Source organism: Hydrocarboniphaga sp., from assembly GCF_028291725.1.
GTDB lineage: Bacteria > Pseudomonadota > Gammaproteobacteria > Nevskiales > Nevskiaceae > Hydrocarboniphaga.
The window spans coordinates 1-55480 of sequence record NZ_JAQGNT010000024.1; the positions used below are offsets into that span (position 1 = coordinate 1).

The 55480-nt window shown below is 65.5% G+C and carries 55 protein-coding genes, 1 tRNA gene and 4 pseudogenes (1 of these 60 cut by a window edge); 26 read left to right on the forward strand and 34 right to left on the reverse strand.

The features are described 5' to 3' along the window. Positions 1 to 219: 219 nt before the first annotated feature. Positions 220 to 756 (reverse strand): hypothetical protein, encoded by a 537-nt coding sequence (locus JWQ90_RS06155; protein ID WP_299690797.1) that lies wholly within the window; start codon positions 754 to 756, stop codon positions 220 to 222. A 254-nt stretch (positions 757 to 1010) separates the two neighbouring features. Between JWQ90_RS06155 and JWQ90_RS06160 the strand changes: the two genes are divergently transcribed. Next, positions 1011 to 1796, forward strand: coding sequence for a tetratricopeptide repeat protein (locus JWQ90_RS06160; RefSeq protein WP_299690800.1), 786 nt, complete (start codon positions 1011 to 1013; stop codon positions 1794 to 1796). A 326-nt stretch (positions 1797 to 2122) separates the two neighbouring features. Next, complete coding sequence (gene trxA, locus JWQ90_RS06165) at positions 2123 to 2458, forward strand: thioredoxin TrxA (protein ID WP_299690803.1); 336 nt, start codon at positions 2123 to 2125, stop codon at positions 2456 to 2458. A 6-nt stretch (positions 2459 to 2464) separates the two neighbouring features. On the opposite strand, the gene JWQ90_RS06170 is transcribed toward trxA, so the two are convergent. Next, positions 2465 to 3382: a LysR substrate-binding domain-containing protein gene (locus JWQ90_RS06170; protein WP_366919450.1), complete on the reverse strand. Its 918-nt coding sequence runs from the start codon at positions 3380 to 3382 to the stop codon at positions 2465 to 2467. Positions 3383 to 3539: 157 nt separating this feature from the next. Between JWQ90_RS06170 and JWQ90_RS06175 the strand changes: the two are divergent. After that, positions 3540 to 4160, forward strand: a pseudogene (locus JWQ90_RS06175) (oxidoreductase); the annotation flags it as partial. A gap of 32 nt (positions 4161 to 4192) precedes the next feature. Here the strand turns inward: JWQ90_RS06175 and JWQ90_RS06180 are convergent. After that, complete coding sequence (locus JWQ90_RS06180; RefSeq protein ID WP_299690812.1) at positions 4193 to 4330, reverse strand: hypothetical protein; 138 nt, start codon at positions 4328 to 4330, stop codon at positions 4193 to 4195. Positions 4331 to 4527: 197 nt separating this feature from the next. On the opposite strand from JWQ90_RS06180, the pseudogene JWQ90_RS06185 reads away from it, so the two are divergent. Continuing rightward, a pseudogene (locus JWQ90_RS06185) lies at positions 4528 to 5475 on the forward strand (ribonucleotide-diphosphate reductase subunit beta); the annotation flags it as partial. Positions 5476 to 6180: 705 nt separating this feature from the next. On the opposite strand, the gene JWQ90_RS06190 reads toward JWQ90_RS06185, so the two are convergent. Then, positions 6181 to 7083 (reverse strand): LysR family transcriptional regulator, encoded by a 903-nt coding sequence (locus JWQ90_RS06190; protein WP_366919449.1) that lies wholly within the window; start codon positions 7081 to 7083, stop codon positions 6181 to 6183. Positions 7084 to 7195: 112 nt separating this feature from the next. On the opposite strand from JWQ90_RS06190, the gene JWQ90_RS06195 reads away from it, so the two are divergent. Continuing rightward, complete coding sequence (locus JWQ90_RS06195) at positions 7196 to 7822, forward strand: pyridoxamine 5'-phosphate oxidase family protein (protein ID WP_299690814.1); 627 nt, start codon at positions 7196 to 7198, stop codon at positions 7820 to 7822. A gap of 37 nt (positions 7823 to 7859) precedes the next feature. Here JWQ90_RS06195 and JWQ90_RS06200 read toward each other — a convergent pair whose 3' ends face one another. Beyond that, positions 7860 to 9035, reverse strand: coding sequence for a TrkA family potassium uptake protein (locus JWQ90_RS06200; RefSeq protein ID WP_299690817.1), 1176 nt, complete (start codon positions 9033 to 9035; stop codon positions 7860 to 7862). 387 nt (positions 9036 to 9422) lie between these two features. On the opposite strand from JWQ90_RS06200, the gene JWQ90_RS06205 reads away from it, so the two are divergent. Continuing rightward, positions 9423 to 11444 (forward strand): tetratricopeptide repeat protein, encoded by a 2022-nt coding sequence (locus JWQ90_RS06205; RefSeq protein WP_299690820.1) that lies wholly within the window; start codon positions 9423 to 9425, stop codon positions 11442 to 11444. 144 nt (positions 11445 to 11588) lie between these two features. On the opposite strand, the gene JWQ90_RS06210 is transcribed toward JWQ90_RS06205, so the two are convergent. The 5 genes from JWQ90_RS06210 to JWQ90_RS06230 form a co-directional block, all read right to left on the reverse strand. Next, on the reverse strand, positions 11589 to 11933 hold the full coding sequence (locus JWQ90_RS06210) for a PH domain-containing protein (RefSeq protein WP_366919451.1): 345 nt from the start codon (positions 11931 to 11933) through the stop codon (positions 11589 to 11591). Positions 11934 to 12046: 113 nt separating this feature from the next. Next, positions 12047 to 12199 (reverse strand): hypothetical protein, encoded by a 153-nt coding sequence (locus JWQ90_RS06215; RefSeq protein WP_299690826.1) that lies wholly within the window; start codon positions 12197 to 12199, stop codon positions 12047 to 12049. Between the two features lie 46 nt (positions 12200 to 12245). Further along, positions 12246 to 12788 (reverse strand): glutathione peroxidase, encoded by a 543-nt coding sequence (locus tag JWQ90_RS06220; RefSeq protein WP_299690829.1) that lies wholly within the window; start codon positions 12786 to 12788, stop codon positions 12246 to 12248. A gap of 224 nt (positions 12789 to 13012) precedes the next feature. Beyond that, entirely contained in the window at positions 13013 to 13759 is a 747-nt protein-coding gene (locus JWQ90_RS06225) for a hypothetical protein (protein ID WP_299690832.1), read from the reverse strand. Between the two features lie 256 nt (positions 13760 to 14015). Then, positions 14016 to 14174: a hypothetical protein gene (locus tag JWQ90_RS06230; RefSeq protein WP_299690834.1), complete on the reverse strand. Its 159-nt coding sequence runs from the start codon at positions 14172 to 14174 to the stop codon at positions 14016 to 14018. A gap of 216 nt (positions 14175 to 14390) precedes the next feature. Here JWQ90_RS06230 and JWQ90_RS06235 point away from each other — a divergent pair, with 216 nt between their 5' ends. Beyond that, entirely contained in the window at positions 14391 to 14948 is a 558-nt protein-coding gene (locus tag JWQ90_RS06235) for a hypothetical protein (protein ID WP_299690836.1), read from the forward strand. A 9-nt stretch (positions 14949 to 14957) separates the two neighbouring features. After that, on the forward strand, positions 14958 to 15347 hold the full coding sequence (locus JWQ90_RS06240) for a hypothetical protein (RefSeq protein ID WP_299690842.1): 390 nt from the start codon (positions 14958 to 14960) through the stop codon (positions 15345 to 15347). A gap of 120 nt (positions 15348 to 15467) precedes the next feature. Here JWQ90_RS06240 and JWQ90_RS06245 read toward each other — a convergent pair. From JWQ90_RS06245 to JWQ90_RS06265, 5 genes and pseudogenes are all read right to left on the reverse strand, one after another. Then, positions 15468 to 15927, reverse strand: a pseudogene (locus JWQ90_RS06245) (hypothetical protein). After that, complete coding sequence (arsB, locus tag JWQ90_RS06250) at positions 15924 to 16976, reverse strand: ACR3 family arsenite efflux transporter (RefSeq protein ID WP_299690845.1); 1053 nt, start codon at positions 16974 to 16976, stop codon at positions 15924 to 15926. The pseudogene JWQ90_RS06245 and the gene arsB overlap by 4 nt, the downstream one beginning before the upstream one ends. 5 nt (positions 16977 to 16981) lie before the next feature. Next, the gene (locus tag JWQ90_RS06255) at positions 16982 to 17482 is read right to left on the reverse strand and encodes an arsenate reductase ArsC (protein ID WP_299690967.1); all 501 of its coding nucleotides are present in this window, start codon (positions 17480 to 17482) and stop codon (positions 16982 to 16984) included. 15 nt (positions 17483 to 17497) lie between these two features. After that, positions 17498 to 17905: pseudogene (gene arsN2, locus JWQ90_RS06260) on the reverse strand (arsenic resistance N-acetyltransferase ArsN2); the annotation flags it as partial. Continuing rightward, a complete protein-coding gene (locus JWQ90_RS06265) occupies positions 17902 to 18237 on the reverse strand; it encodes a metalloregulator ArsR/SmtB family transcription factor (RefSeq protein WP_299690849.1) in 336 nt (111 codons plus the stop codon). The gene JWQ90_RS06265 and the pseudogene arsN2, both read right to left, overlap by 4 nt. 166 nt (positions 18238 to 18403) lie before the next feature. Between JWQ90_RS06265 and JWQ90_RS06270 the strand changes: the two genes are divergently transcribed. The 5 genes from JWQ90_RS06270 to djlA all read left to right on the forward strand — a co-directional run bounded on the left by JWQ90_RS06270 (position 18404) and on the right by djlA (position 22191). After that, positions 18404 to 19507 (forward strand): S1/P1 nuclease, encoded by a 1104-nt coding sequence (locus JWQ90_RS06270; protein ID WP_299690852.1) that lies wholly within the window; start codon positions 18404 to 18406, stop codon positions 19505 to 19507. Positions 19508 to 19523: 16 nt separating this feature from the next. Continuing rightward, entirely contained in the window at positions 19524 to 19973 is a 450-nt protein-coding gene (locus tag JWQ90_RS06275; RefSeq protein ID WP_299690855.1) for a hypothetical protein, read from the forward strand. 290 nt (positions 19974 to 20263) lie between these two features. Further along, positions 20264 to 20713 (forward strand): hypothetical protein, encoded by a 450-nt coding sequence (locus JWQ90_RS06280; RefSeq protein WP_299690858.1) that lies wholly within the window; start codon positions 20264 to 20266, stop codon positions 20711 to 20713. A gap of 280 nt (positions 20714 to 20993) precedes the next feature. Next, positions 20994 to 21341 carry an FKBP-type peptidyl-prolyl cis-trans isomerase gene (locus JWQ90_RS06285; protein ID WP_299690861.1) on the forward strand — a complete coding sequence of 116 codons (348 nt, stop codon included), beginning with the start codon at positions 20994 to 20996 and terminating at the stop codon, positions 21339 to 21341. Between the two features lie 67 nt (positions 21342 to 21408). Further along, positions 21409 to 22191 (forward strand): co-chaperone DjlA, encoded by a 783-nt coding sequence (gene djlA / locus JWQ90_RS06290; RefSeq protein WP_299690864.1) that lies wholly within the window; start codon positions 21409 to 21411, stop codon positions 22189 to 22191. A gap of 97 nt (positions 22192 to 22288) precedes the next feature. Here djlA and JWQ90_RS06295 read toward each other — a convergent pair whose 3' ends face one another. Both JWQ90_RS06295 and JWQ90_RS06300 read right to left on the reverse strand, forming a co-directional pair. After that, on the reverse strand, positions 22289 to 23017 hold the full coding sequence (locus JWQ90_RS06295; protein ID WP_299690867.1) for a glycine zipper 2TM domain-containing protein: 729 nt from the start codon (positions 23015 to 23017) through the stop codon (positions 22289 to 22291). A 97-nt stretch (positions 23018 to 23114) separates the two neighbouring features. Continuing rightward, positions 23115 to 23666, reverse strand: a complete 552-nt coding sequence (locus JWQ90_RS06300; RefSeq protein ID WP_299690870.1) for a DUF2058 domain-containing protein — start codon at positions 23664 to 23666, stop codon at positions 23115 to 23117. A 325-nt stretch (positions 23667 to 23991) separates the two neighbouring features. On the opposite strand from JWQ90_RS06300, the gene JWQ90_RS06305 reads away from it, so the two are divergent. Together JWQ90_RS06305 and JWQ90_RS06310 are read left to right on the forward strand one after the other, a co-directional pair. Beyond that, positions 23992 to 25542, forward strand: coding sequence for a M4 family metallopeptidase (locus JWQ90_RS06305; RefSeq protein ID WP_299690873.1), 1551 nt, complete (start codon positions 23992 to 23994; stop codon positions 25540 to 25542). Positions 25543 to 25635: 93 nt separating this feature from the next. Continuing rightward, positions 25636 to 26181 (forward strand): septation protein IspZ, encoded by a 546-nt coding sequence (locus JWQ90_RS06310; protein ID WP_299690876.1) that lies wholly within the window; start codon positions 25636 to 25638, stop codon positions 26179 to 26181. Between the two features lie 76 nt (positions 26182 to 26257). Here the strand turns inward: JWQ90_RS06310 and ppnN are convergent, their stop codons facing one another. From ppnN to JWQ90_RS06325, 3 genes are all read right to left on the reverse strand, one after another. Next, entirely contained in the window at positions 26258 to 27628 is a 1371-nt protein-coding gene (gene ppnN, locus JWQ90_RS06315; RefSeq protein WP_299690878.1) for a nucleotide 5'-monophosphate nucleosidase PpnN, read from the reverse strand. A gap of 165 nt (positions 27629 to 27793) precedes the next feature. Further along, complete coding sequence (locus JWQ90_RS06320; protein WP_299690880.1) at positions 27794 to 28807, reverse strand: LLM class flavin-dependent oxidoreductase; 1014 nt, start codon at positions 28805 to 28807, stop codon at positions 27794 to 27796. 51 nt (positions 28808 to 28858) lie between these two features. Then, positions 28859 to 29809, reverse strand: a complete 951-nt coding sequence (locus JWQ90_RS06325) for a DMT family transporter (protein ID WP_299690883.1) — start codon at positions 29807 to 29809, stop codon at positions 28859 to 28861. A 105-nt stretch (positions 29810 to 29914) separates the two neighbouring features. Here JWQ90_RS06325 and JWQ90_RS06330 point away from each other — a divergent pair. Together JWQ90_RS06330 and JWQ90_RS06335 are read left to right on the forward strand one after the other, a co-directional pair. Next, a tRNA-Thr gene (locus JWQ90_RS06330) sits at positions 29915 to 29990 on the forward strand. A 774-nt stretch (positions 29991 to 30764) separates the two neighbouring features. After that, positions 30765 to 31079 (forward strand): hypothetical protein, encoded by a 315-nt coding sequence (locus tag JWQ90_RS06335; protein ID WP_299690886.1) that lies wholly within the window; start codon positions 30765 to 30767, stop codon positions 31077 to 31079. Between the two features lie 157 nt (positions 31080 to 31236). On the opposite strand, the gene JWQ90_RS06340 is transcribed toward JWQ90_RS06335, so the two are convergent. Genes JWQ90_RS06340 through JWQ90_RS06355 form a run of 4 tightly spaced genes read right to left on the reverse strand, consistent with a single transcriptional unit; the run spans position 31237 to position 34535 of the window. Further along, positions 31237 to 31776 (reverse strand): hypothetical protein, encoded by a 540-nt coding sequence (locus tag JWQ90_RS06340; protein WP_299690889.1) that lies wholly within the window; start codon positions 31774 to 31776, stop codon positions 31237 to 31239. A 29-nt stretch (positions 31777 to 31805) separates the two neighbouring features. Continuing rightward, the gene (locus JWQ90_RS06345; protein ID WP_299690892.1) at positions 31806 to 33011 is read right to left on the reverse strand and encodes a hypothetical protein; all 1206 of its coding nucleotides are present in this window, start codon (positions 33009 to 33011) and stop codon (positions 31806 to 31808) included. Between the two features lie 25 nt (positions 33012 to 33036). Then, positions 33037 to 33927 carry a prepilin-type N-terminal cleavage/methylation domain-containing protein gene (locus JWQ90_RS06350; RefSeq protein ID WP_299690895.1) on the reverse strand — a complete coding sequence of 297 codons (891 nt, stop codon included), beginning with the start codon at positions 33925 to 33927 and terminating at the stop codon, positions 33037 to 33039. Beyond that, positions 33921 to 34535 carry a GspH/FimT family pseudopilin gene (locus tag JWQ90_RS06355; protein WP_299690898.1) on the reverse strand — a complete coding sequence of 205 codons (615 nt, stop codon included), beginning with the start codon at positions 34533 to 34535 and terminating at the stop codon, positions 33921 to 33923. Before JWQ90_RS06355 ends, JWQ90_RS06350 begins: the two co-directional genes overlap by 7 nt. 125 nt (positions 34536 to 34660) lie before the next feature. Between JWQ90_RS06355 and JWQ90_RS06360 the strand changes: the two genes are divergently transcribed. Continuing rightward, positions 34661 to 35068 (forward strand): type IV pilin protein, encoded by a 408-nt coding sequence (locus JWQ90_RS06360; protein WP_299690901.1) that lies wholly within the window; start codon positions 34661 to 34663, stop codon positions 35066 to 35068. Between the two features lie 196 nt (positions 35069 to 35264). Here JWQ90_RS06360 and JWQ90_RS06365 read toward each other — a convergent pair whose 3' ends face one another. After that, positions 35265 to 36308 carry an FAD-dependent oxidoreductase gene (locus tag JWQ90_RS06365; RefSeq protein ID WP_366919452.1) on the reverse strand — a complete coding sequence of 348 codons (1044 nt, stop codon included), beginning with the start codon at positions 36306 to 36308 and terminating at the stop codon, positions 35265 to 35267. A gap of 234 nt (positions 36309 to 36542) precedes the next feature. Between JWQ90_RS06365 and JWQ90_RS06370 the strand changes: the two genes are divergently transcribed. The 6 genes from JWQ90_RS06370 to JWQ90_RS06395 are packed head-to-tail and all read left to right on the forward strand — an operon-like array spanning position 36543 to position 43828. Then, positions 36543 to 37139 carry a GspH/FimT family protein gene (locus JWQ90_RS06370; protein ID WP_299690907.1) on the forward strand — a complete coding sequence of 199 codons (597 nt, stop codon included), beginning with the start codon at positions 36543 to 36545 and terminating at the stop codon, positions 37137 to 37139. Beyond that, positions 37130 to 37738 (forward strand): type IV pilus modification protein PilV, encoded by a 609-nt coding sequence (pilV, locus tag JWQ90_RS06375; RefSeq protein WP_299690910.1) that lies wholly within the window; start codon positions 37130 to 37132, stop codon positions 37736 to 37738. The genes JWQ90_RS06370 and pilV overlap by 10 nt, the downstream gene beginning before the upstream one ends. Further along, the gene (locus JWQ90_RS06380) at positions 37735 to 39021 is read left to right on the forward strand and encodes a PilW family protein (protein ID WP_299690913.1); all 1287 of its coding nucleotides are present in this window, start codon (positions 37735 to 37737) and stop codon (positions 39019 to 39021) included. Before pilV ends, JWQ90_RS06380 begins: the two co-directional genes overlap by 4 nt. Position 39022: 1 nt before the next feature. After that, complete coding sequence (locus tag JWQ90_RS06385) at positions 39023 to 39610, forward strand: PilX N-terminal domain-containing pilus assembly protein (protein ID WP_299690916.1); 588 nt, start codon at positions 39023 to 39025, stop codon at positions 39608 to 39610. A 10-nt stretch (positions 39611 to 39620) separates the two neighbouring features. Then, a complete protein-coding gene (locus tag JWQ90_RS06390) occupies positions 39621 to 43331 on the forward strand; it encodes a PilC/PilY family type IV pilus protein (protein WP_299690919.1) in 3711 nt (1236 codons plus the stop codon). After that, positions 43328 to 43828 carry a type IV pilin protein gene (locus JWQ90_RS06395; RefSeq protein WP_299690922.1) on the forward strand — a complete coding sequence of 167 codons (501 nt, stop codon included), beginning with the start codon at positions 43328 to 43330 and terminating at the stop codon, positions 43826 to 43828. The genes JWQ90_RS06390 and JWQ90_RS06395 overlap by 4 nt, the downstream gene beginning before the upstream one ends. Before the next feature lie 84 nt (positions 43829 to 43912). Here JWQ90_RS06395 and ispH read toward each other — a convergent pair whose 3' ends face one another. Genes ispH through murJ form a run of 5 tightly spaced genes read right to left on the reverse strand, consistent with a single transcriptional unit; the run spans position 43913 to position 50782 of the window. Then, a complete protein-coding gene (ispH, locus tag JWQ90_RS06400; RefSeq protein ID WP_299690925.1) occupies positions 43913 to 44872 on the reverse strand; it encodes a 4-hydroxy-3-methylbut-2-enyl diphosphate reductase in 960 nt (319 codons plus the stop codon). Between the two features lie 5 nt (positions 44873 to 44877). Beyond that, positions 44878 to 45372: a signal peptidase II gene (lspA, locus tag JWQ90_RS06405; RefSeq protein WP_299690928.1), complete on the reverse strand. Its 495-nt coding sequence runs from the start codon at positions 45370 to 45372 to the stop codon at positions 44878 to 44880. 13 nt (positions 45373 to 45385) lie between these two features. Next, positions 45386 to 48172 (reverse strand): isoleucine--tRNA ligase, encoded by a 2787-nt coding sequence (ileS, locus tag JWQ90_RS06410; protein WP_366919453.1) that lies wholly within the window; start codon positions 48170 to 48172, stop codon positions 45386 to 45388. 53 nt (positions 48173 to 48225) lie between these two features. Continuing rightward, a complete protein-coding gene (locus JWQ90_RS06415) occupies positions 48226 to 49179 on the reverse strand; it encodes a bifunctional riboflavin kinase/FAD synthetase (protein ID WP_299690934.1) in 954 nt (317 codons plus the stop codon). A 34-nt stretch (positions 49180 to 49213) separates the two neighbouring features. After that, the gene (murJ, locus tag JWQ90_RS06420; protein WP_299690937.1) at positions 49214 to 50782 is read right to left on the reverse strand and encodes a murein biosynthesis integral membrane protein MurJ; all 1569 of its coding nucleotides are present in this window, start codon (positions 50780 to 50782) and stop codon (positions 49214 to 49216) included. A gap of 159 nt (positions 50783 to 50941) precedes the next feature. On the opposite strand from murJ, the gene rpsT reads away from it, so the two are divergent. Then, entirely contained in the window at positions 50942 to 51205 is a 264-nt protein-coding gene (rpsT, locus tag JWQ90_RS06425; RefSeq protein WP_299690940.1) for a 30S ribosomal protein S20, read from the forward strand. Between the two features lie 203 nt (positions 51206 to 51408). On the opposite strand, the gene proB is transcribed toward rpsT, so the two are convergent. From proB to rplU, 4 genes are all read right to left on the reverse strand, one after another. Continuing rightward, entirely contained in the window at positions 51409 to 52533 is a 1125-nt protein-coding gene (gene proB, locus JWQ90_RS06430) for a glutamate 5-kinase (RefSeq protein ID WP_299690942.1), read from the reverse strand. Between the two features lie 4 nt (positions 52534 to 52537). Further along, positions 52538 to 53656, reverse strand: a complete 1119-nt coding sequence (gene cgtA / locus JWQ90_RS06435; protein WP_299690945.1) for an Obg family GTPase CgtA — start codon at positions 53654 to 53656, stop codon at positions 52538 to 52540. Between the two features lie 76 nt (positions 53657 to 53732). Further along, positions 53733 to 53990 (reverse strand): 50S ribosomal protein L27, encoded by a 258-nt coding sequence (gene rpmA, locus JWQ90_RS06440; protein ID WP_299690948.1) that lies wholly within the window; start codon positions 53988 to 53990, stop codon positions 53733 to 53735. Between the two features lie 15 nt (positions 53991 to 54005). After that, positions 54006 to 54317, reverse strand: a complete 312-nt coding sequence (rplU, locus tag JWQ90_RS06445) for a 50S ribosomal protein L21 (RefSeq protein WP_299690951.1) — start codon at positions 54315 to 54317, stop codon at positions 54006 to 54008. A gap of 255 nt (positions 54318 to 54572) precedes the next feature. Between rplU and JWQ90_RS06450 the strand changes: the two genes are divergently transcribed. Further along, positions 54573 to 55480, forward strand: the 5' portion of a protein-coding gene (locus tag JWQ90_RS06450) for a polyprenyl synthetase family protein (RefSeq protein ID WP_299690954.1). Its footprint extends 61 nt past the window's final position; the window shows 908 of its 969 coding nt (coding positions 1–908); the start codon lies at positions 54573 to 54575; the stop codon falls past the right edge of the window.

A 55480-nucleotide genomic window follows, 5' to 3' on the forward strand; every position in this document is an offset into this window, starting at 1 on the left:
GGTCCGTGAGCAGGTCCGCAAGGAACACGGGGCTACCCAGGAACCTCCCCCTCCCCCGCGTGCGGGGGAGGGCCGGGGTGGGGGCGGAAGGCGCGGCGCTGTCGTCTCGCCCCATCCGCGTTTGGCCGGTCCCGGGCATCAAGCCGGCTGCTATGAAGCGGCTGCGGTCTCTCCCGCCAGCAGGAGAGGGGAATTCACGTTAAGTTGGCGCCATTCTCCTTAAGGCGTGGACTCTCCGTAGCCGCCGCCGGGGCCGCCTCCGCCGCCCGGCCCGCGCCTGCGGCGGCCGCCACCGCCATCCGGCCCACCATCACGGTCCGGCGCCGCGCGGAACTGCGCGTTCCAGCGCTCCAGTTGCTCCGGCGTCAGCGTCGCGGCGACGGCCGCGTCGAAGCGCGCCTGGATCATCAGCTGCTCGCTCAGCTCTTGCCCCTGGCGCTGGACGAGTGGTTCCAGGCGCGCCAGGTAGTCCGCTTGTGTTTTCGAGAGCTGGTCGATCTGTCTGCGAAGGTCGTCGGCCTCGGCCGCGAGTCGGCGGCGTTCGGCGTCGTCGCGGTCGTAGGCGTTGAGCACGGCGGTCCGCTGCACGTCGCTGGCCTCGACTGCGCCCAGCGCCCGCATCACGGCCTTCTCGGTCGCCCGCGGCGAGGACTCGTCTCGACCGTGGCCGCGTGGCGGTTCGTGACTGCAGGCGCATAGCAGCATCAGGCCCAGCAACGGCAGGCCGCGCAGGATCGATGAGGCTGGGAGCTTCATGGTTCGCGTTGGTCGATGGGTGGCAGGCTTGCTGAACGATGACGCGGGGCGCGGTTAAGTGGCGTGGCGCGAAAGTAACGGAAAGTATTCGGCTCTTAGGGCAGGCGGGAAGCACCCGTCCTACGATGCTCGATTACTTCGTTACCAACCGTTGCAAAGCCCGCATGAGCAAACGGCGCCGGCGCTGTCTGAGCTTGATCATCGTGTCGTGCAGTGAGTCCACTTGGACTCTGAATCAACCCAAGGAAGCCGCCATGCGCATCACCCGAACCCACAGTCTTGCTGGCGTCATCGGTGCGGCTCTGTTGACGGCCGCCTCCAGCGCTTTCGCCGAAGCCACTATCGACGAGGTCTACAAGGCGGCCGCGGCCGGGCAGGTGACGGAGGCGCAGGCGATGATGCAGGACGTGCTGAAGGCGCATCCGGACAGCGCCAAGGCGCATTTCGTCGAGGCCGAGCTGCTGGCGCGGCAGCGTGACATCAGCGGCGCCCGCGCCGAGCTGGCGCGCGCGACGGCGATCAATCCTTCGCTGTCGTTCGCCAAGCCGCAGGCTGTCGAATCGCTGAAGCGGCAACTGGGCGGCAACGGTGAGCGCGTGATTCAGCGGGCGCCGGCAGTCTCGCGCGGCATGCCGTCGTGGTTCTGGCCGATCGGCCTCGGCCTGCTGATCGCCTTCATTGTCTGGATGGTGCGCACTCGCCTGCCCGGCCCCGGCTACTCCGGCGGCGCTGGCAACATGAATCCCTATCCGACGACGCCGTATTCGCCTTATGGCGCGCCGCCGCAGGCTCCATCCGGCGGCTCCGGCCTGCTCGGCAGCCTGGCGACCGGTGCCGCGATCGGCGGCGGTATCGTCGCCGGCGAAGCGCTGGCGCATCGCCTGCTCGATTCCGACGAGCCGCGCCACTTTCGTGACGGCGACTACGGCCCGTCGAACTACGACAACGCGCCTCAGGACAACAGCATGGGCGGCGACGACTTCGGCATCAGCGACTCCGGCGGTTGGGACGACGACAACAGCGGCGGCGGTGGCTGGTAGGCGGTCGGGACACGTCGTAATACGAAAGGCACGAACTTAACGAGCAATCCCCTCTCCTGCAGGCGGGAGAGGGATGAGGGATCGCTAGGTTTTACGGTGGTGCTATTCGTCCTGATACGGCGACAGTGTCGCTGGCCAATGGCAATCATCGCCACCGGCGAAATGCGCTGGTCTGCGCGATAGCGGCATCGCATTCTGCCGATACGAAAAACAAATCCTCCCGTTTCCTTGAGATCCCTGCGCCTGGCCGTACCATTCATGGGTATGGATTCGACGGCACCACAGCCGCAGCGAATTCAAAACCGGAATGAACCAGGAGCTGCGTCATGAGCGAACACATTTCTCACATTACCGATGCATCCTTTGAACAGGATGTACTCAAGTCCGGCACGCCAGTGCTGGTCGACTTCTGGGCGGAATGGTGCGGCCCCTGCAAGGCGATCGCGCCCATCCTCGAGCAGATTGCCGCGGAGCAGCTTGGCAAGCTGAAAGTCGTGAAGCTCGACATCGATGCCAATCCGGCGACGGCGCCGCAATTCGGCATCCGCGGCATCCCGACCATGATCCTGTTCATCGACGGAAAGCCGGCCGCAACCCAGGTCGGATCGGTGAGCAAGGCCAAGCTCGCGGCATTTCTGGAACCGCATATGGCTGCGGCGTAAATCGCTTCACTGGGGTATGGGTAACTCAGCCGATGCCTTGATGAAGTCGACGAACGCCCGCAGCGGCGCGGGCACCAGGCGGCGCCCGGAGTAGTAGAGGAACGGCCCGGAAAAACGCTGCCACCAAGGCTCGAGGATGGGCTCGAGTGCGCCGCTTTCAAAATGGGGGCGCAGCCAATCATCGAACAGATAGATGATGCCGGTGCCTGCGACGGCGGCTTCGACGGCGAGATCGGTCGCCGCACCCACGCTGACGAGTAGCGGCCCTGTGGGGTCGACCCGCAGCAGTTCACCGTCGCGCTCGAACTCCCATGGTGGCATTGCGCCGCTGCTGAAGCGGCCACGCAGACAGGCATGCTTGAGCAGCTCGCTGGGATGCTCGGGACGACCATGGCGATCGAGGTACGCTGGAGCGGCGGCCGTCGCGAAACGCTGGACACGAGGCCCGATCGGCACGGCGATCATGTCCTGCTCCAGGCGTTCGTCGTAGCGGATGCCGGCATCGCAGCCAGCGGCGATTATGTCGATGTAGGTGTCCACGGCGCTTACCTCCAGACGGATATCCGGGTAAGCGGCGAGAAACGGCGGCACGATCGCCGGCAGCACCAGCCTGGCCGCACTGACCGGGACATTGAGCCGGAGCGTACCCGCCGGCTTGTCGCGAAAGCCGTTGACCACGTCGAGCGCCGCTTCAACTTCGGTCAATGCCGGGGCCAGCCGATCAAGCAGCCGCCCGCCCGCCTCGGTGGGCACGACACTGCGCGTCGTGCGGTGGAGCAGCCGCACACCGAGCTGCGTTTCCAGCCGACGAACCGCCTCGCTAAGCGCCGAGGCGCTGCTGCCGCTGGCGCGGGCGCCATCGCGGAAGCCCTTAGCCCGCGCGACGGCGACGAATGCGTTCAGATCACCGAGATCAACTTTCAAGTTCGCGCACTGTTCGATCACTGTTCGATCACTGTTCGTGATCCCGCACGGCCTGTGCGGATAGTGCCCGGTTATCGTGCGTGCCGCCAAGGCGTAGTGTGGCGTCTTCTCGAAAAGGAGTTCGATCATGCCCAGCCTTCATCAATCCCCCCGCTTCAAGATCGGCGCGCGGCGCGGCGCCGATGCGTCATGGAGCCCGGCGTTTTCTGCGGTGGAACTGACGCAGGCGGTACACGACAACCTGCGCAATCTCGGCCTGGACGTGCTGGAGGTGGTCAATCTGCGGATCATGTTCGGTGTGCACGGTCCGGCCGAAGGATCGATAGCGGAGCAGCTCAGCGTGCTGGCCGAACTCCAGCGGCAAGGCCTGGTACGTCACATCGGCCTGAGCAATGTAACGCCCGCGCAGGTCACGGAAGGGCGCCGAATCTGCGAGATCGTTTGCGTACAGAACCATTACAACCTGGCGCATCGCGAAGACGATGCCTTGATCGACGAACTGGCCCGCGACGGCATCGCCTACGTGCCGTTTTTCCCGCTCGGCGGATTCAGCCCGCTGCAGTCGGCCACCTTATCCGAGGTCGCGGCGCGTCTGGGCGCGACGCCGATGCAGGTCGCACTCGCCTGGTTGCTGCGCCGTTCGCCGAACATCCTGCTGATTCCCGGCACCTCATCGGTTGCGCATCTGCGCGAGAACCTTGCTGCGGCCGAGCTGAATTTGCCGGACGACGCGATCACAGCGCTGGATGGAATCGCCGCGGGCAGGCGTTCGAGCTAAAGCGACAAAGTATGAGGCCCGGCCGTCGCCGTTCAATCGTCGCGTGTGCGCATCGCATCGGCCATGCGGAACATCGGCAGCTCCAGCATTTCGCGGACTTCAACACTGGCGCCCAGCTCATTGAGCGCGGCGTGCATGCACCACAGCCACGGATGCGGCTTGATGTGCATGCGGCCGGCAGCGCGCCTTGCCTGCACAGGACCAGCCGCTACGCAATGATCCGCATCAAGGTCCGTGCGCCGGCCGCGTTCCTATGATCCTCGCCCTCCACACCGGCTACCCCGCGATGAGCAATCTCCTGCTGGACTTCAATACTCGCGGCGGCGTCATCAACGGCAGCGAGCCGCGCGAGATCGACATCCGCCCGCAGTATCGCTGGGCCTGGCAGAAGTATCTCGACGGCTGCGCCAATCACTGGATGCCGCAGGAGATCAACATGGCCGCCGACGTCGCACTATGGAACGACCCGCAGGGCCTCAGCGACGACGAGCGCCAGGTGATCAAGCGCAACCTCGGTTTCTTCACCACAGCCGATTCACTGGCGGCCAACAACATCGTGCTCGGCACGTACCGCCACATCACCAGCGCCGAATGCCGCCGCTACCTGCTGCGCCAGGCCTTCGAGGAGGCGCTGCACACGCATGCCTATCAGTACATCGTCGAGAGCCTGAGCCTGGATGAGGGCGAGATCTTCAACATGTACCACGAGGTGCCGAGCATCCACGACAAGGCTGCGTTCCTGCTGCCGTTCATCGATACACTGACCGACCCGAACTTCCGCACCGGCACGCCGGAAAACGACCAGCGCCTGCTGCGTTCGCTGATCGTGTTCGCCTGCATCATGGAGGGCTTGTTCTTCTACGTGGGCTTTGTGCAGATCCTGTCGTTCGGCCGGCGCAACAAGATGGTCGGCGCCGCCGAGCAATACCAGTACATCCTGCGCGACGAGTCCATGCATCTGAACTTCGGCATCGACCTGATCAACCAGATCAAACTGGAGAACCCGCCGCTGTGGACGCCAGCCTTCCGCGACGAGATCCGCAGCCTGCTGGACCAGGCCGTGGCGCTGGAATATCGCTACGCCGTCGACACCATGCCGCGCGGCGTGCTCGGGCTCAATGCCGAAATGTTCCGCGAATACCTGCGCTACATCGCCAACCGCCGCGCCACCCAGATCGGCCTCCAGGAGATCTACCCCGGAGCCGACAATCCGTTCCCGTGGATGAGCGAGGTGATCGATCTGAAGAAGGAGAAGAACTTCTTCGAAACGCGCGTCACCGAGTACCAGACCGGCGGCGCGCTGCGCTGGGATTGATGACGACGACGCAGCTTATCGCAGCCGGCTTGATGCCCGGAACCGGCCCGCTCCTTCCCGCGCGAGCGGGGGAAGGCGTTTGGCTCAGTGGGGAGTGACATTGAGTCACTCCCCACTGAGCCAAACGCGGATGGGGGCGAGACGACAGCGCCGCGCCTTCCGCCCCCACCCCGGCCCTCCCCCGCACGCGGGGGAGGGAGAGGTTCCTGGGTAGCCCCGTGTTCCTTGCGGACCTGCTCATGGGCCATGACCCGGTGGCGGGTCGTGACCCCAATGTCACTACCTTAGGAAGAAAATCCCCTCTCCCGCTTGCGGGAGAGGGTGGCGCGGAGCGCCGGGTGAGGGGCTTCTTTCCGCCGAACAGCCCCTCATCCGCCCCTTCGGGGCACCTTCTCCCGCAAGCGGGAGAAGGGACTGCAACGCTTAAGGTAGTGCCATTGAGGTCACAACCCGCCCGGTCTGCGCAAGGTTCATGGAGAGCCCCGTGTTCCTTGCGGACCTGCTCACGGACCCTGAACCCCTGCGTAGGCTGGGATGGAGCGAAGCGCAATCCCAGCACGGCGGCCCGAATCCAGCGCTGGGTTTCCGCTGCGCTGCTACCCAGCCTACGGGTGGGTCGGGCTCTCGGTTCATGGAAAGGGTCCCGCGCAGCGGGGGGTGAGGGCCTGCGGCTATTTCGTCACCAAGTCAGTGCCATTCTGCTCGTCAACCGAGCCCCGCCACGGCGGCCCGCAATGTCGGCTTTGCGAAGTCCAGAAACGCGCGCAACTTCAGCGGGAGCAGCGGCTGGGGCTTGTAGACGAGGTTTATCGGCATCGCCTTGGTTTCAAAGCCTTTCAATAGCCGCAGCAGCGTTCCGCTCTGCAAGGCATTCGCCGCCTGGTAGGACAGCACGCGGGTGATGCCGATGCCGGCAATCGCGGAGTCCACGGCCGCCTCCGCGGTGGAGACCACGAGCCGTGAGCGCACTGGAATCGTGGTCGTGGATGATCCGGCTCGAAAGCTCCAGTGATAGGACGACGACAGGGCGCCGAACGTCACGCATGCACGGTCCAGCAAATCCGGCGGCGTCCTGGGGCTGCGATGCCGGGCCAGATAGTCCGGGCTGGCGCAGACCACGTGGCGCGTAGCGCCGACGCGCGCCGCGATCAGATTGCTGGTGGGCAGTTCGCCGATGCGGATCGCGAGGTCGATGTGCTCCTCGATGAGGTTCAGATCGCGATCGCCGAGTACCAGCCGGATCTGCACGTCCGGATAGGCTTCGAGAAAACGGTTAACGATCGGCAGCACATGCAGCCGGCCGAAGAAGATCGGCGCGGTGATGATGAGCTCGCCAGTAGGCGCCTGGTATTCCCCGGACGCGGCCCGCTCGGCCTCGCGCACGTCGTCGAGAATCTTCTTGCAGGCCGCCAGATACGCCTGCCCGGCATCCGTCAGTGTCAGCGCGCGCGTCGAGCGGTGCAGCAGGCGTGTACCGAGCAACTGCTCCAGATCCGCCAGCTTGCGGCTCACCGTCGGCAGCGGCATTTTCAGCCGGCGGCCGGCACCCGACAGGCTGCCAGCTTCGACGGCCGCCACAAAAACCTCCATTGCGTCGAGCCGGTCCATCCGCCTTCCAGAAAACGAGAGGGTGTTTTCAAATACTACCGTCTAGTTGGGCGTATCAAGAACTTCTACCTTGTGACCGCGGGCGCTGCGCCTGCCAAGGAGTGGAGCTGCCATGAGTTACGGATTTCTCGATATCGCCAGCACGCCGAGTGTAAAAGCCGCCCAGCGGGCAAACGGCAGCGGCGCCATGTGGGCCGGCTTCGATGGCGACCGCCAATCCGATCGCTTCGGCGAGGCGGAGATGCAGTTCATCGCCGGCCGCGACAGCTTTTACATGGCAACGGTCTCGGAAACTGGCTGGCCTTATGTGCAGCATCGCGGCGGCCCGCCGGGTCTTCTGCGCGTGCTCGACGACAGAACGCTCGCACTGCCCGATTTCCGCGGCAACCGCCAGTACATCAGCGTCGGCAATCTGGCGGCGGACAACCGGGCCGCGCTGATCCTGATGGATTATCCGCATCGTCGTCGTCTTAAGATCTACGCTCGCATCGAGATGAAGGAACTCGCCGCGGATGCGGAATTGGCGGCGAAAATCGCGATGCCCGGCAGCAAAGCCAAGATCGAGCGCGCCTTTGTTCTGCATCTTGAAGCCTTCGACTGGAATTGCCCGCAGCACATCACGCCGCGCTACACCGAAGCCGAGCTGCAGCAGGCCCTGGCACCGATCAAGCTGCGTATCGAGAAGCTCGAAGCCGAGAACCAATCACTGCGCGAACAACTCGCCGCAAAAGGAAACTGAAGCAGGCCGAAGATCGTCCGTCTGCAGCCTGCATCTCTTACACCGGCTTGCTGCCGAATGCGTAAAGCGCGCCGGTGCGACCGGCGCGGCCGATCACCACGACGCCGTCACCGGCGCGGACACGTGTGCTGGAGGCCGGCCGATTGACGGTGCTGCCGTCCTGACGGTTGAGCGCGATGATCAGGAATGCGCCCTTGGCCCGGCTCTCGATCTCTTCGATCGTGAGGCCGGTGAACGGGCCCCGCGCTGCAGCTGTGACCACTTCGAGCTCCAGCCCGAGCCCGTGGAGTTCGGTTTCGAACCCACGGTTCTGCGGCGAACTGCGAATCAGCCGCGTCGCTTCGGGATGCAGGATGATCTCGGCGATGCGTTCGGCACCGATGTGGGCCGGCAGTACGACCTGATTGGCGCCGGCGTTCAGCAGTTTGCTTTCGGTGGCCGGCATTTCCCCGCGCGCGATGATTTGCAAACCAAGGTTGAGGCTGCGCGCACTCAAGGTGATAAAGACGTTCGCTGCGTCGTCCGGTAGCACGCTGGCGAGAATCCGGGCGCGCTTCACACCGGCCGTGATCAGCAGCTCCTCGTCGGTGGCCTCGCCCTGAACGCACAGATAGTTCAGAGCACGCGCCTCGGCCACGCGTTTGTCGGCGCGCTCCAGCACCACGAAAGTGGTGCCGCTGGAATGCAGCTCGCGCGCCAGCATGTTGCCGATGCGTCCAAAGCCGCAGACGATGACGTGATCACTGAGCCGGTCGATTTCGGTTTTCATGCGCTTGAGTCCCAGTAGCTGGGCGAGTTGGCTTGCGGTGAAAAACTGCACCAGGGCGCCGGTGACGAAAATCATACCGGTGCAGCCGAGCACGATCAGAAGGATCGTGAGGCAGTGAAGCAAAGGTGTATTGATCGGGTGCACCTCCTGATAACCGACGCTGAAAATGGTGAGGATCACCATGTAGAGCGCATCGCCCGCGGTCCAGCCCGCGAGCATATAGCCGGCCACGCCGAGGACCGTCACCAGCAGGATGAAGGCGACGCCACCGATCAGGTTGCGCGCGGGCGACGGGCCCACAGTCACGGCGAGCCTCGGCCGCCAGCGCGGCTCCGGAGTGCCCGCGAGGATGGATAGGGGCACCAATGCTCGCTGCTGCTGTGCTTGCCAGACCTCATCGCTTGCTTCGTCCCCGCATACCCCGTTACAGGGCGTCCGGGACACGCAAGTTCGGTGCTCATGCCGACGCGACGACGCACCCCTCACAGATCCCGATTTCGTTCCAGCAGTCGATGCCGCCTGAAACACGCGGCCGCCCGATGTCCGCGCGCCCGGATTCTGTCACACCGGGCGGCTGGCAGATCGATCTCAAGCCTCTCGCCACCGAGCAGCCCGGGGCTTGCGCGCGTTGCCTGCTGGAGCCAGTGCTGCCCGCGTTTGCGGTTGATCGAGACAAGATCGGCGGCAGCGAACAAGGATTGCGTAGAGCGGCAGCATCCCGCCTTCCGCGGGCGGTCGCGAAAGGCGGGATGCGCTTCGCTCCTCCCGCCCTACTTGCGCGCATGCGAGAGAGGGGACCTCAGCTAAACTTCGTCAATCCGAGGAGTCGACTTGAATAGCCTATCGTTCTGGGAGCAGCTGAAGCGTCGTAACGTGCCGCGGGTCGCGGCGTTTTACGCGGGCTCGGCCTGGCTGCTGGTGCAGGTGGCGACCCAGGTGTTCCCGTTTTTCGACGTGCCGAACTGGGCGGTGCGGCTGGTCGTGATCGCGGCCTTCCTCGGCTTCCCGTTCGTGATCGCGTTTTCGTGGTTCTACGAACTCACGCCGCTGGGCCTGAAACGCGAAAGCGAGATGGCGGCCGACGCATCGATCCCGCGCAGCTCCGGCCGCCGGCTCGACCGCTGGATCATCGCGGTACTGTCGCTGGCCGTGGTCGTGCTGCTGGCCAGCCTGTTCGTCCGCGGCGGCAAGCCGCAGCCGCAAAAAGCGGATGCGGACAAGTCCATCGCCGTGCTGCCGTTCGAGAGCTTGTCCGACGACAAGAGCAACGCCTATTTCGCGCTCGGCATCCAGGACGAGATTCTGACGCGGCTGTCGAAGATCGGCGGTCTGCGGGTGATCTCGCGCACCTCCACTGCACGCTACGCCAGCAACCCCGACGATCTGCCCGACATCGCCAAGCGCCTCGGCGTGGCGCATGTGCTCGAAGGCAGCGTGCAGAAGTCCGGCGATACCGTGCGCATCAACGTGCAGCTGATCCACGCCGCCACCGATCAGCATCTGTGGGCCGAAATCTATGATCGCAAGCTCGACAACATGTTCAGCGTCGAAGGTGAAGTGGCGCAGGCGATCGCCGAAGCGCTGAACACGCGGCTGACGAGCAACGAGCACGCGGCGATGAACGCAGCGCCGACGCGCAATGCCGCGGCCTACGATCTGTATCTGCGCGGCCTCAACTCCGAACTGCGCTACACCAGCCAGCAGGATTACTTCGATGCCGAGCGCTACTACCGCGAGGCGGTGCGCGCCGACCCTGCATTCGCGCTGGCCTGGGCGCACCTGGCCATGACCCAGAGCTACCTGTATCTCAACGGCACGGTGCGTACCGGGCAATACCTGGCCGATCTGCGCAACTCGGCCGAGACCGCGATGAAACTGCAGCCCGAACTCGGCGAAGCCTGGCTGGCGCGCGGCTACTACTACTACCGCGGCCTGGGTGATTTCGATGCCGCGATCGGCGCGTTCCAGCAGGCCAGTCAGCGCCTGCCCAACAGCGCCGAAGTCAGCGCCGCCATCGCCTACGTGCAGCGCCGCCAGGGCAAATGGGACGAAGCCTTAGCCAACCTGATGATCTCCGCGCGCCGCGATCCGCAGAACATCAGCTACTGGACCGGGCTGGCCGAAATCCACTCCGCGCTGGGTCGCTATTCGCAAGCACAGTCCACGCTCGACCACGTGCTCGAGATCAGCCCCGAGCGCGCCGTCACGCTGAAGGCAACCAAGGCCAACTACTACCAGGACGCTGGCGACCTGGACGCGGCACAGAAAATTCTCGATAGCCTGCCGCCCGACGATCCGTCGCTGGCGACGCTGTTCGGCAGGCAATGGCTGTATCGGCGTGACTACGCGCCGATCGCGCCCAAGCTGGAGAAGCTGCTTGCGGACCCCGAGGCCCAGCCGGGCGATGACAGACCGTCGATCTATAGCCTGCTCGGCGCGTCGTACTTTTTCAGCGGCCATCCCGACCCGGCGCGCGCCGCGTTTGCTGAGGGCCGGCGTCTGGCCCTGGAGTTGCGCAAGAGCGGCGTCGACTCCTTCAGCCTCTCCTGCAACCTGGGCGTGAACGAAGCCGCGCTCGGCCACCGCGACGCCGCTTTGGCGGAGGCTCGCCACTGCGTCGAGCTTGTCGGCAATGACCACTGGGAACGGCCCTTCGCGGAGACGGCCCAGACCCAGGTCCAGGTCCTGGTCGGCGACCGCGAGGCGGCGCTGGCCGTACTGCCGTCGCTGGTCGAGACACCCAATGGCGTCAGGGCCGGCGACCTGCGCTACAGCCCGGTGTGGGACACGCTGCGCGACGACGCGAGATTCAAGGCGGTGCTGGCGCGGGTGGATACACCGGCGCGCCAGTAATGCGACGCTGTGAAGTCGAAACACTCGCGACCTACCGTCAATCCCGCGAAGGCGGGAATCCAGAGTTCGCGGATGAGCGCTCAGAAACCCCTGGATTCCCGCCTTCGCGGGAATGACGCTTGGAAACTGGCCTGCGCCACGGTACTAGGCGTCCTGCTCCGCCTTGATCAGCTCCCGCAGATCGTTCGGCCGGGGCAGCCCGGCCACTTCGATCTCCGGCGCATCGCCCGCGGTGAAAATCGAAATCTTGCCCACGCCGAAGATGCGGTCGAAGAACGACTGATACACCTTCACCGAGCGTATGCCGCGGGCGTCCAGCTCGGTGCGCGCCTTGCTGAGCAGACCCTTCTCCAGCACCAGATCGTTGCCGACGAATTCCAGCTTGGTGGATTTGCACCGGAGGTACCACACCAACAGGATCACCAGACCCACCACGAGCGGAATCAGCAGCACGGCGAGAATGAACCCCAGCGGGTTGTTCCTGAACATGGCCGGGCTTTCTGCGTATTTGGCTTCCACGGGTTCCCTCAGCTGTCAGCGATGGCGGCGTCGATGCGCTCGAACCCGATGGTCGCATACCGGCAGCCTGAACTCACAGCCTCTCAAGGGACTCCGGCTTTGACGGACTTGGCCTGAAAGCGCCGGGACTCGGCATCGAACACGACATCGCCATTGACGCCATCTTTGACGAAGCGAAGCACGGCCTCGGCGTAGGCGCTGCAGAACGAGCGGTGAATCTCGTCTTCTGCTTTCATGGAAGGACATCGGCCCGGCGCTGCTGCACCAGCATAAACCGGCCCTTTAAAGCCGGGCCTCGATCGCCTTGATGATCAGCTCGTCGTCCGGCGGTGTGTCCGGGGCGAAGCGGGCGACGGCCTTGCCGTGACGGTCGACCAGGAACTTTTCGAAATTCCAGAAGACGTCGCTGTCGGATGCGGGCTTGATCCCGTACTTGAGCAGCTTCTCCTTGAAACCACTGCCTTCCATCAGTGTCGCCGCCGGCTGCTGGGCGATCAGCTCGTTGTAGAGCGGGTGGCGGTTCGGACCTGTCACCTCGATCTTGGAGAACATCGGGAAGGTGACGCCGTACTGGGTCGAGCAGAAAGACTGGATCTCCTCCTCGGTCCCCGGCTCCTGCGCGCCGAAGTCGTTGGCGGGGAACCCAAGCACCGAGAATCCGCGATCGTGAAAACGCTCGTGTAGCTTCTCGAGACCCTCGTATTGCGGAGTGAGGCCGCATTTCGACGCGACGTTGACGACGAGCAGCACCTTGCCCTCGTAGTCGGCAAGGCTCGTGGCGGCTCCCTTGATCGTAGTCAGCGCGATGGCATTCAGGTCGGCCATGATTCTTTCCTTGGCTTGTGGCGGATGGTGCGGGCGGCCTCTTGGTCACCCGATGATGAAAAGGCACTGCAGTCAACGTCATGCAAGCCCTGCATGCCTGTCTGCGGACCATGTTGAACGCCTTGGTAGCATCAGCCGCCGAGCCGGGTCAAACGGATTCGCGATGGCTGATCGCGTTACAAGCACTGCGGTTCAGCGCCCTGGGCGTCCGGGCGAGCGCCGCTTCAGACCGGCTTGCGGAACTTGTACGCAAACTGATCCGTATGCCCCTTGATCTGCGGATCGAAGACCTTGAGGCTGTGATCGTCGGCCGGGTTCTGCAGCGCGGTGCTTTCAGCCACGAACTCGAAGCCGGCCTTGAGCACTTCGGCCTTGACCACCGCGGGCTCGATGCGGTGCTTGGTCGAGGTTCCCGAACGCCCGCTGCCCACGGCATCGGCGTGGTCGATGACGACGTAGGTACCGCCCGGCTTCAGGGCTTTGAAGATCGCGGCGTTGGCCGCTGCGATCCCGTCCTCGGCGAGGTCGTGATAGTTCTGGACCGTCCACACCAGATCCACCGGCTTGGGCGCGGTGGGCGTCTCGTCGGCCAGCAACTCGGCCGTGACGTTCGGCAGCTTGAGCGCCTGAAGCGCCGGTAGCGGCTTGGCGGCGTACTTCGCCGCCGACGCGGGCCATTCGGCGTAGACGTGACCCTTGGGGCCGACGATGCGGGTGAAGATGCGAGTCCAGTAGCCCTGGCCCGGCAGCAGATCGATCACCTGGTCTCCGGGGCCGACGCCGGCAAACGCCAGCACATCGGCGGCCTTGCGACGCTCGTCGTCGATGGCCTGGTCGGCACGGGCCGGATTGGCGAGCGCAGCGGCGACTGCCTTTTGGGTTTCGGCGGCGCTGTGTTCCCCGTGGCTGGCCGATACCGATCCGCTGGCGATCAGGGCGGCGAACGCGATACTCAGATAAGTTGCTTTCATGTGATTTCTTGTCCAGTTCGTGTCGGGCGGGTTCGCCCCGGCATCGCATGGTGGCCGCGGAATATTTCGCCGTGACTGCATAGACGATAGCGCAAGCGACCGGGTGCCGACCTACGCGGGACTCATGTTGTAGCGCAATCGGGATCGCGGTCCGTGCTGTTCGCGGTCGAGCCTGCGCTCGCAGCGTCGATGGACGGCGTGTATCTGGATCGCACCGGTAGGAGCGGGTCATACCGGTGCAGCTGATGGCCCGCCGCTAGGCCGGCTGCATATCCAACAGGCGCTTCTCGATTCTGGCTTTCTGCGCAAGCGGATCGGCCCAGCCTGCGGTGATGCGCTTGTTGGTCTTCTTCAAGGTGCGCTCGAGGCGGACTTTGAGCGCGGCTTCGTGTCTTGTGGCTTTCGTGATGGTCATAGCGGGGGCTCCGATGAACGTGGAAATGCGATGGCCCAGGCTGGCCCAACTATCCAGTATAGGCACACAAGCGCGGTCACCGTATTCCCCGCGCGTCGTCGGCACGCACCGTTCATCTCAAGATTGGCGCCACGATTCGCTAATGCAGCAGCTAAGCACTACTGTGGACCGTCTCGCCTAAACCTTAGGCGCTCATCGCGTCCCCGGAAAGATCAAATGGCACTGGACAGTTTCAAACGCGTGCAGGCCCTGAAGGCGGAGCGCAACAAGTTGTCCGCCGAGCTCGATGACCGGGCGACCGCCGATGTCTCCCGCATCCTGAAAAATATCGGTGACGATTTCGTCAACTTTCTGAGCCAGGAAGGCTTCCGCGTAACACGCTTCAAGAACGCGATCAGCGCGATCTACGGCGACGCCCGCTTGTCGCTGGAATTTCCGCCGCCCACCGAACGCTTCAACGGTGCGCTGTCGATGCTGAGCCTGCTGGATTCGCGCAATCCCGAGCACAAGTGGCTGCTGTCGGTCGTCGGACGCAACGATCCGGCTGCCGTTCCGGCCGCCGAGGCCCCGGCGCAGAATGCCAGTATCACGCTCGAAACCATGATCGAAGTCCTGCGGCGCAGCAACGACCGCTTCCTGCCGTCGGACTACACGATCCGCTACCAGATGGTCGCGCTGAACAGCGACAGCATCCAGGCGGGTGCGGGCCAGACATCGACCTCGGTCCAGGACGTGCTGTCGGCGATTCTCGAGGAACCGAGCTTCAACCACTGACAACCACTGATGCCCTCCTCCGCAAGCAAACCGCCCCGGCGGCTCGACTTCATCCGGCTGCTCGGTCTTGCGTACTCCGCGACCTACAAGGAGTGGCATGCGCGGTTCGAGGTGAAGGATTCGGCGACGGCGATCCGTCAGACCGTGACCGGCAAGGTCGGCAGAAAACTGCACTTCCTCGATCCGAAAAGCCGCTCCTTCACGTTCAAGGTGCTGAAGATCAGCCACGCGACCGGGCCGGCCGTGCCGCGCGCCTGCGCGATGCTCGAAATCAGCGACGGCACCGCTTCGCGTATCGAAGTCGGCCAGATCATGCTGCGGGATGCCGCCAATCCGGAATGGCGCTTTTACGAAGCGCCGGAGTCGGAAGACCGCTTCGATCACAGCCAGTTTGCGTAGCTGCGCAATCTGCGAGCTCGATCGCCGGTAGGTTGGGGTGAGCCTGCGAACCCCAACATGGGTCCGCGCCGATGCGTGGGGTTCGCAGGCTCACCCCAACCTACAGCTGCGTCCGCGGAGCTAACGCTGCGTGATCGAGGAGAGATCGGCTCCGGGATCGACCATCCGGCCCTCGTCTTTTCGCTCCGAATAACGGTCGAGCAGCTGGTTTACCTGCGGCCGCAGCAAAACCGTGAACCGCACCAGCTCCTCCATCACGTCGACGATACGCTCGTAATAAGCCGAGGGCCGCATGCGTCCGTCGGCGTCGAATTCGTCGAAGGCCTTGGCGACGCTCGACTGGTTGGGGATGGTGAACATGCGCATCCATCGTCCGAGCAGGCGCAGCGTGTTGACCGCATTGAACGATTGCGAGCCGCCCGACACCTGCATGACCGCCAGTGTGCGCCCCTGCGTAGAGCAGCAGGATGCGCGGCTTGTGCTGCAGGTCACCGAGGCCAGCGGCCGGCCGTTGAATGACGTAACGGCGGTCCAGCGCCGGCAAGTGGTCGGAGTCGGCCAGCACGCGGACGCGGCTCATGCGCTGAGTGCCTCCGGATAACGTGTGCGGCGCAGCCACAGCGCGACGTGCACCAGCGCCAGCAGCACCGGCACTTCCACCAGCGGCCCGATCACGGTGGCGAAGGCGACCGGCGAAGCCAGGCCGAACGAGGCGATGGCCACTGCGATCGCCAGCTCGAAGTTGTTGCTGGCCGCGGTGAACGCGATCGCCGTGGTGCGCGGATAATCCGCCGCGATCAGCCGCCCCATCGCGAAGCTGATGAAGAACATCAGCAGAAAGTAGATCGCCAGCGGCAATGCGATGCGCAGCGCATCCATCGGCAGGTGCACCAGCTGCTCGCCCTTGAGGCCGAACATCGCGACGATGGTGAACAGCAGCGCCACCAGGGTCAGCGGACCGATGCGCGGTAGAAAGGTATTCTCGTACCAGCTCGCGCCTTTGGCCTTGAGCAGCAGCTGCCGGGTCAGAAAGCCGGCAGCGAACGGAATGCCGAGATAGATCAGCACCGCGCTCGCGATCGTCCAGAAATCCACATCGATGACGCTGCCTGCCAGGCCGAAGAGCGGCGGCAGGAACGACAGGAAAAACCAGGCGTAGGCGCTGAAGAACACAATCTGGAATATCGAATTGAACGCGACCAGGCCGGCGACATACTGGCTGCTGCCGCAGGCGAGCTGGTTCCAGACCAGCACCATCGCAATGCACCGCGCCAGCCCGATCAGGATCAGGCCGGTCATGTACGCCGGATGGTCGCGCAGAAACACGATCGCCAGGCCGAACATCAGCACCGGCCCGATCACCCAGTTCTGGATCAGCGACAGCATCAGCAGCTTGCGGTCACGGAAAACCAGCGGCAGTTCTTCGTAATGCACTTTTGCCAGCGGCGGGAACATCATCACGATCAGGCCGATCGCGATCGGGATATTGGTGCTGCCGACCGACCAGGAATTCAACAGCGCGGGGAAGCCAGTGACGGTCGTGGCGATCACGATGCCGGCCGCCATCGCCAGGAAGATCCATAGCGTCAGGTAGCGATCGAGAAAGCCGAGGCGAGGCGAAGCCGGCATGGTCTTCACCGGGCCCCGATGTCGATCGCATGCTGCTTCAGCGCCAGGTGATCCAGCTTGTCGAACGGCAGGCTCACGAACAATTCGATACGCCGGTGCAGGGCAATGTACGTGTCGGCGAAAGCCTTGCGCTTCTGCTCGTCCGTCCCTTCGACCGCCGCGGGATCGGGCAGCCCCCAATGTGCGGTCATCGGCTGTCCCGGCCAGTACGGGCACTGCTCGCCTGCGGCCTGGTCGCAGACGGTGAAAATGAATGCCATCTGCGGCGCGCCGGCCACGGTGAACTCGTCCCAGCTCTTGCTGCGCAAGCCTTCGGTCGGAATACCGGCGCGCTGCAGCAAGTCCAGCGCATACGGATTCACCGCGCCCTTTGGAAAGCTGCCGGCGCTGTAGCCGGTAAAACTGGCGCTGCTGGTGCCGATATGGTTGATTGCGGCTTCCGCGAGAATCGAGCGCGCCGAGTTGCCGGTACACAGAAACAGCACGTTGTAGTGGTGTGCGGACATGGTTTTGCTCATGAAGTCGGAAGTCGATGGACACAGCGAGCTGAACTGCGGCGTCGCGACGATGCCGACCGGAGCCGCGCTGCGGAGTGCCGGCGTGTAGCCCTGGCGAGCGAAGAAGCGAGCTGCGGTCGTGGTCAGCAGGTAGAGCGTTTTGAGCCCGCTTGCGCGTGCCAGATGTTCCGCGGCGGCGACCAGCTGCTGCGCCAGACCGCCGCCGCGCAGCGGCTCGGCTACCGCCAGCGAGCGCAGCAGGCCGACATCGCCGGCCAGGTCGATGCCGACGACACCCGCCACCGCGCCGTCATCCCGGATTACCAGAAAATGGCTCAGCCGGTCGTCCGCAATGTCGTCGGTCGGCAGACCGGCGGATGACAGCAGGCCGGCAATGGCGGCGAGATCGCCGGGTTCGGCCGCCTGAATCATGCCTTGACGTCGCACAGCGCTGGCGTTGCACAGACTTTTGGCTCGGCGCTGCCGACACAGCAGTTCTCGGTCAGATATCCGATCAGTCCGTTCATCGCCTTGAAGTCGGGCGCGTAGTAGATGAAGCGCCCTTGCTGGCGCGATTTCAGCAGGCCCGCCTGGCTCAGTTCTTTCAGATGGAATGACAGTGTCGTCGTCGCGATACCCAGGCGCTCGGCGATTTCGCCTGCGGCCATGCCGTCCGGGCCTTTCTGCACCAGCAGCCGGAATACCGAGAGACGCGAGGTCTGGGCAAGCGCGGCGAGACGCGCAACGGCGATGTCGATCTTCATGCCGCGGATGCTAGTGAAGCGCCGGCCAACATGTCAACGTTTGTTGAACTATCGTATCGTCATCTGCAGAAACCGAATCGTCTGCTGCGGTTTTGAAATACGATCGAAGCTCTGCAACAACACGGCGAGATGAGCGGTGCGGATACTGGGACTTGGAGTTCTGACGATGCTCGCGCTGGTCTTCTCGCCGGCGCTGCTGGCTTATAGCTACCAGGGACATCAGCTGATCGGCGCGATTGCCGATCAGCAGCTGCACGATGCGGCCCGGCAGAAAGTCCGGACCCTGCTCGGCTTCGAGTTGCGCGCGGCCGCGCCGTGGCCGGATTGCGTGCGCAGCGTCAAGGCCGACGGAAACGGCGCCTACACCTACACCCAGGACCCGCAGCATCCGGAATACGAAGTCCCGTGCGCGGTCTTCGACACACCCGAAGAACGCGCGCGGATGGAGGATTATGTGCGGCGCAACTGGGACAACTGTGCCGATGCGCCCGTGGCCGGCTGTCACAGCACCTATCACTACACCAACGTCGCGTTCCAGCACGAGCGCTACAACCGCGCGTACATCGGCACCAGCGATCACGACATTGTCGGCGCGATCAATGCCGCCATCGCGGTGCTGCAGGATCGCCCCGCTCCGCCGCCTTTCAGCATCAAGGACAAGAAGGAGGCGCTGTTCCTGCTGGCACATTTCGTCGGCGATCTGCATCAGCCGCTACATGTCGGTGCCGCCTATCTGGGCAGCGACAATCGGCCGTTTGATCCGGATGCGCTGGGCCAAGCGCCCGATCCCAGGACCGGCACACGCGGCGGCAACCTGATCCGCGACGAAATCAGCAAGACCAATCTTCATTCCGACTGGGACCAGATGCCGTCGGCCTTGAGCGGCGGCGTCGATCGCGCGCTGAGCGACAGCGCACACGCGGTGGCGCGGACACCGGGGCCGGTCACCGGCTGGGCGGTGATCTGGGCCGGCGAAACGCTGAGGTTGTCGCGATCGGCCTATATCGGCCTGCGCTTCGTCGACGATCCCGCGCTGCCCGGTCAGTGGCTTGCGCAGTTCGCCGATCACGCCGCGTATTGGAAGCACAAGGAAGATCTGCAGAAGGGCGAGATCGTCCGGGCCGGCGCCCGCCTCGCGCAGCTGCTGGATGCAATCTGGCCCACGACCCGGCGCCCTGTGGAAGCGCATCGTGTCGAGCAGTCGGCGCAGAATAGCCGCGGTGGCGGCGATGACCAGCTGCGCCGCGAAAGCACCGTCCGATTCCCATGATCCAGCGGGCCAGCCCATGAAGCAGGCACAACATCCGCCGTCGCCCACCACCGGCATCGACCGCCGCAGGCTGGTGCTCGCGCTGCTGCTGACACCGCTGCTGGCGCCGTTCTATTCGGCGATCCTGTTCGAGCGGCCCTGGGATATTCCGTTCGGGCTGATCGCGACCTATGCGGGCAGCCTGCTGGCGGGTCTGCCGGGCGCGCCCTGGCTGGTGCGGCATCACCGCCGCGACCCCTGGTCCTTCGCCGCGCTGGGCGCAGTGGGATCGCTGCCCGGGATGCTGATTTATGCCTGGCTGCCCGGCCCGACGCACCTCGGCGTTTTTGGCCTTGATGACGCCGTTGCAATTCTCGGCTGGGGCACGGCCTCCGGCATCAGCTTCTGGCTGCTCGGCATCGTCGGCGATGCTCCGCTGACATTGCGTGCGCTATTCGATGTCGGGCCGCCGGATCGGCTCGACTAGCCGGCGAACAGCATCCGGTGTCTGATGACGTCGTAGGTCGGCAATCCCTTGCCGACGTGCGGCCTCGTTTGCGCATCCGAGGGTACACGTCGGCAAGGGATTGCCGACCTACCGTTGCCGGAAAGTGCTGTTCAGCGACTACAGGTCATCAATCCGCTCATTCTAGGCAAAACTGAACTGCGCGTCGGGCATGGCGATGCGCGATCGGACGAGGTGGAGTTCAGCCCGAGTTCAGGCCGACTCGCGTAGCAGATGCTGACCGGATCCATCGCGGATTCGCGGAGCGATCGATGAAAAAGCTGGCTGTCTGTACCTCGTTGGCACTGCTGCTTGCACTGCCGACGATTTCCTACGCCCGTGACCATCACGGTGATCGCGGTGATCGCGATGACCGTGGCGGCTATCACGACCGCGGTTATCGGGACGATCGCGATCGTTACGAGCATCGTGGTTACTACGATCACGGCAGATGGCGCGCGGCCGCACCAATCCGCTTTGTCGGCGCGGTGATCGCCCTGCCTTTCGAGGTCGGCGCCGCGGTGATCGGCGCGGCCGTCAACGTGGTCGCGGCTCCGTTCTATCCGCGCAACTACTACGCGCAACCCGAACAGGCCAGCTACGGCCCGCCTCAGGGCTACTACGAGCGTGACGAGCGCCGTCAGTACGAGCCGCCGGTAGGCCGCGTCTACGATGCGCCGCCCGAGTACTACCCGCCGCAGCCGGAATACCGCGGGTACTAGGCTAAATACCGCAGGTGTAGGAGCGGGTCATACCCGCGACTGTGCTGTTTCATGCCTCAGTCGCGGGTATGACCCGCTCCTACACGTGCGGCAATGATGCCCGCCCGGCATTCCGCCCATCGCTCATCAAGTAAACTTGCGGCCCCGTTGATGAAACCAAGGGGCGCTCGCGTCGTTGGTCGGCAATCCCCTGCCGACGTCAGGCCCCAGTTGCACATCCAACGTTGAGCGTTTCACGTCAAATCCACGTTAAATCCCTCGCCCATTTAAATCCCCCATCATGATCACGACTCCTTCCGGGCTGCAGTACGAAGACACCACCGTCGGATCCGGTGCCGAAGCCGCTGCCGGCCATCGCGTCAAAGTGCATTACACCGGCTGGCTCTACACCGACGGCAAGGCCGGCACAAAATTCGATTCCAGCAAGGATCGCGGCCAGCCTTTCGTGTTCGGGCTCGGTGGCGGCCAGGTCATCAAGGGCTGGGATGAAGGCGTACAGGGCATGAAGGTCGGCGGCACCCGCCGGCTGGTGATCCCCGCCGATCTGGGCTATGGCGCGCGTGGCGCCGGCGGCGTGATTCCGCCGAACGCGACGCTGCTGTTCGAAGTCGAACTGCTCGGGGTCTGAGCGGCATCGCCACAGCACACGGCCCGCATCAGCGCGCCACAACACTTTTCGTGGATTTTTTCCTGCGATGAATTTTCTGATCTGGATCGGAGCGCTGATCGGCCTGGCGTCGGGCGGCTGGAAAGGGCTGCTGATAGGCGCAGCCGTTGGCTACATCATCGGCCGCTTCCTGCCGCCGCTGCTGCTGGGTGCAGCGGCCGGCAAGCTGGGGCAGATCCAGGCGCAGTTCCTGGACTCGACCTTCGCGGTGATGGGCGCCATGTGCAAGGCCGATGGCCAAGTCACGCAAAACGAAATCCAGGTCGCCGAAGCGTTGTTCGAACGGCTACGGCTGTCGCCGGAGGCGCGTGAATCGGCGATCGGCGCGTTCAATCGCGGCAAGACCGACGGCTTCGACGTGGATGCGGAAGTGGCCCGCTTCGCACAGGCATCGCGCGGTCAGCGCGTGCTGCACCAGATGTTCATCCAGGTGCAACTGTCGGCGCTGGCCGCCGACGGCAGCATGCATCCGGCCGAGCATGCCCTGCTGGCACGCATTGCACGCGGCCTGGGTTTGTCGGATCGTGAATTCGCCGATCTTGAAGCGATGCTGCGCGGCAGCGGCGCGCCTGGCAGCCCCGCGTCGGACGCGAGCGCGCTCGACGATGCCTATCGCGCACTCGGCGTGCCGCCGACCGCCAGCGATGCCGAGCTCAAGCGCGCCTACCGCGTGCTGATGAGCCAGAATCACCCGGACAAGCTGGCCTCCAAGGGTCTGCCGGAAAGCATGCGTGCGATGGCCGTAGAGAAGACCCAGCAGATCACCACAGCCTACGACCGCATCGAACGCGCACGTCGCGCCGCCACGTAACACCGCTGCTCCGTAGGTCGGCAATCCTTTGCCGACGTGGATGCCCGATGCGTAACCGAGGCCTCACGTCGGCAAGGGATTGCCGACCTACGAGAACTCAACGGATCTGCAGGTTCTCGCCCACCACGCGGACCCTGGTGCCGGCCGCGATGCCCTGAGGATCGCCGACCTTGACGGTACGGTACGAACCGTCTTCCATCGTCACGCCGACGTTGTAGTAGGTACTGGAGCGGACGCCGCGTTCGATCTGGTGCCCGGCAACGCCGCCCAGCACCGCGCCGCCCGCGGTCGCGACATCCTTGCCCTTGCCACCACCGAACTGGTGGCCAATCACGCCGCCGGCAATCGCGCCGGCGATCGCGCCCAGCCCCGAACCCTGGCCTTTCTCGCGGACTTCTTCTACCGACGCGACGGTGCCGCAATCCGAGCACAGCACCGGCGGCGGAGCGGGCGGCGGCGTATAGGTCGCAACCGGCGGCTGATAGGCGCGCGCCTCGGCAGCGGCTCGGTCACGCGCCGCCTGCGCAGCGCGGCGGGCGGCGACGGCCTTTGCTTGCTGAGCCTGCTTGGCGGCGGCCGCATCGGCCTCGGCCTGCTGCAGCTTGTCGGCCTGCTCCTGCGCCTGGCGCGCCTGCTCCTGCGCGGCCAGTGTCGCCGCCTGCGCCTTCGCCAGCTCGTCCTGGCTGGCCTTGAGCGCTTCGGCCTGCTGCGTGGCGACGGCTTCGGCGTCGGCGGCCTGCCTGGCCTGCTCGTCGGCCGAGGGGCCGCAACCGGCGGCAATCAACAGCAAGGCCGACGCGGCGGCGGCGAAAATTCGTTTGTTCATCGGGTGACTCCGGGAATCTGGTAGGTGGTGCAGAACTGATCGGGTAGACCACAAATTCCGGCCAACGATCGCGGGCAGCGCGTGAACCGTCGGCGGCTCACCACATCAGGTCGTCCGGCACGACGAAGTCCTTGTAGGGGTCGTTCTCGTCGACCCTGGCGGGCTCGGCGGCGCGCGGCGGAATCACCGCATGCGGATCGCGCTCCTTGATGCGCTCGGCGATCGCCGCCGGCACGACTTCGTAGCGGCCATCGCAACGCACGATCGACAAGCTGCCGGCGCTGAGCTGGTCGCGCGTCGCCGGCGTGACCGGGATGCGGCGGATGCGCTTACCCTCCTTGCCGTCGATGAAGTTGTACAGCAGCTCGCTCTCGACCTTGGGCAGCTTGTTCTGCTCGATCAGCTGCTTGACCTGCGCGCGCCGCGCCTTCTGCTCGGCCTTGTCGCGCTGGATCCTGTTCAGCTCGGCATCGCGCGCGGCCTTGGCGGCGGCGGCTTTTTCGGCGGCGATCTTGGCCGGATCCACAATCACCGGCTTCTTCGGCGTGCGGTCGCTGCGCTGGTGATGCGGCTGCTTGCTGGCCGCCTGGGCCTGCTTCTCGTTGATCAACCCGGCCTGCAACAGCTGGTCGCGCAGTGAAAGACTCATGTACGGCACTCGCTCTAATCGATACGGGAACCTGCGCGCCCTGTAGAGCGCGCCCGGGCGCACATGGTCGTTGCTTGAGGGCATTCCTAGCAAGCCGTTGAGCAACAGAACCGCTCCCCACCTGAGCAAAAACCCGCGCTATGCTGGCATAGGCATTGCTCCCCGAAGCGCTTGGTTGGGGGGGCCCTGCCGACGCGCAGGAGAGTGTTGCGTTGCAACGCAACAAAAGCGGGCGCGGGCCGATTCACCAATCCAAAGAACGTCCCTGCAAAGGGATTCAAAACACTTGGGAGTACCAATGAAAAAGCATGGAGCTATTGCAGCAATGGGGATCGCTGCCGCGATCCTGTCGGCCGCGGCGGGCGCGGCCGGCGGTGATCGCAGCGCGGCGGTGCAGAAAGCGGAGCAGCAGATCAAGGCGCATGCGGCCGCGGTGTTTTCGTCCAGCGCCGAGCGCTACAAGATGCGCGACGTGATCCTCGACGCCAACGGCGCGCAGCACGTGCGCTTCGACCGCTCGTACAACGGTCTGCGCGTGATCGGCGGCGACTTCGTCGTGCATTCCGATTCCCGCGGCGGCTTCAAGGGCGTGTCGCTGACCCTGTCCCGCGTACTGACGCTGGGCACCGATGCCGCCGCCTCCGAAGCCGATGCGATCCGCGCGGCGGAATCCACATTCGCCGGCCAGCGCGATGGCGCCGCCAGCATTTCCAAAGTCATCTACGCCCGCAGCAGCGAGCCGAAGCTGGCCTACGACGTGGTGCTGCGCGGCTTCGACACCCACGGCACACCGAGCGTTCGCCATGTTCTGGTCGATGCCAACACGCTGGCCTCACTGGAATCCTGGGACGAGGTCAACACCGCCGCCACGCCCGGTACCGGCAACAGCCTGACCTCCGGCCAGGTCGTGCTGACCACCGACAGCAACAGCAGCGGCGGCTACGACCTGCGCGACCCGAGCCGCGGCAGCCAGTACACGGTCGACATGAAAAACAAGCAGGTCGGCCAGGGCAAGCTGTTCGTCGACAGCGACAACGTCTGGGGCGACTCGACGACGTCCGATCGCGCCACCGCGGCGGTCGACGCCACCTACGGCGAGAACCTGACCTGGGATTACTACCTGGCCCGGTTCAACCGCAAGGGCATCGCCAATGATGGCGTCGGCGCCTCTTCGCGCGTCCACTACTATCGCAACTACGTCAATGCATTCTGGAGCGACAGCTGTTTCTGCATGACTTACGGCGATGGCGACGGCGACGAGTTCCTGCCGCTGGTTGCGATCGATGTGACCGGCCACGAAATGACGCACGGCGTGACTTCGCGCACCGCTGCGCTGACTTATTCCGGCGAATCCGGCGGACTGAATGAAGGCATATCGGACGTGTTCGGCACCCTGGTCGAGTACTACGCGAACAATGCGATCAACCCGCCGAACTACCTGATCGGCGAGCGCATCTACGCAGCCAACAACGGCGTCGCGACGCCGACGACCGCGCTGCGCTATATGTTCAAGCCGAGCCTCGACGGCACCTCGCCCGACTGCTACAACAGCGCGATTGGCCATCTGGACGTGCACTACTCGTCCGGTGTGCTGAACCACTTCTTCTACCTGCTGACCCAGGGCGCGGTTTCGCCTCCCGGCTTCAGCATCGCGCCGGTGGATCTGGTCTGTGACGGCAACACCGCGTTGAAGACGATCGGACAGAGTCAGGCGGCCCAGATCATGTACCGCGCGCTGACCGTGTACATGACGTCCTCGACCAACTACTCGGCCGCACGTGCAGCAACGCTGAGCGCCGCCACCGATTTGTATGGCGCGGGCTCGAAGCAGTACAACGCGGTTGCCGCTGCCTGGAGTTCGGTCAGCGTGTTCTAAGGCGGTTGCGATTGACGGCCGCATCGCCTGTCTGCATGACAGCGATGCGGCTTTTTTTCGCCTTCAGCATCGCAGACCGCTTAAAATCGGCCGATGAGATTCCTGCTAGAAGCCGGCCCGCTGCTCGCCTTCCTGCTGGCCTACGCCTATGCCGGCATCTATGCGGCGACCGCGGTGATGGTGGCGCTGTCGGCGCTCGCGCTGGTGGCCGGGCGCTGGATCGAAGGACGCTACAGCGGGCTTTCGGTGTTTACCTTGATCGTGTCGAGCTTGCTCGGCGGCCTGACGCTCTGGCTGCGCGATCCGAGCTTCATCCAGTACAAGCCGACCGTGGTATTCGGCGCTTTCGCGCTCGCACTCGGAGCCAGTCATTACGTCGGCGACCGGGTCGCGCTGCAGAGCCTGTTCGGCAAAGTGCTGCCGCTGCCGGAGCTTTACTGGCGCCGGGTCAACGCGCTATGGGCGATCTACTTCGGCATCCACGCGCTGCTGAACCTGTACGTCGCCTATCACTACTCGCTACAGACCTGGGTCTACTTCAAGGTCTTCGGCTTCGGCGCCACCACCGTCCTGTTCAGCCTGCTGCACCTGCCGTTCCTGTGGCCGCAGCTGCGTGCCGCAGCCAGCCGTAAACCGTAGGTCGGCAATCCCTTGCCGAGGTGAGGCCTCGGTTGCGCATCCGGCGTACACGTCGGCAAGGGATTGCCGACCTACGTTAGACCACGACCCGATAGCAGGGCACATAGGCCTTGCCCGGCAGCTTCATACGGCCCTGGCGGACGAAGCCCTGCAACAGCTCGTCGAGCGGCTTGAGCACGCTTTCGTCGCCATGAATGTCGAAAGGCCCGTACTGCTGGATCGCGGTGAGCGTATCGGCCTTGACGTTGCCCGCGACCACGCCGGAAAACGCGCGGCGCAGGCTGGCCGCGAGCTTGTGCTTGTCCTGGTTCAGATGCAGATCGAGCTGGCGCATCGCCTCGTGCGTAGGCTTGAACGGCTGCTGCAGCTCGTGCGGGATCTTCAGCGACCAGTTGAAGTAGTAGGCGTCCTTGGACTCCTTGCGGAACGCGCTCACCGCCTTCATTTCCACCGCGATGCGCTGCGCAACCGCAGCCGGATCGTCGAGGATGATCGTATAGCGCTTGCGTGCGGCCTCGCCCAGCGTGACGCCGATGAAGGCGTCGATCTGCTGGAAATAGGCTGCCGCGCTCGCCGGCCCGGTGAAGATCAGCGGGAACGGCACCTCGGCATTGTCCGGATGCAGCAGGATACCGAGCAGGTAGAGGATTTCTTCGGCGGTGCCGACGCCGCCGGGGAATACCACGACAACATGGCCGACGCGCACGAAAGCCTCGAGGCGCTTCTCGATATCCGGGCAGACGACCAACTCATTGACGATCGGATTCGGCGATTCGGCGGCGATGATGCCGGGCTCGGAGATGCCGATGTAGCGGCCGTTCTTGATGCGCTGCTTGGAGTGCGCGATGGTCGCGCCCTTCATCGGGCCCTTCATCGCACCCGGGCCGCAGCCGGTGCAGATGTTGAAGCCGCGCAGGCCGATCTGGTAACCGACCGACTTGCTGTAGTCGTACTCCTCGCGCGAGATCGAATGGCCGCCCCAGCACACGACCAGGTTCGGCTCGATCCGCGGTAACAACAAGTTGGCGTTGCGCAGGATGTGGAACACCGCGTCGGTCAGGCCCTCGGTGGTGGAAAGATCGAAGCTCGGGTTGTCCACCAGATCGTTGGCGACGAACAGAATGTCGCGCAGTACCGAGAACAGATGCTCGCGAATGCCGCGGATCATCTCGCCGTCGACGAACGCGATCGCCGGTGCCCCTCGCAGCTGCAGCTGGATGCCGCGCTGCTCCTGCACGATCTTGATGTCGAAGTCCGGATAGCGCTCGAGCAGCTCCTTGCCGTCGTCGAGGAAGCTGCCGCTGTTGAGCACCGCCAGCGCGCTGTTGCGGAACACCGGGTACAGGCCGCCCTCGCTGTGATCGAGCAGCCGGTGGATCTCGGCCTTGGACAGCACCCGCAGCCGGCCTTCCGGTGACACCCGCGCATCGACGACGTCGTACTTCATGTGTTTGCCGCTCTCCTGGTTCTGCTGGGTATTCGTGGGCTGCGGCAAGCGTGATACGCGCATCACGCGCCGAGGGCAAGCCGCCGGCGGCATGAACCGGCGGTAGGAGCGGGCCATACCCGCGACTGAAACCTCGAACGGCACAGTCGCGGGTATGACCCGCTCCTACAGCGCCGCTAGCCGCTCGCGCACCTGCGTCGCGATCTCGAACGAGCGCAGCCGCGCGCTGTGATCGTGGATCATCGCCGTCAGCATCAGCTCGTCGGGCCGATAGCGCTCGATGAACCGGCGGATGCCGCGCTCCACCGTCTCGGGCGAGCCGACCACTGCGCAGCGCAGCGCCTGGTCGATACCAGCCTGCTCCATCGGCGACCAGCGCCCGTCCATCGTCGACACCGGCGCCGGCAGCAGGCCCGGCGTGCCGGTGCGCAGCTTCAGGAACTGCTGCTGCAGCGACGTGAACAGGCGCTGCGCCGCCTCATCGGTGTCGGCCGCGAACACGTTCAGCACCAGCATCAGGTGCGGCGCCGGCTGCTGATCCGAGGGCTGGAAATGGCGGCGATAAAGATCGATCGCTGCGTCCATCTGGTCCGGCGCGAAGTGTGAGGCGAATGCATACGGCAGGCCGAACTGCGCCGCGAGCTGCGAACCGAAGGTGCTGGAGCCGAGTATCCACAGCGGCACTTTCAGACCGCGGCCGGGCACCGCGCGCACCGCCTGGCCACGCTCTTCATCGCCCAGGTAACGACGCAGCTCCATCACGTCCTGCGGGAAGTTGTTGCCGGCGGCCATGACGTCGCGGCGCATCGCGCGGGCGGTGATCTGGTCGGTGCCGGGCGCGCGGCCCAGGCCCAGATCGATACGGCCCGGGTACAGGGATTCCAGCGTGCCGAACTGTTCGGCGATTACCAGCGGCGAATGGTTCGGCAGCATCACGCCGCCGGAGCCGACCCGGATCGTCGAGGTGGCGCCGGCGACATGGCCGATTACCACCGAGGTTGCGGCGCTGGCGATGCCGGGCATGTTGTGATGCTCGGCCAGCCAGTACCGCCGGTAGCCCCAGCGCTCGGCGTGCTGCGCCAGGTCCACGGTGTTGCGGAAAGTTTCGGACGGAGTGCTGCCCTCGACCACCGGGCACAGATCGAGGACGGAAAACGGAATCGAGATACGGCTGGTCATGCTGACCCTGGCGATGAGCGATGTCTGCCAAATGGGGCCGATGCCGGGTTTTTAAACCGCCTGGCTAGGCTCAGTGGCAACCACGGCCCGCGGCGCCTTGCGCGTCGTCAGCAGAAAGATGCCTCCCAGCACCAGCGCGGTGCCGGCCAACTGCAATTGCGTGATCGGCTCGCCGAGCAGCCACCAGCCCAGGAACAGCGTCGATACCGGCCCGATCATGCCGGCCTGCGACGCCAACCCGGCACCGATGCGGCCCACCGCGATCATCGTCATGAACACCGGCACGACGGTGCACAGCGCAGCATTGACCAGCGACAACTGCCAGACCGCGGCGCTCTGCTGGAACAGCGTAGGGAACGGCCGCAGCACCGCGTACTGGATCAGGCCGGCGACGGACGAGGAGGTCATCGCCAGCGCCACCAGCCGCAGGGTGCCGACGCGCGCCAGCAGCTCGCCGGACAGCAGCAGATAGAGCGCGTAGCTCAGCGCCGCGCCGAGCACCAGCGCACTGCCCAGAGCCACGTTGCTGCCGCCGACCTTGAGGTCGTGCCAGAACACCAGCACGATGCCGCCGTACGCGCAGGCGAGCGACAGCCACTGCCAGCGCGACACCACACGCCGGTAAGCGAGGAAGCCAATCAGCAGCACGAAACTCGGCGTCAGGAACAGCACCAGGCGTTCAAGGCCGGCGCTGACGTACTGCAGACCCAGGAAATCCAGCATGCTCGACGCGTAGTAGCCGAGCAGCCCGAGCACGCCGATCCGCAGCAGATCGGCAGCGCCGAGGCGCGGCGCCTGCCGCCAGGTCCAGACCGCCACGCCGATGAACACCGGCGCCGACAACAGCATCCGCAGCGCGATCAGCGTCACCGCGTCGATCCCGTGCCGATACAGCAGCTTGGCGACGATCGCCTTGCCGGAAAAGAACACCGCACCGACCACAGCCAGGACCAGGCCGGACAGATAGGCGGCCTCGTGTTTCTTGAAAGCGATATCGGACACGTGCGGAACGGCGCCGGTCGGGCGCCCGGGAAATGGCGGGAGGACGAGCATTATCGCCCAGATGCATTGTCGACCCCGACCCGGCACCCTATAATCCGCGGCCGCGCCGGGATAGCTCAGTCGGTAGAGCGACTGATTCGTAATCAGTAGGTCGGAGGTTCGATTCCTCTTTCCGGCACCAATAGATCAAGGGTTTATGAAAGCTCCCGATGCTCATATATCGGGAACATGCTCATATTAGCGACTCGGCCGTACCAGAACGGCACCCGCATTGGACCGGCAGCCCTCAGTGGTCTTCATTGCCCTCTCGCCCGGGTCTCGAGGTCTAGTGGCCTGTAACAGAGGATACGGAAGCGCCTGTGCGCGTCTCGTGCGCCGAATCGCTTGTGCTGCCGCTGCACTTCCGCTTCTAGTGTTGGGAGCTAGCGAAATGCTACCAGCACGAGCAGATACCGGATCGACACTGCCAGTCGAACGGGCGCTCACCAAACCGGAAACCAGCGAATCAACTCAGCGCTGGACGCAGGCGCTAATCGGGCGTCTGAAAAGCAATTGGAAGCGTCCGGCCGGGCTATCCGACGAACTCTTCTGCAAGATTCAAATTCGGCTCTTGCCTGACGGCTGCGAGGGCCAGAGAGCGCTAAGGATAGTGCCCCGTAATCGATCCAAGGCATCCTCGAGACGATAAATGCGAGCCGCAGGGACGCGCATCCAGGGCCACAGGTCGGCAAGGAATTGTCAACCTGCGGGTCATGCCCGATCGCCGATGGTACCCGGCATCAACTCGAAATCCCGCTTGGGCTACACACCGCGATGACGGTTGTGGCCCATGCGAACCTGCGTGCTTATTCGCAGGAATTTGCCGTTACATCCGGAAACTTTCTCGCGTGATTTATTCGATCGTCGTTCAGATGCCGACGATCAAGCTGATGTCAGGCACACACGAGAAGATGCAATGAACAAACTGAAATCGCTATTGGGTATCGCGCTGCTGACAAGCTCAGCGCTGGCCCCGATCGCGACGCAGGCGCGAGTGATCCTCGACATCGATGTCGGGCCTCCGCCGCCACGCGTTGTCGAGGTACCGGCGCCGCGCCCCCACCAGGTTTGGGTGCCCGGATACTACGTCTGGGATGGACACCATCATCAGCATGTCTGGCACGACGGCTACTGGGTTAAAGAACGCCCGGGATACCACTACCGCGCCGACCACTGGGAACAGCAGGGTGACAAATGGCACCGGGTGCAGGGCGGCTGGGAACAAGGCTAGTGATGCGGCACCTTCATTTCGAACCATCGAGACTTCCATCGTCGCCGCTGTAGGAGCGGGTCAAAACCGCGACTACGGCCTAGAACGGCACAGACGCGGGTAAGACCCGCTCCTACAGGTGCAGCTCGTGTTCGTAAGCGTTCCGCTGCTTGACGATTCAATTCGGAACTACGCTCGGCGGTAGCAGGCTGGGGCGGCGGATCAGCGCGCTGCCGGCGAGCACCGGATCGATCGCCGCGATGGCGGTCTCGATCGCCAGGTCCGAGGTCTTGCCGTCGGCGTCGGTCCAGCTCAAGGTCACGCGGATCTGCTGAAAGCCGGCGCGACGAGCGCCGCTGCAGATTCCCGCTGTAAGCACGCCGCCCTCACACCAGGAATAGGCGCTGACCTCCCAGTGCCGCCGGTACGTGACATCGGACAGCGACAGCTCGCCTGCCGGCAGCACCAGGCTGCCGTCGGCGTTCTCGCGGCCGCCGGCGTCACTGCCGATTTCATCCAAACCAAAAACACCGATGCCAGCCGCCGGCAGTTGCGAGAACTGGCGCAGATCGTCGAGCTTGGCGCGGGCGAGCTGGGCGGCGGCGGCGCGCGCTCGCGCGTGCCCGCCTTCGACCAGCACCAGGCCTTGCAGCTGGCACATCGCCGCCACGCCTAGCGCGAGAACCAGCAGCGCTATCAACACGTCCAGCAGCGCCACTCCCCGTTGCCTGCTGCGCCTGCGGATCATCAGTAATCGCGCCAGCTGCCAGGCACCGGCGTCAGCAACAGCGGCGCTGCAGCGCCACTTTGCAGCGCCGATGCAACGGCAGCATCGGGCCAGACCCGGTAGCTGCCCGCGGTGATCTCCAGCGCTGCATTGGCCAGCAACGCGCCCGCGATGCTGGCGCCGTTGCTCGGAACAAAACTGGAGTTGCCACCGTCGTGGGAAAACAACATCACCAGCCCGGAAACCGCGTTGCCATCGGCAATCAGACGCCCGTTTTCGATGACCAGCACGAGTGGCGTAGTGATGGAGCCGATCACCACGCCCGGGCTGAAGATGCAGTCCCCGGCAATCCAGATCGCGCCACGCGTGTCGGGCCCCAGCGATCCGCAGCTATCGACGCTTTGCATTTGATCGCGCAGGCTGGGCCATAGCTGCGCAGCGACGCCGAACACGCGCTCGAAAATGTCGCCGGGTGCAACCGCGCTGTCGCGGTTCGCGCCTTGATTGCCGTCGACATCGAGGATGTCGGCGTTCTCATGGCTGGCATCACTGAGCGTCATTCCACAAGCCGAAGCAACAAGCTCCGATGCCGCACAGCTCAGGCTCGCATCCTCCAGCCGCGTGTCGCCGGAAGACCAGATCGACAGAGCGCCTGAAAGGATGCGGCCCGACCCGGCCAGCCGCACACTGCCGGCCACGATTGTCGCCTCGGGCCACTGCTCAATCAGCGGGTGAATCAGCGCATCCTGGCGAACCACTGCGTGGCCGCGACCATCGGCGCTGACCGCCTCGCCGATGATCTGCACGACATCCTGGCGCGGCGAGGCCGAACCGGGCGTTACCGCAGGCGCCAGATAATGCAGCTTCGATCGGCCCGAGCCCGAGTCGTAGCGCGCCTCCGCAACGTCGGCGTACGCGGTCCAGCGCGAGTCGGCGATGTTCTTGCTGCCATCGCCGCAAGGCGGCGCGAGCTGCGTCGCGGCGCAGACCGACCAACGCTCCGCACCACTCGCCATCCAGCCATCCGCCTGCTGTGACGAGACGCGATTCGCATTGGCTCGCAGATGCGCAAACCCCCGCGCCAGCGACAGCTCGGCCAAACCGTTGAGCCGCTGCGACTCGATGTCGCTGGCCATGCTGCGCTGCTCGCCCACCGCGATCTGCACCGCCGACAGGATCAGCAGGCTGACCAATACCAGCATCAGCAGCGCGACGCCGATTGCCACCGCACCCGCCTGGTTACTGCACCGGTTACTGCAGCGCATCGTTGCGAATCGCCGCGCTGGACTGCAGGCTGCGATCCGCAGCCGCGACGTCGCGCAGCTGGGCGTTGACTGCAAAGCTCGCCGAGCGGCGCTGGCCTTGCAGTGCATTGCCTACTGCCGTGGGCATCGCAACGAATGCGATTGTCAGCGCGGTGACTCGTAGCGCGCGTTCGTCGCTGACGTTCTCCCAACTGCCATTGCCGCAGCTGTCGGCGTTGTTGACCGCTCGGATCGCACGATCACTGGCGTTGTAGCGATAGCCGAAGCGCTCCTGGCCATCGCGCACGCCGTTGCCGTTCTCGTCGTAGCTGAACACCAGGCAGTCGCTGCCCGATGTCGCGACGCCGTTGAATGGGCTGAGCACGGTCCAGCTGCCGGCGCTGATGCGCGTGGTCGGCAAGGTATCGCCGGCCGCGAGCGTCGCGGTGATCGCCGATGCGCTGGTATAGCCGCTGATCGTCAGCTCAAAGCGCCGCGTCGCGCCGCTGGGCTGGCGCGCGCTGACGACCAGCTTGCGCCCAACCAGCACCGCCTCCGACAAGGGCGCGCCGAACGCGGCATCGAGCGTGGCAGTGCCGGGGAGTACCGATTGCAGCACGATACTGCCGCTCACCGCGCTCGCCGAAAGATCGTGAGTATTCGCGGATCGCGATATCGCGCCGGCGACATTCCATGCGCCGGCGCGCGTCAGGTCGCGCTGCATCACGTCGAACACCTGGCGCAGATCCTGATTCATCCGCGTGCGCTGCAGCGTGTCACGATGCAGGCTGATGGTCGACGACAGCAGCGCGACCGCGGCACTGGTCGCGACCGATCCGAGCACCAGCGCGATCATCAGCTCGACCAGGGTGAAGCCGCGCGATGCCGGCTTCAGCATGGCGGCAACCCCGGCACCGCATGCGCGCCGGCCGGCGAGCACAGGCGCAGACGGCCCAGCGAACTGACGACCACGCGCAGGGTTTCGCCACTGCCGGCCGCGCTGAAGCTGATATTGCCGGCAACCAGATCAGGGCGCACCGGGCTGAAGCGCAGGCTGCCGCCGAGTGGCAGCGCATCGAGCAGCACGCTGCGATAGTCGCTGCTGCGCACGAAGCGCGGCAGCGGCGATGCGCTCGCTGCATCGCGATCGACAAAGCAGAACGCAGCGGCGCTGCGATCATCCAGCCGGCAGTCGCAGGACGGCGCCAGGCTCAGGCCCCAGCACCAGCTTGCGCCGTCACTGGCGCGCACGAAACTCAGGTAGACGAACTGCGCGCGCTCACGCGCCGTGGTTCGCGCCTCGCCCATGTCGCTGCGCAGGCGATCGGCGGCGCTCTTCAGCGTCGAGCGCAGGCCGGCGTCGTGAAACGAAGGCAGGCTCGCGGCCAGCAGCACGCCGAGCACCGCGACGACCGTCAACGCCTCCAGCAGCGTGTAACCGTGGTCGCCACCGTAGCCGCCGCTCCGGCCTGCCCGTTTGCACCGCTGATCGATGGCCCGCGCCATAAGCCCCCCGGCTTGAAGACGATGGAGCCAATCTAAACGCGCAGCGGGGCCGCAACTGCGAGCCGCGTCACCGATGCGCGGCCAAACAGCGGGCAAAGTGCGAACGGCTCCACACGAGGACTCCGATGAAACGCATCAATCGCGGTTACAGCCTGCTCGAAGTCACTGTCGTGATCGCGATGATCGCGCTGCTGGCCACGATGGCCGTGCCCAGCTACCAGCGCGTGGCGCGCAAGACGCATCGGGTCAGCGCGATGGCGCTGCTGATGGAACTGCACCTGCGCCAGGAAAAATATCGCGCCGACAACTCGGCCTATGCGACGACGCTCACACAGATCGGCGCGCCGACTTCGGGCGGCGTCGCGGACGATTACAGCCTGTCGATCCCGACTTCGACCGCGACCAGCAACCTGCTGCGCGCCGATGCCCGCAGCCCCGGCAGTCAGGCCACCGACAGCCAGGACGAGGTCAGCTGCGCGCGGCTCGAGATCGACCAGTCGGGCGCGCGCACGCCGGCCGCGTGCTGGCGGTAGAGGCCTCGCTTGCGCATCGGGCTTCGCACGTCGGCAAAGGATTGCCGACCTACGAGCCACACTTGTAGGAGCGGGTCGTACCCGCGACTGTGCTCTTAAGGGCCTCAGTCGCGGGTACGACCCGCTCCTACGATGGCGGCGAGCATGCTCAGCCCGATGTGCAACCGAGGCCTCACGTCGGCAAGGGATTGCCGACCTACAAACGCCCCGCGCCGAGTCGATAGGCCGCCGCGTCGAGCTGGGTCGGCTTGCCTTCCATCAGGTCAGCCAGCAGTTCGGCCGAGGCCGGTGCCATCACCAGACCGTTGCGGTAGTGGCCGGTGTTGACCCATAGGCCGGGCAGCGCCGGATGCTCGCCGATATACGGAATGCCGTCCGCCGACCCCGGCCGCAAACCGCTCCACTGCGTTTCGACCTGGCCCGCCGCCTCAGTGCCCAGCAGGCCGACCGCGAACGCCAGCAGTTCTTCACGCGCGGCCCCGGTAACGCGCTTGTCGAACCCGGCCGACTCGACCGTGCTGCCAACCAGGATGCGGCCGTCGCGACGCGGGATCAGATACCGGCCGCCGTCCAGCACGATGCGCTTGAGCCGGCCCGGCGCGGCCCGCAGCAGCAGCATCTGGCCGCGTACCGGCGCAACCGGCAGCGCGCCGAGCGCGCCGCTCCAGGCGCCGGCCGCCAGCACCACGCAGTCGCCGCGATGCTCGCCCGCCGCCGTGTCGACTCCGGCGACCCGGCCGCCGTCACGCAGCCAGCCGGTGACCGGCGTGTTTTCGTGCAGCGCGATGCCGAGCTGGCGCAGGCGCAGCCTCAGCGCCTGGCCGAGCCGCGGATTGCGTATCTGACCGATCCACGGCAGCAGCAGGCCCGGCAAGCTCGGGCCACGAGTCTGCAGGATGGCGTCGATCTCCGGCGCCGCCAGGCCGGCTGCCGCACACCAGGCCGCACCGGCCTGGATCTGATCCGGATCCAGCAGCATCGCGCCCGACGCGGTCAGTTCGGGGTCCACGCCGGTGGCCTCGGCCAGCTCCGGTGCCAGTGCGTCGTACAACGGCAGGCTGCGGCGACTCAGCTGCCAGACCGCCTCCGGGTAGTTCCACGGCAGGATCGGACTCAGAATGCCGCCGCCGGCCCAGGACGATTCGCGGCCGGCGCTGCCGCTGTCGAAAACCGAGACTCGCCAGCCGCGACTGTGCAGCTGCAGCGCGCTGAGCATGCCGATGACGCCAGCGCCGACGATAAGCGCGTGCTGGCGGGAAGATGATTCAAACGATGATTCGAACGACGATGCCAAAAGCCAAATCCTTGGGGAGCGGGAGTGCGATGCCGGCGACGCGCGGGGGGACGGTTACGGGCCGGCGGCGGGCCGCGATTGTCCGGGCTTTGATTGTCCGGACTTTCCCTCCAGCCTGCAAAGCGGCACCGCCCGTCTGCGCTAGTTCGTCGGCTTTCGGCGCCTTGGTATAACGCTGCAATGCTTCGCATCCGCACTCAAGCCGGCTTCACCTTGCTCGAGCTGGTCGTGGTCATGGCCATTGCCGCAATCCTGCTGGCGGCGGCGATTCCGCAATTCCAGCAGATGGCCGTCGCCTCGGCGCGGGCCCAGGGCGGCACGCTGATGCTGTCGGCTTTCAACCAGGCGCGCAGCGAGGCGATCGCGCGCAACGGCAACGTCGTGGTGTGCCGGCGCAACTATTTCACCAGCAGCACGTTCCCGGTTTGCGACATGAGCACCAGCGGCACCTGGGCGCAGGGCTGGATCGTCTACCGCGACAGCGACACCAGCATCGACAGCGCCGAGCCGGACGCCGCGGCCGACATCATCGCGGTGTTCGAGCCGGTCGGCCGGGTCACCGCCACCGGCGAAGGCAATGCGTTCACGATCGTGCCGGCCGGCAATCCGGCCTACCTGGTCTTCGCCAGCAACGGCCGCGCGACACAGGCACTGAGCTTCACGCTGTGCGACGCCAGCCACCGGCTCAGCGACAGCCGCCGCGTCGAGATCGCGCCCAGCGGCTACGTCAGCCTGCGCGCGCTCGACGCCACCACCACGGCCAGCCTATGCGGCTGAACCTGCCCACACGCCGCGGCCGCGCGGACGGCTTCACGCTGATCGAAGTGCTGATCACGATCTTCATCACCGCGATCGGCCTGCTGACCGTCGCCGGCCTGCAGGCGGCGTCCAAGAAGGTCAATTTCGAAACCGCGCAGCGCACCAGTGCCACCGCGCTGGCCCAGGACATGGTCGAGCGCATCCGCGCCAATCCGAGCGCCAAGGTCTCTTACCTGACCAGCGACGCCACCGCCGCCGCCAGCGCCACCGGCTGCGCGGCCAGCTCCGCCGCCTGCAGCAGCGCGGACCTTGCGGCCTACGACGTCTACCAATGGGGCCAGAAGCTGCTCGGCGCCGAGGAGCAGGACGCCAGCGGCAACATCACCGGCGGCCTGGTCAATCCGACCGGCTGCATTACTTACGACGCCACCAACAAGGTCTACCGGGTCGCCGTCGCATGGCGCGGCTATACCGCGCTGGCAGCGATTCCGTCGACCGTGCCGAGCAACGACCCGATGCGTGCCACCTGCGGCAACGGCCTGGGCCGCTATACCGATCCGCTGACTTCCGGCAGCAACGATCTGCTGCGCCGGCTGATTGTCGTGGAGTTCATATGAGCTGCCGGCGTCGGCAAACCGTAGGTCGGCAATCCCTTGCCGACGTGAGGCCCCGGCTGCGCGTCGAAGTTACATGTCGGCAAGGGATTGCCGACCTACGCGCTGCGCGCCCCTCACGCCAGGCCGGCCTGACCCTGGTCGAGCTGATGATCAGCCTGGTGCTCGGCCTGATCCTGGTCACCGCGGTTGGCACGCTGTTCGTCTACACCAACCGCAGCAACCGCCAGAACGAGCTGATCGCCGGCATGCAGGACCAGGCGCGCTTCGCGCTGGCGACGCTGTCGCGCGACATCACGATGGCCGGTTACTGGGGCGGCATCGCCAGCGCGGCGACGATCACGCCCAACACCAACGACCTCGACGCCACCAACGACGCCAGCACCGCGACCGCGGCGTTCCCGGCGGCCAACGACTGCGGCGTCGACGCGACCACACGCTGGGCTTTCGAGCTGACTCGCAAGCTCAGCTACCCGGACCCGATCACCGGCATCACCCAGATCCTGATGTGGCCGAGCCGCATCGAGTTTCGCAATCAGAGCACCAGCGGCGCGCCGAGCGCGATGTGGCGCTGCATCGGCGACTACAAGACCGGCACCGACGTGGTGGCGCTGCGCCGCGTCGCCGGCCAGCAGACCGGCTGCATCGACAGCGCCAACACAACCGACTGCAAGCCAGGCAGCGGCCAGGTGAAGCTGCGCGCCTACAACTACTACCTGCAGACCAATGGCGTCGTCGGCACGCTGATGCGCTGGAGCAGCGCCGACACCGCCACGCCGGGCGGCACCGAGCAGCCGCTGAGTGCACCGATGAACTTCTTCCGCTACGTGCCGCGCATCTACTACGTGCGCAATTATTCGCACACCTCCGGCGACGGCATCCCGACCTTGTGCCGCAAGGAGCTGTGCTCGACCGGCTACACCGCCGGCAGCGACAACGAGAGCGGTACCTGCGGCGCCGCCGGCGCCAGCGCGACGGCCAGCGGCTTCTACAGTGAATGCCTGGCCGAAGGCGTCGAGGATCTGCAGATCGTCTGGGGCGTGGCCAATGCCGACGGCTCGGGCTTCCGCTACACCAGCACGCCGAGCGCGCAGGAAGTCGCGACCAATGCGCAGACCGCGCAGATCTTCCTGCGGATGCGCTCGGCGCGCAGCGACGGCTCGTACACCGACACCAAGACCTACACCGCCGGCGACGGCAGCGCGTACACCTCAAGCGGCAGCGACCAGCATTTTTATCGCCGCATTTATTCCACGACCGTCTACCTGCGCAACCCGGCCCGCTGACATGCGCAACCATCACGATCCACACCCACATCATCAACGCGGCGCGGCACTGGCCACCGCGCTGTTGTTCCTCGTCATCCTGACCCTGCTCGGGCTGGCCGCGATGCGCTCCGGCAGCATCGATCTGCGGCTGGCCCAGAACGAGGGCACCCGACTCGACGCGCAGCAGAACGCACAGACCGCGCTGGAATCGGTGCGCGCTTACTCGGCGGCGCTGAACGTGCTGCCCGGCTCGGGCTACCTGCAGTCCTGCGCGATCGGCTCCAGCCTCAACGCCAGCTCGCTGGCAACGCAGCAGGGTTTCTCCTGCCCGAGCGCCAGCGTGACCGCCGCGCTGATGCCGAACACCAACTACAAGAACTACCTGTACGTCTCCGTGCGCCGCGAACAGATCAACGGCAACGACTACGCACCGGTTGCGGCCCTGCGTGAAGGCGACAGCGGCGACCGCTACAACCTCGCGGCTTTCACCATCGTCGGTGGCTACGACCGCGTCGCCAGCGACGACACGCTGGCGCAGGGCGGAGCGGAAGTCGTGCAGGGCGTCTACGTCAAAGTCGCCAAGATCCGCGGACTGTCGCAGCAGTAGGAACAGCACCATGACCCACAAACTCCGCCAACAACTGCTCGCGATCTTCCTCGGACTATTCGTCTGCTTCTCGATCGTGATCGAGGCCGAAAACGCCTACGCCGACGACATCGAGATCTACACCAACCCGGCCGCCAACAGCGTCAAGCCGCCGTACACGGTGATCGTGCTGGACCTGAACCTGCTCGGCATCTGCAACAGCGTGCTGACCCAGACCAGCAACCCGAACAATCCGGATTCACCGCAGCTGTGCCTGAACATCACCAACACCATTATTCTGTCGGACCTGCTCGGCGGCGTCACCAGCAACCCGACGGCACTTCTGACGACTCTGCTCTATACCTTAAACGTCACTCAATTGTGCGGAATCGTCAGCTCCCTCGTCAGCACTCTCGGAGCCTCTGCGGTTTCCTCATTGCTCGTTTCGGTATGTGCTCTCGTCGCGCCGGTTACAGGTCTCCCGCTTGTGGGCTTCGCCTTGAATCTCGCGCTCGGCTTACTGGGTGTGACCGATGTCGTTGGCACGCTGGTCTCGGGTCTACTCAATCCGCTGCTAAGCACGGCGGTCGGCCAATTGCCGTCAGTGGTCACCGGACTACTCAACAGCACCTTCAGCGGCATCCTGAACCTCGGACAGGTGGGCCTGATTTCGACGCTGGAATCGATCCTCAGCAACCTGATCAACACCAACGTCGCGATCATGCTCTCGCACGCCGATCGGGCCAATTCGACCGGCTCGCCCGCCAGCACCTGCGCCTTCGCCGATCTGGCGAGCATTCCTGGCGCGCGACGAACCACCGCCGGCTGCAGCAACGGCGCCTACATGCTGATCGGGTTCACGCCGCTGGTGAACCAGGGAACCGTCAGCACGCTGCTGACCAAGGTGACCACGTCGCTGACCAATATCCTCAGCCTGCCCAATCTGCTCAACTCGGTCACCGCGCTGGCCGCCACCGCGCTGACCACGCCGACGCAACTGCTACCGCCGTATCAGGGCAAAGAGATCTACGCCGAACTGATGCATTACCTGGCCGGCAACGACATCTACAACGCGCCGCTGGCGCGCTGGGACGGGCTCACCGGCGTGCTGGTGCGCGACACCACCATCGAACTGGCCAACGGCAACTACGTCAAGCCGCCGCTGGAGTGCCGCACCGCCAACGTGCTCAACCTGATGTTGACCAACAACATCCGCGATACCGAGTCCGACGCGACGCTGCGCGCCTATCTGCCCGGGCTGCCGGCGAGCGGCGCGATCACGCTGGGCGACGTGGTGAGCAAGGCCAAGACTCCGGGCTTCACCGACAGCGCCGGCAACAACATCAACCTGCGCTCGTTCTTCGTGATCCAGGATCTGCTGACCAGTACCGCGACGCTGGGCAACGCCGGCGCCACGCTGCTGAGCTACGCCAACAGCCTCGGCCTGCTCGGCCTCGGCCAGACCGCGGCCTCGCTGCTGAAGCCGGTGATCGACGTCGACGCCTCGCTGGTGACGCCGAGCCTGACGGTGGATCTGACTTCGCCCAGCGTGGTGCGGCCGGAAGCGTTCTTCACCGAGTTCAAGCCCGATCTGAGCCAGCGGCCGCGCTGGAACGGTAATCTGAAAAAATTGAACGTCGCCGCCGACAGCAGCGGCAATTACCAGTACTACGACGCCAACAGCGCGCTGGCGATCGGCAGCGACGGCCGCATCAAGACCACCGCGCTGACCTACTGGACCAACACCAACCTGCTCGGCAGCGGCGTCACCGTCGACGGACGCAGCTCGACGCTGGGCGGTGCCGGCCAGAAGATCCCGGGCTATCTGTTCGGCGGCGGCGGCAACCCCGGCCGCGTCAACGCCGACGCCAAGCGCACGCTGTACTACGACAAGATCACCGCGACCAGCCTTGCGTTGAACGGCCTTGATGCCGACACCCAAACGGTCCGCGACGAGCTGAAGACCGATCTCGGCGTCACCGGCACCACCACCACCGACGACACTTTGCGGCGCTCGCTGCTGCTGTTTGCGCGCGGCTTCAATGTCGGCACCACGGCGGCGCCGCTGGGCACCGGCACCAGCGTCAGCGGCGTGGTCGCGCGCGACTGGATGCACGGCGCCCTGCTGCATTCGCGGCCGGTCGCGATCAATTACGGCGCGCGTAGCGGCTATTCCACCAGCAGCCCGGATATCCGCGTGGTGTATGGCGCCGCCGATGGCTTCATGCGCATGGTGCGCAACAGCGACGGCGTCGAAACCTGGGGTTTCATGCCGCGCGCGGTGATGTCGCAGCAGAGCGTGCTGCGCGAAAACACCAGCGTGGCCAGCCTGCCCTACGGCGTCGATGGCGCACCGGCGGTGCTGCTGCAGGATCGCAGCAGCAGCGGCGGCGCGGCCGACGGCAAGATCGAATCGGGCAACGCCAACGATCACGCCTGGATGTACTTCGGCCTGCGCCGCAGCGGCCGCTATTACTACGGCATGGACGTGACCAACCCGGATTCGCCGAGCCTGCTGTGGCGCATCGGCCCCGACGGCCTGTACCAGAGCGGCGGCCTGGTCGCGGGCTCGGCGAGCCTGTACTCGGAGCTGGCGCTGACTTTGTCCAATCCGCAGATCGGCCGCATGAGCGTCACCAGCGGCAGCACCACGACGACCAAGCCGGTGCTGATTTTCGCCGGCGGCTACAACGGCGGCCGCGACAGCTCCAACAACAAGATCGGCAAGGACTACTACCGCGGCAGCGACGGCCGCGTCGGCCTGGATGACACCACCGGCAACGCGATCTACATCGTCGACGCACAGACCGGAGATCTGATCTGGAAGGCGGTGCAAGGCACGTTCAGCAGCAGCACGCCGTTCAACGCGACCACCAAGGCTTTCGCGCATCCGCTGCTGACCAACAGCATTCCCTCGGACGTGACCATCGTCGACAGTGACGGCGATGGCCTGACCGACCGGTTGTATGTGGCCGACACCGGCGGCCGCGTCTGGCGCGGCGATTTCCCGGGCAGCGACCGGACCAAGTGGACGCTGTCACCGATCGCCAGCCTCGGCCGTTATCGCAGCAGCAACGTCACGAATGATCGCCGCTTCTTCCAGGCACCGGACTACGCGCCGTACCGCGGCGTGACCGGCAACTACGACATGGTGGTGTTCGGCTCCGGTGATCGCGAAGATCCGCTCAACGTGACCACCGAGAATTATTTCTACGCATTCCGCGACACGCGCACCGCGAGCGGCCTGCCGGCCGCCAGCGTGATCACCACCGACGCGGCGCTGAAAGGCCCGAGCGATTTCGCCGATCTGACCACGGTCTGCGCGAGTTCCAGCACCGCCAGCTGCGCGGCATCAACGGACCTGAGCACCGGCTGGAAAGTGAAGCTCGCCGGCAGCGGCGAGAAAGTGCTGTCGCAGCCGCTGAGCGCGGCCGGCACGGCGTTCTTCAGCACCTACACGCCGCCGAACAGCAGCACTCAGACCTGCACACCGTCCGAGGGCAGCAGCAAGGTGTACGGCCTGGCGCTCAGCGATTCACGGCCCACGGTCGCCAGCTTCATCAACGACAGCGACGGCAGCCAGCGCAGCCAGGCCAGCGCAACGCCCGGCCTGCCCGGCGAATTCAACACGCTGACTGCGAACGCGCTGGCGCAGAACGCCTCGACGCTGAAGCTGCAATCGACCGATCCCTATACGATCTACTGGCGCGAGCGGCGCGGCGACGACGAGACCCAGCCTTGAACACCGGCGCGATGACCGCTGCCAGGCCAGAGATGCGGCGCGGCTTCACCTTGATCGAGCTGATCGTCGCGGTTGCGATCGTCGGCTTGCTGACGGTGATCGCACTGCCGGCGTATTCGATCTACACGCTGCGCACCAGCCGCGCGGTCGGCAAGGCGGCGCTGGTCAGCATGAGCGCGGCGCAGGAAACCTACTTCGTCGACCGGAAAGCTTATACCAACGCGGTGACCGATCTGGGGCTGACGACCTACCTGTCACGTGACGGCTCGACCTCGGCGACGCAGACCAGCAACAGCATCTATTCGCTGAGCATCGCGGCGTTGACCACCAGCGGCACCTGCCCGGCCACCGGCTCGGCCGCGATCGGCGGCTATACGCTGATCGCGACGCCGGTCGGCACCCAGGCCCGCGATACCGGTTGCAGCACGCTGTGCCTGACTTCGAGCGGCATCCGGCTGGCATCGGCGGGTACCGCGGCGGACTGCTGGTCGCGGTAGTCGTAGGTTGGGGTGAGCTTGCGAACCCCAACATTCGTCCGCGCTGATGTTGGGGTTCGCAAGCTCACCCCAACCTACACCAACCTACTCGTTGCGTGCCGTCGCGCGGCGCAGCGCCGGCGGCAGCGAGAACACGATGTGCTCGGCGCGGCCCGGCAGTTCGCGCGCCGCTGCCGTCGTGCCGCCAAGTTCCTTCAGGCGCGTGACCACCTGCTCGACCAGCACCTCCGGCGCGCTCGCACCGGCGGTGACGCCGACGCGCTGCTTGCCGTCGAGCCAAGCCGGCTGGATGTCCGACGGACCATCGATCAGATAGGCCGCGGTGCCGCGGCTTTCGGCGAGTTCGCGCAGGCGGTTCGAGTTGGAGCTGTTGCGCGAACCGACCACCAGCAGCACGTCGCAAGCGGCGGCCAGATCTTTGACCGAATCCTGGCGATTCTGCGTCGCATAGCAGATATCGTCCTTGCGCGGCCCGCTGATCATCGGGAAGCGCGCGCGCAGCGCGTCGATCACGCGCGCGGTGTCGTCCATCGACAGCGTCGTCTGCGTAACGTAGGCCATGTGCTCGGGCTTGGCGATGCTCAGCTTGAGCACGTCATCCGGAGTTTCGACCAGGTGAATGTGCCCGCCGAAACTCGAATCGAACTGGCCCATCGTGCCTTCGACTTCGGGATGCCCGGCGTGGCCGATCAGCACCACTTCGCGGCCTTCGCGCGAGTAGCTCTTGACCTCGATGTGCACCTTGGTCACCAGCGGGCAAGTCGCGTCGAACACCGTCAGCTTGCGCTTGGCGGCCTCGTCGCGGACCTGCTGCGATACGCCATGTGCGGAAAAGATGCAGACAGCGCCTTCGGGCACCTGGTCAACCTCGTCGACGAACACCGCGCCCTTGTCGCGCAGGCCCTCGACGACGAAGCGGTTGTGCACGACCTCGTGGCGCACGTAAATCGGAGCACCGAGCTGTTCGAGCGCACGCTCGACGATCTCGATCGCGCGATCGACGCCGGCGCAGAAACCGCGGGGATTGGCGAGCAGGATGTCCATGATTGTCAGACTCCAGGAGTCGGTGCAGGCTTCTTGCGCAGCGCTTCGAGAATAACGTCGAGCACCATGAAACCGGCGCCGACGCTGATCGCCGAGTCGGCGACGTTGAACGCGGCGAAGTGCCAGGTTCCCCAGTAGAAGTCGATGAAGTCGACCACGTAGCCGCGGGTCACGCGGTCGATGACGTTGCCGAGCGCGCCGCCCATGATCAGCGCCAGCGCGACCGCCACCAGCACCTGGCCATGCGGGTTGCGCCGCATCCACACCAGGATGCCGACGCTGACGACGACCCCGATCAACACGAACACCAGCGGTGACGAGCCGCTGAACATCGAGAACGCGGCGCCGGTGTTGTGCAGATGCGTCAGGTTCAGATGCGGCATCAGCGCCACGTTGTCGTACCAGGCCATGTTCTTGACCACCAGCTGCTTGCTCACCTGATCGATCAGCATCACCACGGCGGTCAGCCAGAGCCAATGCACGTTGCGGAATTTCGGCATCGGAACCGTCCGCTCAGATCACGCGGCGAGCTTCGCCGGCGCCGTGCACGTTGGACACACAGCGGCCGCACAGGCCGGGATACGCGGCGCTTGCACCGACATCGGCGACCTGGTGCCAGCAGCGCTCGCACCTGGCGTTTTGTGATGCGTTGGCGTGCACCCAGATCTTTTCGCCGCTGCTGAGTTCATGCTCGCTTGCATCGGTCGGCTTGGCGCTGAGAGGCGCGAGCCTGGCACCGGAAGTGATGAACCAGAAGCGCAGCTCCTCGCCCGGCGCTCCCAGCGCGCTCGCCAGATCGGTGTCGGCGTAGATCGAGACTTCCGCGTTCAGGCCCGAACCGATGGTGCCGGCCGCGCGCAGATCCTCCAGCGTCTTCTTGACCGCTACACGCGTGGCGACCAGCAGCGGCCAGTCGACACCGTCCTCGGCAAGATTGAGTTTGGGCAGCTCGTACCAGCGCTGCGCAAACACGCTGGCGCTGCGGTCACCCGGCAGCAGCTGCCAGATTTCGTCAGCGGTGAACGAAAGCACCGGCGTGATCCAGCGCACCATCGCCTCGGCGATGTGCAGCAGCGCGGTCTGCGCGGAGCGGCGCGCGAGACTCTTCGCCGCGGTGGTATAGAGCCGGTCCTTCAGCACGTCCAGATACAGGCCGCCAAGATCGGTGACGCAGTAGTTGTGCAGCTTCTGGTAGACCAGATGGAACTGTGCGTCGGCGTAGGCTTGGCGGATTTCGGCCTGTAGCTGCGCCGCCTGCGATACCGCCCAGCGATCGATCAGCAGCATCTCGCCCGGCGCAACCGCGTCGGTCGCCGGATCGAAGCCGTCGAGGTTGCCCAACAGATAACGCGCGGTATTGCGGATGCGCCGGTAGGCATCGGCCATGCGCTTGAGCAGGTTGTCGCTGATCGCGATTTCGCCGCTGTAGTCGCTGGCACTGACCCACAGGCGCAGCACGTCCGCGCCCAGCGTTTTGGTCACCTGCTGCGGCGCGACCACATTGCCGAGCGACTTGCTCATCTTTCGGCCCTGCTCATCGACCGTGAAGCCATGCGTCAGCACCGCCTTGTACGGCGAGCGCTGGCGCATCGCGACGCAGGTCAGCAAGGATGAGTGAAACCAGCCGCGATGCTGGTCCGAGCCTTCGAGGTACATGTCGGCGAGCGGCGCGAGGCCGTGCTCGTCGAGTACGCCCGGGTTCGTCGACACGAAGCTGCACTGATGCGCGCTGCCGGAATCGAACCAGACGTCGAGTGTGTCGGTGCATTTGTCGTAATCGTCGGCCTCGCTGTGCGGCAACCAGTCGTAGACCTGGCTGCCGAACCAGGCTTCGAGACCTTCGGCCTGAACCTTGTCGGCGACCACGCGCAGCAGATCGCCGGTGCGCGGATGCTTTTCCTGCGTGACCTTGTGCACGAACAGCGCGAGCGGCACGCCCCAGGTGCGCTGGCGCGAGATGCACCAGTCCGGACGATCCGCGATCATGCCGCGGATGCGCTCGCGGCCCCAGGCCGGGATCCAGCGCGTCGCGTCGATCGCCTCGAGCGCGGCGGCGCGCAGGCCGGCGGCTTCCATCGATACGAACCACTGCGGCGTCGCGCGGAAAATCAGCGGCGTCTTGTGGCGCCAGCAATGCGGGTAGCTGTGTGTGATCACCGCGTGACGCACCAGCGCGCCGGTTTCACGCAGCGCGGCCAGAATCGGCTCGTCGACCTTGCGCACATGCAGGCCGCCGACCACGGGCTCCTCGTCGCTGAACTTTCCCGAAGACGTCAGCGGACTGCTGACCGGCAGATGGTTCTGCTTGCCGACCAGATAATCGTCGACGCCATGTGCCGGCGCGGTATGTACCAGGCCGGTGCCGGCCTCGAGCGTGACGTGCTCGCCGGAGATCACCGGAACCGTGGCCGGCTTCAGCGGATGGCGTGCATGGATCGCATGCCGGCGCAGCTCCAGTCCCTTGACGGTGCCGAGCACGCTGGCGCTGTCGCCGTAGCGCCGGGCCGCGTCGTCGACCAGCTCGGCCGCGAGCACCAGCAAGCCGGCGTTCGCAAAACGCACCAGCGCGTAGTCCAGATCAGCATTGACCGCGATCGCTTGATTGGCCGGCAGCGTCCACGGCGTCGTCGTCCAGATCACCAGCCGGATCGGGCCCTCGACCTCAACGTTGAACAGCCTTGCGAGCGCAACCGGATCGGCCGCCTCGAAGCCGACGTCGATCGCCGCCGACTGCTTGTCCTGATATTCGACCTCAGCCTCGGCCAGCGACGATCCGCAATCCAGGCACCAGTGCACCGGCTTGAAGCCGCGCACCACGTGGCCGTTGTCGGCGATGCGCGCGAGCACACGCAACTGCTCGGCCTCATATGCCGGCTGCATCGTCAGATACGGCTTGTGCCAGTCGGCCAGAATGCCGAGGCGCTGAAAGTCGACGCGCTGGCGATCGATCTGTTCGAGCGCATATTGGCGGCATTCGGCGCGGAACGCCGCGGCATCGAGCTTCTCGCCGACCTTGCCGAATTTCTTCTCGACCTGCAGTTCGATCGGCAGGCCATGGCAATCCCAGCCCGGCACGAACGGCGCGTGGTGGCCGTTCAGGCGCGCACTTTTGACGACGATGTCCTTCAACACCTTATTGACCGCATGGCCGATGTGGATGTCGCCGTTGGCATACGGCGGGCCGTCGACGAAGTAGTACGGCGTTGCACCGGCAGTCGCCGACATCACCCGCGCATACAGGTCTTCGCCCTGCCATTTCGCCAGGAACGAAGGCTCGCGCTTGGCGAGGTTGGCCTGCATCGGGAACGCGGTCTGCGGCAGATTGACCGTGCTCTTGTAGTCGTTTGCGTCGTTCACGTCGGCTCAGTGGTCTTGTGCATTGAGAGCGCGAGAATCCGTCGCGCATCGTCGGCGTCCTGCTGCATTCGCGCGGACAATTCGTCCAGCGAAGAAAACTTCAGCTCGGGCCGCAGCCAGGCGCAGAATTCCACGATGAGTTCGTGGCCGTAGAGATCGCCGGGTTCACCGAAAAGATGGGCCTCCAGCAGGCAGCGCGTCAGGCCCAGCGTCGGCCTGATACCCAGGCTGGCGACACCATCCCAGACGGTGCCGCGGTCGACGCGGCAGCGTACAGCGTACACGCCCTGGCGCAGCGCCAGCGGCCGGAACAGGTCGATGTTGGCGGTCGGCATGCCGAGCGTGCGGCCCAGCTGCAGGCCGCGGCGCACGCGGCCGAGCACGCTGTAAGGCCGGCCGAGCAGGCGCGCTGCGCGCGCAAGATCCGACACCGACAGCGCCTCGCGCAGCGCGGTCGAGCTGCAGCGCTCGTTGCCGACGCAGACTTTGTCGACCACGCCGAGTTCGAAACCATGATGCTCGGCCGCGTCCCGCAGCGTCTGCACGGTGCCGGCGCGGTGGCTGCCGTAGCGGAAATCATCGCCAACGACAACGGCGCCGACGCCGAGCGTCTTCACCAGCAGCTGATCGACGAATTCGTCCGCGCTCATCGACGCCACCGCCTTCGAGAAGCGCGCGACCACGGTGCGCTGCAGGCCGCTGCCAGCCAAAGCTGCGATCTTGGTGCGGAAAGTCTGCACGCGCGGCGGCGCATCGGCCGGGCTGAAATATTCGCGCGGCGAGGGCTCGAAGGTGAGCGCGGTGGCCGGCAGCCCGGTGCGGCGCGCGCCGTCCAGCGTGCGCGCCACGAGCGCGCGATGGCCCAGGTGCATGCCATCGAAATTGCCGATGGTCAGCACGCAGCCGCGATGGCTATCGCGCAGGTTCTGCAGGCCGCGGATCAGCTCCATGCGTGGACTTTTAGGGCCAAAGGGCAAGACCGAATTATACCTGTCCCGCTCCGCGACCCCGCGCCATCAGCAAATGGCGCGGCCGCAGGCCCAGCACCCACAGGCTGAGGAAATAGACCGCGCCGCAAGCCGCGATCACCGCCGCCAGGCGCAGCGCCCGGGCCAGCGCGTCCAGAGCAGTCCACTCGGCCAGCTCGCCGGCGCCATAGATCGCGACCGCGGCCATCAGGCCGTTGGCGGCCAGCAGGCGCAGGCCGAAGCGGCGCCAGCCCGGCGCCGGCCGGTAGATGCCGTCGCTGCGCAGCCGGCGGTACAGCAGCACCGTGTTGACCCAGGCGGTCAGCGAAGTCGACAGCGCCAGGCCGACGTGCGCGCCCTCGATCTTCAGGCTCCGCGCCGTGATGAAGCTGGCCAGGCTCAACAGCATGCCGGCGGCCAGGCCGATGGTCGCGAAGCGCACCGGCAGCCGGGTTTCCTGGCGCGCATAGAAGCCCGGCACCAGCACTTTCACCAGCGCAAAACCCATGAAACCGAAGCCATAGGCCCAGACCACCCAGGTGGTCATCTCGACGTCGTGCGCGTCGAACTGGCCATGGCCGAAGATCGCCGCGGTCAGTGGCCCGCCGAGCACGACCAGGGCGACTCCGAACGGCAGACCCAGCACCAGCATCATCCGCAGCCCCCAGTCCAGCGTGTCGGAGAACTGCTCGGGTGAGCGTTCGGTGTGGTGCGAAGCCAGCGACGGCAGGATCACCGTGCCGACCGCGATGGCGAAGATGCCGGTCGGGAATTCCATCAGGCGACTGCCGAAGTTCAGCCAGCTGACCGCGCCGTCGGCGATCAGGGTCGCCAGGCTGGTGTTCAGCAGCAGGCTGACCTGGGCGACGGACGAGCCGATCACCACCGGCAGCATCAGCTTGCCGATGCGCCGCACGCGCGGATCGCGCGGCCGGAAGCGCGGCCGCGGCAGCAGACGCAGGCGCATCAGCGACGGCAGCTGCGACAACAACTGCAGCACGCCGGCGACGAACACCGCGTAGGCCAGCACCATGACCGAATCGGCCGAAATCCAGGCCGAGGCGATGATGCAGACGTTGAGGATCACCGGCGCCGCCGCCGGTACCGCGAACTGGCCGTAGCTGTTCAGGATGCTGCCGGCCATCGAGGTCAGCGAGATGAACATCAGGTAGGGGAAGGTCCAGCGCAGCAGCTCGGCGCCGAGCGCGGCCTGGGCCGGGTCGGAGCGGAAACCCGGCGCGAAGGCCCAGACCATCAGCGGCGCACAGAAACAGCCGATCACCGTGACCAGGCCCAGGATCGCGCCCAGCGTCCCCATCACCACCGCGGTCAGCTCGCGCACGTCCTCGTGGGTCTGCTGGCTGCGGGTCTCGGTGAAAACCGGCACGAAGGCCTGGCTGAACGCGCCTTCGGCGAAAATGCGGCGGCCCAGGTTGGGCAGCATCAGCGCGATGAAGAACGCGTCGAGCAGCGGGCCGGCGCCGAAAGCCCGTGCCAGCGTGATCTCGCGCACCAGGCCGAGGATGCGCGAGGCCAGGGTCAGACCGCTTACCACGCTGGTCGATTTCAGCAGCGATCGGGCCATAGATGATTTGATTCAGGGTGATTCAGGCAGCCGCTGGCCGGTTGGCACGCCGATTCCCCGTTTTTTGGGGTGGCATGCATTGACAAGAAGGGGGTCGATCACAATACTAGCGCCCCTTCGATTTGTCGCCTCATTTTTTCCAGTTTTAGGAGTTAAGTCTTGGCCAACACCGCCAGTGCCCGCAAGCGCGCACGCCAGTCCGAAGTCAACCGTGCCCGCAACACGAGCCAGCGTTCGATGATCCGCACCTACGTCAAGAAGGTGGTCAAGGCCGTCGAATCCAAGGACAAGGCCGCCGCCGAAGCCGCCTACAAGGAAATGGTCCCGGTGCTGGACCGTTATTCCGACCGCGGCATGATCCACAAGAACAAGGCCGCCCGTCACAAGAGCCGCCTGATCGCGCACATCAAGGCCATGGCCTGATCGATCGCCTGATTGATCGCGCTTGTTGTTGACGCATGAGACGCGGGCCGCAAGGCCCGCGTTTTCGTTTGGGCGGCAGATTGTGCGACCGCGGTTGATACCACGACTGTAGGAGCGGACCTTGTCCGCGACTGAGGCTTCACCGGCACAATCGCGGACAAGGTCCGCTCCTACAGTTCGAATAGCCAGCCAGCGCGCGTCGGCTAGCCAACCAGCACCAGGTTGTCGCGGTGGATCATCTCCGGCTCGCCGACATAGCCGAGCCGCTGCGCCAGATCGTCACGACGCGCGCCGAGAATGCGCAGCGCATCCGCAATGCCGTAGTTCGACAATCCCCGCGCAATCTCCTGCCCGCTCGGATCCAGGCAGGCCACCAGATCGCCGCGCTCGAAGTTGCCGGTGGCCTGTTTGACTCCGACCGGCAGCAGGCTCTTGCCCTGCCCGCGCAGCACCTGCGCGGCGCCCTCGTCGAGGTGAAACTGGCCGCGCACCTGCATCTGGCCCGCGATCCAGCGCTTGCGCGCGCCCATCACGCCCTGGGCCGGCTTGAGCAGGCTGCCGATGCTCAGCCCGCGCCCGATCTGCAGCAGCGCTTCCGGCGCGCGGCCGTGCGCGATCACGGTGGCGGCGCCGGAACGCGCGGCGATATGCGCCGCTGACAGCTTGGTACGCATGCCGCCGCGGCCGAGCACGCCCTTGCTGTCACCGGCCATCAGCGCCAGCAGCGGATCGGCCAGCGAGGCTTCGGACACCAGCTTCGCATCCGGATTGCTGCGCGGATCGGAGTCGAACAGGCCGTCCTGATCGGTCAGGATCACCAGCAGATCGGCCTCGATCAGATTCGCGGTCATCGCGCCCAGCGTGTCGTTGTCGCCGAGACGGATCTCGTCGGTGGCGACGGTGTCGTTCTCGTTGACCACCGGCACCACGCCCAGCTCCAGCAGCGTGTTCATCGTGCCGCGCGCATTCAGATAGCGGCTGCGATCGGCGATGTCTTCGTGCGTCAGCAGGATTTGCGCTGCGAGAATGCCGTGCTGCTCGAAGCCCAGTTCCCAGGCCCGCACCAGGCCCATCTGGCCAACCGCGGCGGCGGCCTGCAGCTCGTGCAGATCCGAGGGGCGCTTTTTCAGGCCGAGACGCGCCATGCCTTCCGCGACCGCGCCCGACGACACCAGCACGATCTGGCGACCTTCGGCGCGCAGCGCGGCGATCTGTGCGCACCAGTCGATGATCGCGGCGCGATCCAGGCCCTGACCTTTTGCGGTCACCAGCGAGCTGCCGATCTTGATCACCCAGCGCCTGGCGCGGGTCAGCTTGTCGCGTTCCATGCCTTTAGCTCTGCTGATCGTCTTCCGTCGACGCGCCCGAATCCGGATTGGATCGCGGATCGGCATCGGCCGATTCGTCGACTTCCGGCTTGTCGAGCTGGTCCTCGCTACGCGGCGCCTGCGCATCCACCCAGATCATCGCCTCGCGGCACAGCACGTCGCAGCCCTGGCGCGTGACCGCGGAAATCGCGAACCAGCGGCCAGCCCAGTTCAGCGAGGCCAGCGTGCGCTCGATCAGCGCCTGGCGCTCTTCTTCCGGTAGCAGGTCGATCTTGTTGAACACCAGCCACTGCTCGCGATTGGCCAGCTGCTCGCTGAAAGCGATCAGCTCACCGCTGATCACGCGCACGTTCTCGGCGATGTCGCTTTCGTCCGGCGGCAATACGTCGACCATGTGCAGCAGCAGGCGCGTGCGCTGCAGATGCTTCAGGAAGCGGATGCCGAGCCCGGCGCCGTCGGCGGCGCCTTCGATCAGGCCGGGGACGTCGACCATCACGAAGGATTTGCTCTGCCCGACCGATACCACGCCCGGCTGCGGGTAAAGCGTGGTGAACGGATAGTCCGCGATCTTCGGACGCGCCGCCGACACCGACGACAGCAGCGTGGATTTGCCGGCGTTGGGCATGCCGAGCAGGCCGACGTCGGCCATCAGCGACAGCTCTAGCCGCAGATCGCGGCGCTCGCCTGGCGAGCCCGGCGTGGAGCGCCGCGGGGCGCGATTGGTGCTGGATTTAAAGCGCCGATTGCCCAGGCCGTGAAAGCCGCCCTGCGCGATCTTGATGCGGCTGCCGACATGGGTCAGCTCGCCGATCAACTCCTCGGTTTCGATGTCGTAGACCAGCGTGCCGAGCGGCATCGGGATCTCGAGATCGTCGCCGCCGTGGCCGGTCATTTCCGAGGTCTGGCCGTTCTCGCCTCGCTGCGCGCGGAACACGCGGTTGAAGCGGAAATCCGCCAGCGAATTGAGATTGGCGTCGGCCACAGCGAACACGCTGCCGCCGTCGCCGCCGTCGCCGCCATCGGGGCCGCCGAACGGAATCGCACGCTCGCGGCGGAAGCTGACGCAGCCGCCACCGCCGTCACCGGCGATGACTTCGATCTGTGATTCGTCGACGAATTTCATTTCACTACAACCTCAGGGTGCTTCATGCACAAAAAAGCCCCGTAAGAACGGGGCTCTTTCGGTACTACACTGGACATCAGGCCGCGACGATGTCCACGTACATGCGGCCTTTCGGACCGCGGGTCGCGAAAGCGACCTTGCCGTCGGTCTTGGCGAACAAGGTGTGATCCTTGCCGATGCCGACACCGGTGCCCGGGTGATACTGGGTACCGCGCTGGCGGATGATGATGTTGCCTGCGATGACCGCCTGGCCGCCGAACAGCTTCACGCCGAGGCGCTTGCTCTGTGAATCGCGGCCGTTACGGGTACTGCCGCCTGCCTTCTTATGTGCCATTTGTGTGCTCCAACCTTAACCAGAGATACTGGTGATCTTCACTTCCGTGAAGTTCTGCCGGTGGCCCTGTTCCTTGTGGTAGTGCTTGCGGCGGCGATGCTTGATGATGCGGATCTTGTCGCCGCGGCCGTGGCGCAGCACTTCGGCCGTGACCACACCACCGACAACCAGCGGAGCGCCGACGTTCACGCTCTCGCCCTCGCCAACCAGCAGGACTTGGTCAAAGGACACGGTCGCGCCGACGTCGGCAACCAGGGTTTCGATTTTCAGGTATTCGCCGTCGGCAACGCGATACTGCTTGCCTCCGGTCTTGATCACGGCGTACATCGGCTGCTCCAAAAGACGGGTCCGAACGATGGCGAGCGCGGGGCCGGCCATTAGGGAGGCGCGATTCTAGAGATCGAGGCCGGCCTCGTCAATGTTTTCGTCAGTGGTTTTGTCACATCCCGGGCCGGCGGCCAGCATCACATATTAAATGGCAAGCGAGCCGCGAGAGCCTCTATTGGAGAGCAGTGCCGTCGATGGGTTTGACCCTTCGTCCTCATCCCCCTAGCATCCACGGCCTATCCTCGGCCCGTCTCAATGGACCTCAAAACCCTGCTCTCGCCCATCGCCGAAGACATGCTCGGCATGGACCGGATCATCCGCGCACGGCTGTCGTCCGAAGTGGCCCTGATCAACGAAGTTGGCGGCTATATCGTCTCCGCCGGCGGCAAGCGCCTGCGGCCGGCGCTGGTGCTGCTGTCGGCAAGAGCGCTCGGCGCCACCGGCGAACAGCCGCGACTGCTGGCAGCGGTGATGGAACTCATCCACACCGCCACGCTGCTGCACGATGACGTCGTCGATCACTCCGACCTGCGCCGCGGCCGGCGCACCGCCAATGCCCAATGGGGCAATGAGGCGGCTGTGCTGTCCGGCGATTTCCTCTACTCGCGCAGCTTCCAGATGATGGTCGAAAGCGGCCGCATGCCGGTCATGCGGCTGATGGCCGACACCACCAACGCGATCGCCGAAGGCGAAGTGCTGCAGCTGATGAACGCCGGCGACCCCGACGTCGACGAGGCCCGCTACCTGCGCGTGATCGAGTTGAAGACCGCCGTGCTGTTTCGCGCCGCGATGCAGGCCGGCGCCATCGCCGCCGACGCAACGGCTCAGCAGGTACAGGCCATGGGCCGCTACGGCCACGAGCTCGGCATGGCGTTCCAGCTGATCGACGACGTGCTCGACTACACCGCCGACCCCGAAGTCAGCGGCAAGGCCGTTGGCAATGATCTCGCCGAGGGCAAGCCGACCTTGCCTCTGATTCACGCGATGCGCGCCGGCACGCCCGAGCAGGCGGCACTGGTCCGCGCCGCCCTCAGCGGCGACGGCGCACCGCAGCTGGACGCGGTGCTGAAAGCCGTTGATGCGACCGACGCCATCCCGTACACTCGCGCCCTCGCCGAGGCCTACTCGCTTTCGGCGACCGCGGCGTTAGGCGATCTTCCCGA

Coding starts and splice junctions, on each gene's coding strand:
- JWQ90_RS06300 (WP_299690870.1), bottom strand. CDS start 23,666: ATGAGTCTTTCACTGCGCGACCAGCTGTTGCAGGCCGGGTTGATCAAC.
- murJ (WP_299690937.1), bottom strand. CDS start 50,782: ATGGCCCGATCGCTGCTGAAATCGACCAGCGTGGTAAGCGGTCTGACC.
- JWQ90_RS06210 (WP_366919451.1), bottom strand. CDS start 11,933: ATGTTCAGGAACAACCCGCTGGGGTTCATTCTCGCCGTGCTGCTGATT.
- pilV (WP_299690910.1), top strand. CDS start 37,130: ATGCGGCTGAACCTGCCCACACGCCGCGGCCGCGCGGACGGCTTCACG.
- JWQ90_RS06230 (WP_299690834.1), bottom strand. CDS start 14,174: ATGACCATCACGAAAGCCACAAGACACGAAGCCGCGCTCAAAGTCCGC.
- JWQ90_RS06320 (WP_299690880.1), bottom strand. CDS start 28,807: ATGACCAGCCGTATCTCGATTCCGTTTTCCGTCCTCGATCTGTGCCCG.
- JWQ90_RS06275 (WP_299690855.1), top strand. CDS start 19,524: ATGAAGCAGGCACAACATCCGCCGTCGCCCACCACCGGCATCGACCGC.
- JWQ90_RS06240 (WP_299690842.1), top strand. CDS start 14,958: ATGCCCTCCTCCGCAAGCAAACCGCCCCGGCGGCTCGACTTCATCCGG.
- arsB (WP_299690845.1), bottom strand. CDS start 16,976: ATGCCGGCTTCGCCTCGCCTCGGCTTTCTCGATCGCTACCTGACGCTA.
- JWQ90_RS06180 (WP_299690812.1), bottom strand. CDS start 4,330: ATGCACATCAAGCCGCATCCGTGGCTGTGGTGCATGCACGCCGCGCTC.
- JWQ90_RS06310 (WP_299690876.1), top strand. CDS start 25,636: ATGAGATTCCTGCTAGAAGCCGGCCCGCTGCTCGCCTTCCTGCTGGCC.
- lspA (WP_299690928.1), bottom strand. CDS start 45,372: ATGCCGAAATTCCGCAACGTGCATTGGCTCTGGCTGACCGCCGTGGTG.
- trxA (WP_299690803.1), top strand. CDS start 2,123: ATGAGCGAACACATTTCTCACATTACCGATGCATCCTTTGAACAGGAT.
- JWQ90_RS06380 (WP_299690913.1), top strand. CDS start 37,735: ATGAGCTGCCGGCGTCGGCAAACCGTAGGTCGGCAATCCCTTGCCGAC.
- JWQ90_RS06335 (WP_299690886.1), top strand. CDS start 30,765: ATGAACAAACTGAAATCGCTATTGGGTATCGCGCTGCTGACAAGCTCA.
- JWQ90_RS06220 (WP_299690829.1), bottom strand. CDS start 12,788: ATGGCCGACCTGAATGCCATCGCGCTGACTACGATCAAGGGAGCCGCC.
- JWQ90_RS06190 (WP_366919449.1), bottom strand. CDS start 7,083: ATGGACCGGCTCGACGCAATGGAGGTTTTTGTGGCGGCCGTCGAAGCT.
- JWQ90_RS06285 (WP_299690861.1), top strand. CDS start 20,994: ATGATCACGACTCCTTCCGGGCTGCAGTACGAAGACACCACCGTCGGA.
- JWQ90_RS06385 (WP_299690916.1), top strand. CDS start 39,023: ATGCGCAACCATCACGATCCACACCCACATCATCAACGCGGCGCGGCA.
- JWQ90_RS06215 (WP_299690826.1), bottom strand. CDS start 12,199: ATGAAAGCAGAAGACGAGATTCACCGCTCGTTCTGCAGCGCCTACGCC.
- ispH (WP_299690925.1), bottom strand. CDS start 44,872: ATGGACATCCTGCTCGCCAATCCCCGCGGTTTCTGCGCCGGCGTCGAT.
- JWQ90_RS06235 (WP_299690836.1), top strand. CDS start 14,391: ATGGCACTGGACAGTTTCAAACGCGTGCAGGCCCTGAAGGCGGAGCGC.
- JWQ90_RS06305 (WP_299690873.1), top strand. CDS start 23,992: ATGGGGATCGCTGCCGCGATCCTGTCGGCCGCGGCGGGCGCGGCCGGC.
- ileS (WP_366919453.1), bottom strand. CDS start 48,172: ATGCAGGCCAACCTCGCCAAGCGCGAGCCTTCGTTCCTGGCGAAATGG.
- JWQ90_RS06280 (WP_299690858.1), top strand. CDS start 20,264: ATGAAAAAGCTGGCTGTCTGTACCTCGTTGGCACTGCTGCTTGCACTG.
- JWQ90_RS06255 (WP_299690967.1), bottom strand. CDS start 17,482: ATGTCCGCACACCACTACAACGTGCTGTTTCTGTGTACCGGCAACTCG.
- proB (WP_299690942.1), bottom strand. CDS start 52,533: ATGGAACGCGACAAGCTGACCCGCGCCAGGCGCTGGGTGATCAAGATC.
- JWQ90_RS06160 (WP_299690800.1), top strand. CDS start 1,011: ATGCGCATCACCCGAACCCACAGTCTTGCTGGCGTCATCGGTGCGGCT.
- JWQ90_RS06390 (WP_299690919.1), top strand. CDS start 39,621: ATGACCCACAAACTCCGCCAACAACTGCTCGCGATCTTCCTCGGACTA.
- JWQ90_RS06360 (WP_299690901.1), top strand. CDS start 34,661: ATGAAACGCATCAATCGCGGTTACAGCCTGCTCGAAGTCACTGTCGTG.
- JWQ90_RS06295 (WP_299690867.1), bottom strand. CDS start 23,017: ATGAACAAACGAATTTTCGCCGCCGCCGCGTCGGCCTTGCTGTTGATT.
- JWQ90_RS06225 (WP_299690832.1), bottom strand. CDS start 13,759: ATGAAAGCAACTTATCTGAGTATCGCGTTCGCCGCCCTGATCGCCAGC.
- JWQ90_RS06350 (WP_299690895.1), bottom strand. CDS start 33,927: ATGCTGAAGCCGGCATCGCGCGGCTTCACCCTGGTCGAGCTGATGATC.
- JWQ90_RS06270 (WP_299690852.1), top strand. CDS start 18,404: ATGCTCGCGCTGGTCTTCTCGCCGGCGCTGCTGGCTTATAGCTACCAG.
- JWQ90_RS06265 (WP_299690849.1), bottom strand. CDS start 18,237: ATGAAGATCGACATCGCCGTTGCGCGTCTCGCCGCGCTTGCCCAGACC.
- cgtA (WP_299690945.1), bottom strand. CDS start 53,656: ATGAAATTCGTCGACGAATCACAGATCGAAGTCATCGCCGGTGACGGC.
- JWQ90_RS06195 (WP_299690814.1), top strand. CDS start 7,196: ATGAGTTACGGATTTCTCGATATCGCCAGCACGCCGAGTGTAAAAGCC.
- JWQ90_RS06370 (WP_299690907.1), top strand. CDS start 36,543: ATGCTTCGCATCCGCACTCAAGCCGGCTTCACCTTGCTCGAGCTGGTC.
- JWQ90_RS06415 (WP_299690934.1), bottom strand. CDS start 49,179: ATGGAGCTGATCCGCGGCCTGCAGAACCTGCGCGATAGCCATCGCGGC.
- rplU (WP_299690951.1), bottom strand. CDS start 54,317: ATGTACGCCGTGATCAAGACCGGAGGCAAGCAGTATCGCGTTGCCGAC.
- djlA (WP_299690864.1), top strand. CDS start 21,409: ATGAATTTTCTGATCTGGATCGGAGCGCTGATCGGCCTGGCGTCGGGC.
- rpmA (WP_299690948.1), bottom strand. CDS start 53,990: ATGGCACATAAGAAGGCAGGCGGCAGTACCCGTAACGGCCGCGATTCA.
- JWQ90_RS06355 (WP_299690898.1), bottom strand. CDS start 34,535: ATGGCGCGGGCCATCGATCAGCGGTGCAAACGGGCAGGCCGGAGCGGC.
- JWQ90_RS06155 (WP_299690797.1), bottom strand. CDS start 756: ATGAAGCTCCCAGCCTCATCGATCCTGCGCGGCCTGCCGTTGCTGGGC.
- ppnN (WP_299690878.1), bottom strand. CDS start 27,628: ATGAAGTACGACGTCGTCGATGCGCGGGTGTCACCGGAAGGCCGGCTG.